The sequence below is a fragment of the Micromonospora sp. M42 genome, assembly GCF_000568915.1.
Lineage (GTDB): Bacteria > Actinomycetota > Actinomycetes > Mycobacteriales > Micromonosporaceae > Micromonospora > Micromonospora chalcea.
On record NZ_KK037233.1, the window covers coordinates 4,566,302 to 4,616,991 of the forward strand.

The following is a 50,690-nucleotide window of genomic DNA, read 5'->3' on the forward strand; positions in this document are numbered from 1 at the left end:
AGTTCGGTCCCTATCCGCCGTGCGCGTAGGATACTTGAGAAGGGCTGTCCCTAGTACGAGAGGACCGGGACGGACGAACCTCTGGTGTGCCAGTTGTCCCGCCAGGGGCACGGCTGGTTAGCTACGTTCGGAAGGGATAACCGCTGAAAGCATCTAAGCGGGAAGCTCGCTTCAAGATGAGGTATCCCACCCACTTTGTGGGGTAAGGCCCCCAGCTAGACGACTGGGTTGATAGGCCGGAAATGTAAGCCCGGTAACGGGTTCAGTTGACCGGTACTAATAGGCCGAGGACTTGACTACCAAGCTGCTACGCGTCCACTGTGCAACTCTGAACAAACGATCACCCACAGGGTTGGTTGACATGTTCATAGAGTTACGGCGGTCATGGCGGAGGGGAAACGCCCGGTCACATTCCGAACCCGGAAGCTAAGCCCTCCAGCGCCGATGGTACTGCACTCGGGAGGGTGTGGGAGAGTAGGACACCGCCGGACAACCTTTCGTTTCAGGGCCACCCCTCACGGGGGTGGCCCTGAAACGCGTCCACCCCGAAAACCGGCCACCACACCGCCTGGATTCGGGCCGGCCGACGGGAATCACCACGTCGGCCGCGTCAGTCTCGTACCGTCGAGCCGGGACCTCTGACACCGGCCACGCCGGTGGGCCGAAACGTGACATGGCGTACGTCGGGACCGTGATCGGGGCCGACCGCACGGGGTACAGGAGTGGACATGGAGATTGGAATCATCGGGTCGGGGCACATCGGGGGCACCCTCACCCGTCGTCTGCGTTCACTCGGCCACGACGTCGCGGTGGCCAACTCCCGCGGGCCGCAGAGCCTCGCCGACCTGGCCGCCGAGACCGGCGCCCGGGCGGTGTCGGTGGAGGACGCCGTGCAGGGCGCCGAGCTGGTGGTCATCGCGATCCCGCTGAAGGCGGTGCCGCAGCTCCCGGCGGCGCTGTTCGACGGCAAGCTGGTGGTCGACGCCAACAACTACTACCCCCAGCGGGACGGCGACATCGCCGAGCTGCTCGACCGCAGCCTCAGCTCCAGTCGCTGGACCGCTGACCACCTCAAGGGCGCCCGGGTGGTGAAGGTCTTCAACAACATCCAGGCGGCGCACCTGATGGACGAGGGCAAGCCGGCGGGTACGGCAGGCCGGATCGCGTTGCCGGTGGCCGGCGACGACGCGGACGCCAAGCGGATCGTGATGGGCCTCGTGGACGATCTGGGCTTCGACCCGGTCGACGCGGGCACCCTGGACGAGAGCTGGCGGCAGCAGCCGGACACGCCCGTCTACGGCACCGACCGGGACGCCGACGGCGTACGCGAAGGGCTGGCCGCGGCGCGGCCGTGACAAGCATGGGAAAGGCCCCGCCGGACGATCCGGCGGGGCCTTTCCGTGTGTCGTGGATCAGTCGTCGCCCGGCTTCGGGGCGCAGATGAAGCGCGGCTCGGCGTCGTAGCGCCAGCTGAACTTCTCCCGCTTGACGACCTTGCCGTCCTTCTTGATGACCCGGAAGGCGTCCTGGGCGAACCCGACGGCGCCGGCGGCGGGGATGCAGGACGGCCCCGGGGTCAGGTACACGGTCTTCGGCTGGGTGATGTTGCGGCGGGGGCCGTACTCCGTCTTGACGCTGTCGTAGATCTTGGTGCTCCAGATCGAGACGGTGATCGAGCTGGACGTGTACGAGGTGTCGATGAGCACGCCGTGGGGCGTGTTGTTGCGGAACTTGAAGTCGAGCTGCGGCCAGTAGATGGTCGACTCGATCACGGCCGGGTAGCGGCTGAAGTAGAACGAGTGCGGCTTGTGCTCCACGTCCTCCAGCCCGGCGTAGTAGGTGGCGTTGAAAAGCGTGGTGGTGAACTGGGAGACGCCGCCACCGACGCCCGGCACCAGCTTGCCGTTCACGATCGTGGGCGCGTCCTTGTATCCCTGGTCGTAGCCGCGTTCGCCGGTGTGCCCGTTGAGCGAGAACGTCTCACCCGGCTTCACGAGCGTGCCGTCCACGTCCTTCGCCGCGCGGACGATGTTCTGGCTGCGCGGCGAGGAGAGGCCGCCGGTGAAGTGGGTGGTGAAGGTCGACACCCGCTCCTTGATGCCCAGCTTCGCCAGCTCCGCCTCGGTCAGCTCGGGCGCGGCCGGCTTGAGCTCGGCGGACACCGTACGGCCCTCGGACTTGGGCAGCACCGCGAGCAGGGCCGGGCCGAGCGCGGCGGCGTCGACCTGGCGGCCGGCCTTGCTGGGCACCACCTTCGGCTTGCCGCCGCTGATGGTCAGCCCGGCGTCCTGCGGCTCGACCTCCAGCTTCGTCAGCCGGTCGCCGAGCGCGGCGCGGAGCCGCTTGACGTCGACCTTCGGGGTGAGCGTGCCGGCGTCGTCGGCGGAGAAGCGCAGTGCCCGGGCGATGGCGGCGGGCGGGATGGTGACCGAACCGCCGTCGGTGGTGAGCGTCACCGGCGCGGCGACGGCGGGCCGGGCCAGCTCGGCGACGAGGCGGTCGACCTCCTCACGGGTGGTGGCGGGCCACTTCTCGACGAGCGGCACGGTGATCGGCTCGGCGGCCAGCCAGCCGGCCTTCACCACACCGGTGGCGCCGTCGGTGTCGACGGTGAGCGCCGGCTTCGGGTAGACCGGCTTCGGGGTGGTGCCGGTCCAGATGATCGCCGGCATCGTCATCTCGCGCCCCTGCGAGCCCATCACCTTCCGCAGGGCGGCCTCCAGCTTGGGCCGGTCGACGGTGACCACCGGCTCGACCGTACGGGAGCCGACGAGCCGGCTCACCGCGTGCGCGTCGGCCTTCGCGGCGGCCGCCACAGTGGCGTCCACGTCGATGGCGAGCCCCACGTCGGACGGCTTCAGCTCGGCCTTCTTCTCACCGACGGTGACCGCCAGCGGGGCGTTCAACGCCTCGGCCCGGCGCTCCAGCTCGGCGCGGAGCGCCGCCGCCGCCTCCGCGCGGCTGCGCCCGCCCAGCTCGGTGCCGAGCACCGTGGTGCCGCGGGGCACGTCACCGGCGTACGCGTAGGCGCCCAGGCCGACGCCGCCGGCGAGCACGGCCGCGACGATCCCCCCGGCCAGCAGCAGCCGGGCCCGTCGCGACCGCCCCGGCCGGCCCGTGTCGCCTCCGGGCGGTGTGGCGACCGGCTCCATCTCGACGCCGGGCCAGCTCACCGCCGCCACCTTGATGGTGGGCCGGTCGTCGGCAGCCGGCACCTTCTCGCCGTACATCGTCACTGCAACCTCGATCGGAAGTACACGCGGGGACCGCTTCCCCCGCGGGAGACACCTACGGTAACCAACGCCCGGGCGCGCCGGGAGTCTCCGGCCCGGCGTCGTGTCGGGCGTTCGGCGGTGTCGGCCCGATCACCCGATTCGGGGCCGCGCCCGGGCGCGGATCGTGGCACGGTGAGCGGGTGCTGGCGTACGGCGGTGGATGGCTCGACCGGGCGGCGGCGCTGCGCGGTGACGCGGAGTGGCTGGCCGGGCGGCTGGCCGATCCGGTGAGCGTGGTGTTGCCGCTGTGGCGGGACCGCTGCCTGGTCGACGCGGCCGGTCCGGTCCGGCTCACCGGCGAGCACGCGTCCCGCGTCCGGTCGGCCGCCGGGGAGACCGTCTTCCTGGGGCTCGACGACGACGTCGCGGTGTTCGCGGCCGATCTCTCCGCGCTCGGCGAGCGGGCCGCCGTCGAGTTGGCCGCCGCGACGCGCGCTGTCGACGTCCGGACGCTCGTGGGCCGGCTCGACCCGGCCGGGGCGGCGGTGCAGGCGTACGCCCGGGGGTTGCTGCTCTGGCACCGGCAGCAGCGGTACTGCGGCGCGTGCGGCGCCCGGGCCGTGGCCGGTGGCGGCGGGCACATGCGGACCTGTAGCGGTGGGGAGTGCGGGCGGCTGTGGTTCCCCCGGATCGAGCCGGCCGTGATCGTGCTGGTCGAGGCGCCCGGCCGGACCGGGCGCTGCCTGCTGGCCCGGCACGCGGGCGCGGCCGAGGGCAGCTATTCGACGCTGGCCGGCTTTGTCGAGGTCGGCGAGAGCCTGGAGGACGCGGTCCGCCGGGAGTTGGCCGAGGAGGCGGGCGTCACCGTCACCGACGTGGTCTACCAGGGGTCGCAGGCGTGGCCGTTTCCCGCCGGGCTGATGGCGGGTTTCCGGGCTGTCGCCGTGTCCGAGGAGGTCCGGGTCGACGGGGTGGAGTTGCTGGCGGCGCGCTGGTTCAGCCGGGCGGAGCTGCGGGCGCGGGTCGCGGCAGGGCGGCCGCTGGGCCGGGTGGACTCGATCGATCACCGGCTGCTGGGCGACTGGCTCGCGGAGGGCTGAACACCATCACCAGCGCGGTTCCCGCGGCGGTGGCGAGCGCGCACCACATGATGCCCTGGAACGTGCGGGGCGCGACGGTGGTGGTGAGCACGGCCAGGACGGCCGCGGCGACCCAGAGCGGCGCGGACGGCCAGCGCGCGCCCGCCGCGATCTTCGCGTTCACGGCCGCGAAGATCAGTGCGTAGAGCGCGCCGGTGGCGGCGAAGAACGGGGCGTACCTCCCCAGGGACGTGTAGTCCTCGCCGCCCACCAGCCGGAACGCGAACCCGCCGGCCAGGGCCGAGGCGGCGACGAGCACGACGCCGCAGCCGGCGACGATGGCGAGCACGACGGTACGGACCCGGTTGTCTCCCACGGCGAGCCGGGGCAGCGCCAGCACCACGATCACCTGGGGGGCCCAGAGCGCGCCCTTGGTGAGCACGGTTCCGACCGCGTACGCCCCGGAGTCGGCGGGCGAGAGCAGCTGGCGGGCGAAGATCAGGTCGGCGTACGACACCGCGAGCATCGCCAGCGCGGCGGTGCCGGCGCTCGCCACCTGCCGGATCCGCATGGTGGCGGCGACGTCGTTCCCGGCGGGCCGGTCGGGGCGGGCGATCCAGGCCAGCGCCGGTAGCACGAGCCAGGCGGTGAGCATGCCGGCGAGCAGGGTGACCACGACGTCGGCGCCGAGGACCAGCGCGACGATCATGCCGCCGTACCGCCCGAGCGCCACCACCCCCATCGCCCAGGCGAGACGGACGAAGCGTTGCTCACCCTGCAGTTCGCCGAGCCACCGGGCGGCCAGGACGACAGCGACAGTGGTGCCGGCGACCAGCGCCACGACGGTCGACGACAGCCGCAGACCGGTGATCATCAGCGGCGCGGCCACGACGACGGCGCCGCCAGCGACCGCCGTGGTGACGAGGCTGACCCGGTGCGTCGGCGCGCCGGGGTGGCGGGCCCGGTGCACAGCGACCGCCATCTGCAGCCCCACGCCGGCGACCCCGGCGATCGCGACGAGGGCCAGCGTCGTGGCGAGGACGCTCAGCTCCTCGACCGGCAGGTACCGGGCACCGAGCATGGGCAGCAGGTAGGCGAGCCCGTTCGTCGCCATCGCGGCGACCGCGACGGCCGCGCCGGCGGTTCCCAGGCGGCTCGCGCCGGGCCCTGCCGTGGTCTCTGTCATTGCGCCTCATGTCGGTGTCGCCGGTGGAACGGGTTCGCCTTGAGCCTCGCGTCGTCGTCGCGGCTCGCTCGTCGACGTCGTGAGGCAAGCTACCGTCCGTACTCGCCCTGTGCCTAGAGTGCTGTCCGGAGCCCCGGGTGCGACGTCGGGCCCGCTTCCGTCCAGGTTCATGGGGGTCCGTGTGCGTCGAGCGTCACCGAGCTTCGGTCCGGCGCCGTCGCGGGCCGCCGTCGCGCTGCGCCGCTGGTGGCCGGAGACGGCGCTCGGTGTCGGCGTGGTCGTCGCGATCCTCGGCCCGGTGCTGCGCCGTGGCTTCGTCCTCCGGTACGACCTGGTGTTCGTGCCGGACCCGCCGTTCGGCGCGGTGGTCTGGGGCAGCGGCTCCGAACTGCCGCGTGCGGTACCGAGCGAGCTGCTCGCGGTCGGGCTGTCGCAGGTCGTCCCGGCAGACGTGGCCCAGAAGGTGCTCCTGGCCGGCTGTCTCGTCCTGGCCGCGGTGGGCGCGGCGCGGCTGGCGCCCGTCGGTCATCCGCTGGCGCGGGTCGCCGCCGGGCTCGCGTACGTCTGGAACCCCTGGGTGTACGGGCGGCTGCACCTCGGGCAGTGGGCGGTGGTGGCGGGGTTCGCGGCGTTGCCCTGGGCGTTCGCCTGGGTGCTGGGGGTGCTCCGGCCGCCGCCCGAGGGCACCGGCCCGGGGCGGCGTTCCGCAGTGGCCGGAGGGGCCGCGGTGGTGCTGGGCGGCCCGGCGATGGTGCTGGCGGCGGTGTTCGCCTGTGCCCCGGTGCTGGCTCTGGCGCGCCGGTGGCGGGCGTTTGTGGCGGGGGCGGCGACGTTGGCCGGCCTGACCGCTCCGTGGTGGCTCGCGCTGCTGAGCCGGGGCGGCGCCGTCGACGTCGACGAGCGGGGGGTGGCCGCGTTCGCGGTCCGCGCGGACACGCCACTCGGCGTGCTCGGCAGCGTCGCGACTCTGGGCGGCGTGTGGAGCCGGAACGCCGTGCCGGTCGGCCGGGACCAGTGGGCGGTCGCCCTGATCGCACTGACGCTGGCCGGCGCGGCGCTGTGGGGGTACGTGCTTACCCGTCGCCGCTGGCCGTCGGCGGCCTGGTGGGGTCTGCTCGCCGGCGCGGTCCTGGGCACTGTGGTCGCCGTGGCGCCGGCGTGGTCGCTGGGCGCGCAGGGGATGGTCGCGCTGGTCGAGCACGTTCCGCTGGCCGGCGCGGTCCGGGACGGCACCCGGCTGCTCGCTCCGCTGGCACTGGTGCAGGCGGTGGGTCTCGGGATGCTCGTGGAGTCGCTCGTGACGACCGGCGCCCGGGCGCTGGCCCCGCTGCTGGTGGTCGCTCCGGTGCTGCTCATGCCCGGTCTGGCGTGGGGTCTCGGTGGTCAGTTCGACACGGTGCGGTACCCGGCGGAGTGGGCGGCGGTGCGCGCCGAGGTGAACCGGGATCCGGCCGGGGGCACCCTGGTGTCGCTGCCCTGGTCCTCGTTCCGGGCCTATCCGTGGGCGGGGAACGTGCCGGTGCTCGATCCGGCCTCGCGGGCGTTCCGCCGGCCGGTGGTCGGGGACCAGGACGTGCTTGTCGGCCGGGACCGGATCCGTGGGGAGAGCCGGGAGGCGGACCGGGTGGCGGCGGCGTTGGCGGCGCCGGGTGATCCGGGACCGGCTCTGCGCCGGCTCGGGGTGCGGTATGTGCTCGTGCAGACGGACCAACCGGACGCCGCACAGGTGGAGGGCCGGTTCGTGAGCGCCGAGCTGGTCCGGCGGGACGGGGCATTGACGCTGTTGCGTCTGCCGGATTCCGATTTCTCCGGCTCGTCCGGTCGCATCGGCATAATGCCGGTCCTGGGGTATTCGGTACTGGGGGCCACCCTGATGATCGCCCTTTCGCACCGGGTCAAGCGGCAGTGACGCATGTTACTCTTCGGTACCTTTTTCCGAAGGGATCATCGATGAAGGCATCCTTCAATCCCCTCCTCACCGCGGTAGTCGCCGCGGCGGTGGGTGCCGTGCTGGGAATCCTGGCCGTCTCGATCGGGGCGTCCACCCTCGGCAACAGCAACAGCAAGCCAGCGAGCGTGGAGCAGCCCATCATCGTGTACGGCGAGCGCTGACGGTGCGGCATGGAGGTCCCCCCTCCTGACGTCTCGTCAGAACTGGTCGTACTCGACGTCGTGGTGCCCGCGTACAACGAGGCGCTCCGGCTGCCCGACACCCTGGTCCTGCTCCGGGCGGCGCTGGCCGAACTCGGTGTGCCCTGCCGGGTCACCGTGGTGGACAACGCCAGCGACGACGGGACGAGTGCCGTGGTGGTGAACGCGCCGCCCGGCCCGGTTCCGGTCCGCCTGCTCTGGTGCGGCGAACCGGGCAAGGGCTTCGCGGTGCGTCGGGGTGTGCTGGCCAGCGACGCCCGTTACGTAGGCTTCTGTGACGCCGATCTGGCCACCGCGCCGGCCGCTCTCGCCCAGGTGCTCAATCTCCTGTACGACGGCGCGGACGCGGTGGTCGGGTCGCGGGCCCACCCCGAGTCGGTCGTCGAGGAGCGGCACAGCGTGCTGCGACGCTGGGGCGCGGTGGCGTTCCGGGGCGCGGTCCGGCAGGTGGTGCGCGGCGTCAGCGAGACGCAGTGCGGGTTCAAGTCTTCCGCACGACGTCGCCCGGCGGGTCTTCGCGCCCTGCGGGCGGTGGATTCGCGTTCGACGTCGAGGTGCTGGGCCGCGCCGAGCGGGCGGGCGCCCGCCTGGTGGAGATTCCGGTCAGCTGGGTGGACGTACCCGGCTCCCGCTTCTCACCGGTCCGGCACGGCTGGCAGAGCTTCGTGGACGTCGCGAAGATCAACTGGTGGCTCCGTGGCGCCGACGTCGCCCCGGTGATGCCACTCGTCACGCTTCCGGTCACGCCGGACGTCACCGGCGGCACGGCCGCCGTTGGAATGCGGCCGTGAGTGTCGGAACACCCTCTACCGACGCGGCACCCACCACCGACGCCACCGTGGTGGGCCGCCGGGTCGTGGTGCTCAACTGGAAGGACCCCTGGCATCCTGACGCCGGGGGCGCCGAGGTGTACGCCTGGCAGGTCGCCCGCGACCTGGTGACCGCCGGCGCGGAGGTCACCTTCGTCACCGCGCGCCCGAACGGGCAGCCCGGCGACGAGGTCCGCGAGGGCATCCGGATCGTCCGTACCGGCGGCCGGTGGACCATCTACCCCCGGGTGCTGGGCTGGCTGGCGCGCCACCGCCGGCAGTTCGACGCGGTGGTGGACTGCCAGAACGGCATCCCGTTCTTCAGTCCGGCGGTCCTGCCGGCGGCCGTGCCGGTGATCTGCGTGATCCACCACGTGCACGACCGGCAGTTCCGGTTGTACTTCGGCCCGGTCGTGGGTCGCTTCGGCGCCTGGCTGGAGGGACCGGTCGCCCGGCGCGTCTACCGCCGCGCGGTGACGCTCGCGGTCTCCCCCTCGACGGCGGTGGCGATCCGGGAGCGGCTGCGCTGGACCGGCCCGGTGGTCGTGGCGCCCAACGGCGCCGACGCGTCCCGGCCGGCCGCCGCGGGCGTGACCCGCGCCGACCGGCCACGTGTCGTCTGCGTCGGCCGGGTGACCCGGCACAAGCGGGTGGACCTGGTGGTCGACGCCGTGGCCCGGCTCCGGGCGCAACGGCCCGACCTGCGTCTGGACATCGTCGGCGGTGGGCCGGACGCGGCGAGCGTCCGCCGGCTGGTCGACGAGCGCGGGCTGAACGACATGGTCACCGTGCACGGCCACCTGCCCGCCGCCGAGCGGGACGCCCTGCTGGCCGCCGCCTGGTTGCACGTCTCCGCCTCGTGGGGTGAGGGCTGGGGTCTCGTGGTGGTGGAGGCGGCCGCCGCCGGGCTGCCCACTGTCGCCTTCGACGTGGACGGGCTGCGCGACGCGGTCCGGCCGGGCCGTACCGGATGGTTGGTCGACGAGGGTGAGGATCCGGCGCAGAACCTGGCCGCCGGCCTCGACCGCGCGCTGGACTCCCTGGCGACGCCCGGAGAGCCGGACCGGATGGCCGCGGAGTGCCGGCGGTGGAGCGACTCGTTCCGCTGGACCGACACCGGCCGGCGGGTGCGTGCGGTCCTCGGGGATCTGCTGACGCCGCGCCCGCTGCCCTGGGCCGCCGGGAACACGTCGGTGGTGGTCCGGACCGACCAGCCGGAACGCCTTCTGGCCCGGGTGGCACCGCTCCTGCCGCGTACCCGGCACGTCGCGATCGACGGGCAGAACCTGCTGCTCCTGGTGCCGGCCGCCGAGCCGGCCGCCGTCCGGCAGGCGCTGCTGCGGGCGGGGGTCGCAGCCGACGACATCGACGAGCGGAACGCCGGAGCGGACGAACTGCTCACCGGCGTTCCGGTACGGCAGTGCTGACCGCCTGGTCGACCGCTCGCCGTACCCCCGGAATTCCGAGCGCCACGGTGTCCCTGGCGGTGTGGCGCCTGCGCGAGCTACTGGTCTGTCTCGCGCTGATCGGTCTCTGCGTCACCCAGGAGCCCGGGCTCATCGTGCCCGAGACGAAGCTGGACATGGCCCTGGACCCGGGCGGTTTCCTCGCCCGCGCGGCTCACCTGTGGACCGGGGACTGGCAGTTCGGCACGCTCCAGAACCAGGCCGTCGGCTACTTCTTCCCGATGGGCCCGTTCTTCCTGCTCGGTGAGGCGGTGGGCCTGCCGGCCTGGCTGGTCCAGCGGCTCTGGATGGCGACCCTGCTCTGCGTCGCCCTCACCGGCGTGGTGCGCCTGGCGCGCGCCCTCGACCTCGGCGGTCCGGGATCGCGTCTGGTGGCCGGCGCGATCTTCGCGCTGTCCCCCCGGGCGCTGTCCCTGGTCGGCACGGTCTCGCTGGAACTGCTGCCGTACTGCGTCGCCCCCTGGGTCCTGCTGCCACTGGTCAAGGGGGCCGCGGGCGGTTCGTTGCGGCGGGCCGCGGCGCTCAGCGGGCTCGCTGTGGTCTGCATGGGCGGCGCGAACGGCGCGGCCGTCGCGTGCGCCGTGCTGCCCGCGTTCCTGTACGTGGTGACCCGTGCGCCCGGCCGGCGGCGGATCCGCCTGCTGGCGTGGTGGACGGTGGCGATGGTGGCGGCCACCTTCTGGTGGCTGGTGCCGCTGCTGTTGCTGCAGCGCTACGGGTTCCCGTTCCTCCCGTACACCGAGAGCGCGGCGGTCACGACCAGCGTGACGTCGCTCCCGTCGGCGGTACGCGGCAGCACCCACTGGGTGGGTTACCTGGCCGTCGACGGCGTGCCGTGGTGGCGCGCGGGATGGGCGCTGGTCACCACCCCGTGGATGATCGTGCTCACCGCCCTGATCGCCTGCGTCGGCCTGGCCGGGCTCGCCCGTCGGGACCTGCCGGAGCGGCGGTTCCTGCTCGTCGGCGCGCTGGTCGGCCTGCTGGCCCTGACCGCGGGGAACCTGTCGACCGGGGGCGCCGCGTTCGCGTCGCCGATGCGTGAACTGCTCGACGGTCCGCTCGCCGCCCTCCGCAACCTGCACAAGTTCGACGTCGTGATCCGCCTGCCGCTGGCGCTGGCCGCCGCGCACATGCTGGACACGGTCGGCCGGATCGCGCTCATCCGCCGCTTCACGCGCCCCACGAACATGGCGCCCCGGCGGGTGGCGCTGGGCGCGACCGCCGCCGCGCTCGTGGCGGTGACCAGCGGCGCCGGGATGGCGGGACTCGCTCCGGGCGGCGGCTTCCACGCGCTGCCCGAGCACTGGCGGCAGGCGACCGGGTGGCTCGACCGGCACGCCGGGCCGGGCACCACCCTGCTGGTTCCCGGCTCCAACTTCGCCGAGTACAACTGGGGACGTCCGCTGGACGAGCCGGTGCAGCCGCTGCTGGACTCGCCATGGGCGGTGCGGGCGCTGGTGCCGGGCGGATCGGCTGGCAACTCGCGGCTGCTCTCCGCGATCGACGAGCGGCTCGCCTCGGGCACCGCCTCGCCCGGACTGGTCGACGTGCTCAGCCGGCTCGGCGTGCGCTACCTGCTCGTCCGCAACGACCTCCGCCAGCCGGTCGGCGGCATCGCCTGGCCGGTCCTGGTACACCGCACGCTGGACAGCGCACCGGGCCTGTTCCGGGTCGCCGCGTTCGGCCCGGCGTCCGGGGTGAAGCCCGACCTGAACGGGGCGTGGGACTACGGCCTGCACGAGCCGTACCCGGCGGTGGAGATCTACGAGGTGGACCGGCCGACGCCCCGGGCCACGCTGACCGACGCCGCGCTGCCGCTCAACCTGGTCGGCGCGCCGGAGACGTTGCTGGACCTCAGCGACGCCGGTGTGCTGGGCAACCGGCCGGTGATCCTCGACGGCGATCCCCCGCTGGTCAGCGACGGCGGCACCGTGCTCGCCGACAGCCTCCGGGACCGGGAGGTCGACTTCGGTCTGGTCCGGGGCAACACCTCGCGGACCCTGACCGAGCAGGACCCGACCCAGTTGGAGCGCCTGGAGCACGACATCCTCGACCCGGCGTGGCGGTCGTCGATCACCTCCTCGGCGTACGCCGGGGTGGCCGACGTCCGGGCGTCGTCCAGCGCGGCGGACGTCACCGGTCCGGCCGGGCTGCGCGACCCGTCGGCCACACCCTTCGCCGCCGTCGACGGCGACATCGGCACCGCGTGGTTGTCCGACGGCGCGCGCAAACCAGTGGGCCAGTGGGTCGAGCTGCGCTTCGCCGACCCGATCGAGGCCGGCTCGGTGGAGGTGCAGGTGATGGGCGACGAGGTGATCGGCGCGCCGGTCACCTCGGTACGGGTCAGCACCGAGGGCGGTTCCCAGGTGCACCCGGTGACCGGCGCGGGCCGGTCGACGGCGCGGTTGCCGCTGCCCGCCGGCCGGAGCAGTTGGCTGCGGGTGACAGTCGAGAGTGTCGCGGACGCCGACGTTCCGGGCCGCCGGGCGGGTATCCGGGAGCTGAGTGTCGCCGGGGTGACGCCCGAGCGCTACCTGCGACTGCCGGAGGTGCCCGCCGACGCCGTCGCGCCCGAGGTGGTCGCGCTGGCCCGCAAGGCCACCGATCGATCCGCCTGCGCGGTCGCCGGTGACCACTACCTGTGCGCTCCCGACCTGATCCGGCAGGGCGAGGAGACCGGGCTGGTGCCCCGGCGCTTCGACCTGCCGGCCGCGATCCCCACCCAGCTGACCGGCCTGGCCCGGGCCACGCCCGCCACCGCGCTCGCGGCGTACGACGAGATGACGGGCGGCGAGACGTTCACGACGTCGAGTTCGTGGTTCGCCGACCCGGTCGCCTCGTCGAGGTCGCTGGGGGACGGGGACGACGGCACGGCCTGGTGGGCGGATCCGAGCGATCCGCAACCGACAGTGAAGATGCGCTGGGCCACCGCGCGCAAGGTGAGCTGGGTGCGGCTGCGGTTCGCGGAGAGCCTCGTCGCGGCGCCGCCCAGGACGGTCCGGATCACCGGTGACGACGGCATCCGGGAGGTGACTGTCGACCTGGACGGTGTCGCCCGCTTCCCGGCTCTGCGTACCCGTGGGCTCACCGTTGCAGTGACCTCTACCGTGCCGAGGGTCAGCCGGTCGACGGCGCTGTTCGAGCCGCAGTCGCTGCCGGTCGGTCTCAGCGGCGTGGACGTGCAGGGCGTGCCCGAACTGAACCAGCCGCGCGGCCTCGACCGTGAGGTGACGCTCCCGTGCGGCGCGGGGCCCACCATCGTGGTCAACGGGGTGAAGGTGCCCACGACGGCCACCGGGACGCTGCGCGACCTGCGCGACCTGCGGCCCCTGCGCTACCGCGCCTGCGCTCCCGCCACGTCGTCGGGCCGGGCCGCGAAGGCGGGCGCGGAGCAGGTCACGCTGCGGGCGGGCGGCAACGAGGTCTCCGCCCCGGCGGACCGGTTCGTCGTGGACAGCGTGATCTTCAGCGGTACGCCGGCCGAACGGCCCGTCGTCGCCGCGTCGCCGCGCCGGGCGTTGAGCGTGGTCGACTGGGACGACCAGCGCCGGTCGATCGAGATCGGTGCGGGTGGCGGCAGCTACCTGATGGTTCCGGAGAACGCCAACGCCGGCTGGCGGGCGACGCTCGACGGGCAGGAGCTGATCGCGGCCCGCCTGGACGGGTGGAAGCAGGGATGGTTCGTGCCGGCCGGTCCCGCCGGCCGCGTCGAGCTGGTCTTCACGCCCGGCGAGCACTACCGGATCGTCCTGTTCGTCGCCGGGGGCCTGTTGGTGCTGCTGGTGGTCGGGGCGCTGATTCCCGCGCGCCGCCATCGACCCGCGTACCCGGTGGTGCCGACGATGATGCCGACCGCGCCGCTGCTCGCGGTGGCGGTGCCGGCGCTGCTCGGGGGCCTGGTCGGGCTCGGCTGCGCCGCCGCGGTGGTGGCGCTGCACCGGCGCCGCACGCCCGGCCCGGCATGGATCTGGGTGCCGGCCGCGCTGGGGCTCACCGTCTACGGGACCGAGCGTCTGTGGCTGCCCCGGGTCGGCGCGGAACGGGTGGCGGAGCTACTGGTCCTGTTGCCGACCGGGCTGCTCCTCGTGGCGGTCGCCGCTCTCGTGTTGCGGTTCCGTCGGGTCCGCGGCCGGTACGAGGCGAGTTCCGAGGCCGGCCGGGCCGGCGCCCTGAAGCGCTGGCGCCGGCGTCGCGGCCCGGAGCGGGAGGTCGGGCTCGACGGCCACGGGCCGGCGGCGGCCACCGAGCCGCCGCAGCCGTCGCGCGGGCCGCTCGATGAGGTAGTAGCTGGCCGTCGCGACCGGGACGGTGAGGGCCAGGGTGACGGCGAGGAGAACCCAGAACGAGCTGTTCATCCGGGTGAATCCGAGCAGGCGGAAGCAGACCTCGAGCGCGAGGAGGTGCCAGAGGAAGATGCCGTAGGAGATCCGGCCGAGGAACATGACCGCCCGGTGACTGAGGAGAGCGCGGGGCACCCCGCCGGACCCCGGCCCGACGAGGGGGGCGATCAGGCACCAGGCGACGAGCAGGAACAGCAGGTGCTCGGTGACCGACTCGACCGGCTTGGCGGGTTCGACCCCGCGCGGGCCGGCGATGGGCGTGCTCGCGATCCAGAGCAGCGCGCCGGCGATGAGCCAGGACGTTCCCGGGGCGAAGGTGAACACGCGCAGGCCGCGCGGCGTGGCGGACCACAGGTCCTCGTCGCCCCGCCCAGACCCGTCACCGGTCAGCCCGGTGAGGAACGGGGTCGAGGTCGTGCCGACGGGCCACGAGGCGAGCACGGCCAGCATGATGCCGATGCCGAACCAGTCGAGAAAGGCGGGCAGCCAGAGCACCGCGAGTCCCGGTAGAGGCGAGTCGGGACCGTGTGCGTACGCATTCCAGATGAGGCCGGCAAGGACGAGTACGGCACCGAACGCCAGTTGGCGCCGGGCTCGCCCGAGCGGGGTACGACCGCCCATTCGGCGGCCGAGCACCGCTATCAGTGGCAGCGCAAGGTAGAAAGTCGCCTCCGTAGCCAGGCTCCAGGTCTGCTCCATGCCGACCGGGAGTCGCAATGGCTCGTAAATCTGTGCCAGAAGAAAGGGGATCGCCCAGTCCCAGACGGACTTCAGATAGTCGATGTTGAGCCAAGTCAGTGCGACGATCGCCATTGCCCAGTACCCGGGCAGAATGCGCAGCGCGCGGTGCCAGAGGTATCGCCGAACGGATGGTCCTGACTGTCCGTTAATGGCAGCGAGCGCGAATGGCCGATAGAGGAGGAAACCGGACAACGCAAAGAAGATCGCCACCCCGACATCCAGCCTGGCCAGCACAGCTGCGAGGTGGGCGAAGGAGTTGGTCAGTCCGCTGAGAAAGGAGACATGGTGGACGACCACGCCGATCACCGCCACCGCCCGCAGCCCTTCCAATGCGGGCAACCAGCCGTCCGAACGGCCGGTATTAGTTGCGGACAGGATCGCCTGTCCGTTGCTCGAGTCCGGTCTGACGGGTCGGCTCACAGTTCCCTCGACATCCATTTGATCTCGCAGCCCGGTGGCTGCTGCACCCCCGGAGTCAGTACGTCGCGAGAGGTCGCATCGGACCATATCCGAAATCGGCCTCGTCATGTACTGTCAGCCGACTAGTCGAGTCTTTACAAGGGGAGGAGTTTCATGCGACCCACGTCGGGTGCCATCTTGGTGGCGGCAGGCGCGTTCCTGATCGTCGGGGCCGTGGCGACGCCGCTGGCCGTCGCGCCCGCTCTGGTCAAGGTGCCCCTTGACCAGAGTTCGGTAACGGTTTCAGAGGCGAAGAACGCGACCGTTCTTGATTTCAGCACGCTGGCCGAGCGCAGCGGCGTCAACCTGACCGCCCACCGCGCGGTGCGCGGCGACGTCGAGGCCGGCAACGCCGACCGGACGGTCTTCAACGTCGGTGTCCGGGTGATCGACGACGCGGGCAAGGAGATCACGGTCAGCACGGACCGGGTCGCCCTCGACCGGCGTACGGCGGAGTCGGTCGCCTGCTGTGCCGAGGCGGTCAACGGCGCGCCCTTCAAGCACGAGGGGCTCACCTACACCTTCCCGTTCGGTACGGAGAAGAAGACGTACCAGTACTTCGACAACACCGCTCGGAAGGCGTACCCCGCCGAGTACGTGGGCACCGAGAAGCTGCAGGGGCTGACCGTCTACAAGTTCGAGATGACGGCCGAACCGATCAAGATCAGCGAGATCGACGTGCCGGGCAACCTGGTCGGATCGGCCCAGCCCACGGTGACGGCCGGCCGCTTCTACGCCAACACCCGCACCCTCTGGGTGGAGCCGGACAGCGGCGTCATCGTCAAGGGGCAGGAGAAGCAGCTCCAGACCCTGCGTGACGAGACCGGCGCGGACAAGATCAAGATCATCGACGCCACGCTCGTCTTCACCGAGGACACCCAGAAGCAGCAGGCCAAGGCGGCCAAGGACGCGCGTGGGCAGATCAACCTGCTGACCACCGTGCTGCCGATCGTCCTCGGCGTCGTGGGTCTGCTCCTGCTCCTGCTCGGCCTGTTCATCATCGTCCGCGCGGCTCGCCGCCGGCCCGACGCGACCCCGGTGGACGCTGGCGACGGACCGGTGGACGACGTGCCGTCGCAGCGTTCGGCGGAGCCGGTCGACGACGACCCGACCGTGCCCGCCGGCGGACGCCACGCCGCGGACCGCGCGGAGTCCTGAGCGCCAACCCTCGCACCACCACACGAGCAGGCCGGCCGACCCACCCGGGTCGGCCGGCCTGCTCGTGTGCGCGGCAGGTGGCAGGTCAGAGGCGGCGCACCGCGTACCGGGTGCAGATCCAGTCCTCGGTGTACGGCAGGTCGGGCCGCTGCCCGACGATCTCCCCGCCGTTGGCGGCCACCAGCCGGGTCATGTCGGCGTCCGGCACCGCTGTCATCTTCATCGGCGCGGGGTAGTTGAGCAGCCGGCGCTGCGCCCAGCTGATCAGGCGGAACGGCGCGAGCTTCCAGATGACGCCCTTGGCCGTACGGGCCGGCTCGGTCGGCAGGCCCACGACGGCGACCCCGCCGGGGCGCAGGACGCGCAGGAACTCGGCGAGGTAGCTGTCGATCGCCGGGCGCGGCAGGTGCTGCAACACGAGCGCGCTGTAGACCAGGTCGAAGTGCCCGTCGGGGAACTGGCTCAGGTCCGGCGCGTCGTTGAGGACGAAGCGGATGTTCCCGGCGCTGCGGTCCAGGCGCCGGGCGGTCTCCAGCATCGACGGGGCGATGTCGACGGCGACGACCTCGCCGGCGTGCGGCGCGAGCGCCTGCGACAGCCGACCGGCCCCGCATCCGAAGTCCAGCGCGCGGTCCCATCGCGTGGGCAGGCCGAGCCGGCCCAGCCATCCGGTCGTCTCCTCGACGTCGGCGCGGCCGGTGGCCAGGAACTCCTCGACGTCCCACTGCCCGCCGCGCTTACCGGGCTGGACGAGGACGGCCCACAGCGGATCTTCGGCGCCCAGCTTGGTCCAGTCGCGCCGTACGTCGTCGAGATTCACGCCGAAACCCTAGGACATCCGGGGGTGCGGCTGGATCGACCCGGTCATCTGCCGGCTCGGATGTTCGGCCGACGACACTGCCCCGAACGGCCCATCGCGCTCGACGCACTGTACATTTGTTACTTGATTGTAATCCCTCGATGTGCCGTCACTGTGGGTTGATCGGGCGCTCGATGACGGTGTCTTTGCGCACTTTGACGCCATTTTCCTGCTCCGGAGCGTCAACGCGTGGTGATGGCGAGCAAGCTTCGTGGCGCGCTCGTGTTACCGCCGGGTACACGAGGGGGTTGTGAGCTGCGCCGCATCGGGTGCACGATCAGGCTCGATCGTTACCCGTCGGTAACAGAGGGCGGGGCCCGGCGCGGGCCACCGGTACGACAACCGGCCGCCGCGCACATTCGCTCGAGGAGGAACCCGTGCAGAATCGGCTCGACAACCAGGGTCGTACCCGGTGGAAGCGGTTCGCCGCCATGATCGTGCCCACCACGGCCGCCGCCGGTGCCATCCTGTTCGGCATGTCGACCGGCGCCATCGCCTCCGACATCACCGTGTCCGGGCAGACCTTCAAGATCGGCGCGGACCGCCTGGAGGGCGAGGGCTTCAAGCAGTACGGCGGCATCGTCCGCGAGAAGGGTGAGGACGGCAAGGCCGGCGCGACGCGCCCGGTCGCGATGGCCGAGATCAGCAGCGCCGACCTGTACAACCTCTGCCAGTCCGTCCGCGCCGACCTGCCCGGCCTGCCGGTGGTGCTCACCATCAACGCCGGCGAGGGCAAGGACCCGGCCCGCGCCAAGGACCTGGTGATCGCGATGGACTCGCTCGAAGGCAACGCGACCTTCACCAACATCCAGATCGGCCGCGACGCCAGCGACCTGAACCCGACGGCCCAGCGCGGCTCGTTCGGCCAGAACTCCGACCGGGTCACCATCCGCGACCTGAAGCAGGTGTCCCGCTACACCACGTCCTCGACGTTCAACCTGGTCGGGCTGCGGCTCAAGGTCAACGTGGGTGACGACGCCAAGGGCAAGGAGTGCTTCTGAGCTGAGCACGGCCCGCGGTGGCCGACCACCGCGGGCCCGCCCCACCGTCCCCGCCCCCGCTCCGCCAGGAGGAGTACGTGACAACCGTCGAACCGTCCCACGCCCGGCTCGGCACCGCGGCCCGGACGTGGCGGACCTTCCGCCGCTGGCAGCGGAGCCGGCCGTTCTGGGGCGGCCTGTTCATCATCCTGGCCGGGGTGGAGATGCTCGCCTCCACCCGGCTGACCCTCAACGGCCTGAGCTTCAGCAGCGGCGCCACCGGCCTGCTCTCGTTGCTGATCCCGGCCATCCTCGGGACCTGCGGCGTGCTGCTCTGGCTCAGTCCGGCGCAGCGGCTGTTCTACTCGATCGTCGCGGCGGTCACGACCGTCTACTCGCTGATCGGGCTCAACCTCGGCGGCTTCTTCCTCGGCCTGCTGCTGGGCATCGTGGGCAGCGCGCTCGCCTTCGCCTGGGTGCCGGCCCGGCCGGCAAAGCTGGCGGCTGACGAGCGCGACACCGAGGCGGACGACGAGCGCGACACCAGGGTGGACCAGCGGGACGCCGACCTGCTCGACGTCGACGGCCCGGTCGGCGTCGAGCAGGTCGGCGTCGACCAGTCGTTCACCGGCCGGCCGGCCGCCCCGGAACCCGCTGACGAGCAGCCGGCCGGGGAACTGGCGACCGTCGAGGTGCCGGCCGGCGTACGGTCGGCCGTCGAGCAGCCGACTGCCGAGCGGCCGGGCGGGGAGCGGCCGGTCCCTCGGCAGTCGGTGAACGGGCAGGCGGCCGGATCCGACGGCGGCCCGCCCGAGTGGGCGGGCCGTTCAGCGGACCCGCGTGCCTTCGGCATCGTCCTGCTGGTGCTCGGCCTGGCCACCGCCGGCCTGGCCGTGCAGCCGCGCGCGGTACAGGCCGCACCGAGCAGGCCCGCCGCCAGCGCCTGCCCGACGAAGCCCGCCACGCCGTCGAAGGCACCCTCCGCGACGCCCACCCCGACGCCGAGCGCGAGCCCGACGCGGGAGGGCAACATCATCACCGACTTCTTCGAGGGGATCGGTGACCTGTTCAAGGGCGGCAGCAAGAAGAGCGAGACGCCCTCGCCCACACCGACCGCGAGCGGATCGGCGGCCCCGACGAGCAAGCCGACCACCCGTCCCGGCTCGACCGACTGCCCGACACCGGGCAAGCCGGGCAAAAAGGAACCGGCGAAGCCCGGCAAGGTGGAGCCCGGCAAGCCGCTGCCGCGTATCGCCGCCGACCCGGGCCTGCCGAAGGTGGCCAAGCAGCCGTCGAAGCTCACCGGCTCCAAGGTGACCATGACCGGGCTGCGGTTCGAGGGGATCACCGACCTGCGGACCGAGCAGGGCGCGCTCAAGGTGCTGAAGTTCAGCATGAAGGAAGCCGTGACCGACGACTTCCTGCTGGTCGCCGACGGCCCCAGCGGTCGCACCCAGCGGTACGCGACCGACCGTCTCACCGTCCGCGACGACGTCGCGTTCTACTGCACCCGGTTCGTCGGCAAGCTCGCCGGCATCAAGCTGACGCTGACGCCGGACCTGCCGTTCCCGGACGGCCTGCCGGTCACGCTGCCCATCCCGGTGACGTTCACCGACCCGGTCATCGACCTGGCGTACGTCACCAGCAACACGCTCACCGGCCGGCCGACGCTGAAGGTGACGCTCGGCGCCTGACCGGACGGGTGCCGGCGGAACGCGCCGCCGGCACCCGGAAGCCGGCTCAGAGCCGGGCCAGCGCCTTACGCAGCGGGTCCAGCCCCAGCGAGCCCAGGTCGAGCGCCTGGCGGTGGAACTCCTTGAGGTCGAAGTCGGCGCCCTTGCGGGCCTTCGCGTCCTCCCGGGCCTGCAACCAGATCCGCTCGCCCACCTTGTACGACGGGGCCTGCCCGGGCCAGCCCAGGTAGCGGTTCAGCTCGAAACGCAGGTTCTCGTCCGGCACCCGGCAGTGCGCCCGCATGAACTCCCAGCCCAGCTCCGGCGTCCACCGCTCGCCCGGGTGGAAGCCGAACGGGTTGTCCTTCGGGATCTCCAGCTCCAGGTGCATGCCGATGTCGACGATGACCCGGGCCGCGCGCAGCGCCTGCCCGTCGAGCATGCCGAGCCGGTCACCGGGGTCGCCGAGGTAGCCCAGCTCGTCCATCAGCCGCTCGGAGTAGAGCGCCCAGCCCTCGCCGTGCCCGGAGACCCAGCACAACAGCCGCTGCCAGCGGTTGAGCAGGTCGGCCCGGACGGCCGTCTGCGCGACCTGCAGGTGGTGACCCGGCACGCCCTCGTGGTAGACGGTGGTCACCTCCCGCCAGGTGGAGAAGTCGGTGATGCCCTGCGGCACCGCCCACCACATCCGTCCCGGCCGGGAGAAGTCCTCGCTCGGGCCGGTGTAGTAGATGGCACCGTCGCTCGTCGGCGCGAGGCAGCACTCAATCCGGCGTACCTGCTCGGGGATGTCGAAGTGGGTGCCGTTCAGGTCGCTGACCGCCTGGTCGGCGAGCGCCTGCATCCAGTCCCGGAACGCCTCCTTGCCGCGTACCGTCCGCGCCGGGTCGGCGTCGAGCGCGCGTACCGCGTCGTCGATCGAGGCGCCGGGCCCGGCGATGCGCGCGGACACCGTCCGCATGTCGGCCTCCAGCCGGGCCAGCTCCGCGAAACCCCAGGCGTACGTCTCGTCCAGGTCGACCTTCGCGCCGAGGAAGTACTGCGAGGCCAGTTCGTAGCGCTCCCGCCCGGCGGCCTGCTTCTCCCGCCCGGCCGGCGCCAGCTCGTTGCGCAGGAACTGCCCGAACTCGGCGGTGGCGGCGGTGGCGGCGGCCGCGCCCTTGCGCAGCTCCGCGCCGAGCGCGCCGTCGGCGTCGAGCCGCTCGACCATGCCGTGGAAGAAGTTGTCGCCCTCCGGGTCGACCCAGACGTCGCACTGCTTGGCCACCTCGACGAGCTGCACCTGCGAGCTGACCCGTCCCGCGGCGGCGGCCTCGCGCAGCGTGCGCTTGTAGCCGTCGAGCGCCGACGCGAAGCGGTTGAGCCGGGCCGCCACGTTGGCCTTCGCCTCCTCGCCGTCGGTCGGCATGAGGTCGAAGACCATCCGGATCTCGTGCAGCCCGCTGGAGATGACGTTGACCTCGCTGCCGGTCTCGCCGGCCTCGTACCGGGCCAGCTCCAGGCCGAGGCGCTCCTGCATGGCCTCCTTTGCGGTCCGCTCGGCCTCGGTCTCCGGCTCGGTCACGTCGAGTTCGCCGAGCGTGCGCCGGGCCAGGTCGGCGCGGGCCGCGTAGCCGTCGGGCGACAGGTCGTCGAGCTGGTCGTCGTAGCCGGCGATGCCGACGTAGGTGGCCCCGGTCGGGCTCAGCGGAGCCCACTCGGCCACGTACCGGTTGGCGAGGTCATCGATTCGTCCCACGAGGGGACCCTACGTGACCCCGCAGCCGAATTCCGCACGACATCGTCGTACCCGTGGGGCAAAGTGTCAGGGGTGACAGTCGATTTCACTCCTGACCGCGCGCCGCTGCGGAGCTGGCTGCCGGGGTTCGTCGCGCTTGCCGCCATCTGGGGTTCGAGTTTTCTGTTCATCAAGGTCGGCGTGGCCGAGCTGCACCCCGTGCACCTCACTCTCTACCGGGTGGCCACCGGCGCGGTCACGCTGCTGGTGGTGCTCGCCGTGCTGCGCGACCGGCTGCCCCGCGACCTTCGCGTCTGGGGGCACATGCTCGTGGTGGCCGCGTTCGGCGTCGCGGTGCCGTTCACGCTGTTCGGCTACGGCGAGCAGCGGGTCGAGTCGATGCTCGCCGGCATCTGGAACGCCACCACGCCGCTGATCGTGCTGCCGCTGGCGGTGCTGGTGTTCCGCACCGAGCGGCTGACCGTGCGGCGGGCGGTCGGGCTGGGGCTGGGCTTCGTCGGGGTGCTCGTGGTGCTCGGCGTCTGGGAGGGCGTCGGTGGCGCCCACTTCGTCGGCCAGCTCATGTGCTTCGGCGCGGCTGCCTGCTACGGGCTCGCCATTCCGTACCAGAAGAAGTTCGTCGCGGGCAGCGCGTACTCCGGGCTGTCGCTGTCGGCGGCCCAGCTGCTGGTGGCGACCGCGCAGCTCGCGCTGGTCGCGCCGTTCGTCGGGACGCCGCCGTCCCCGGCCGGGCTCTCGCCGCGCGTGATCGCGAGCGTGCTGGCGCTCGGCGCGCTCGGCACCGGGCTCGCCTTTGTCATCAACATGCGCAACATCCGGCTGGCCGGGGCGAGCACGGCGTCCACAGTGACGTACCTGGTTCCGGTGTTCGCGGTGCTCGTCGGCGCGGTCGTGCTGGGTGAGCGGATGACCTGGCACCAGCCGGTGGGTGCGCTCGTGGTGCTGGCCGGCGTGGCGGTCGCGCAGGGCCTGTTCGGGCGGCGCCGCACGCGCCCGGACGTGGTGGTGCCGGCCCGCACTGTCGAACCGGCTGCCCAGGGCTGACCCTCAGCTACGGCCGGCTGTCCACTTCACCAGGCGGTCGGCCGTCCAGGTGTTCACCACCCGGTTCGCCGGCACCCCGCACAGCGCGGCCCGCTCGCAGCCGAACCGCTGCCAGTCGAGCTGGCCGGGGGCGTGCGCGTCGGTGTCGATGGCGAACCGGCACCCGGCCTCCAGCGCGAGCCGGATCAGCCGCTTCGGCGGGTCCTGCCGTTCCGGCCGGGAGTTGATCTCGACGGCCACGTCGTGCTCGGCGCACGCCGCGAAGACGGCGTCCGCGTCGAACTCGCTCTCCTTGCGGGTACGCGCGCGGTGCCCCTTGTCGCCCGGCCCGGTCACGCCGGCGGGCCGGGAGGAGACCATCCGGCCGGTGCAGTGCCCGAGGATGTCCAGGTGCGGGTTGGCGATCGCGGTCAGCATCCGGCGGGTCATCTTCGCCCGGTCGTCGTTCAGCCCGCTGTGCACCGAGCCGACCACCACGTCCAGGCGGGCCAGCAGGTCCGCGTCCTGGTCCAGCGAGCCGTCGGCGAGGATGTCCACCTCGATGCCGGTGAGCAGGCGGAAGCCCTTCGGCAGCGCCTCGTTCACGGCCGCGACGTGGTCGAGCTGCTTACGCAACCGCTCCGCGGTCAGGCCCCGGGCCACCTTCAGCCGGGGCGAGTGGTCGGTGAGCACCAGGTACTCGTGGCCCAGCTCGACCGCCGCCAGCGCCATCTCCTCGATCGGCGAGCCGCCGTCGGACCAGTCCGAGTGGGTGTGGCAGTCGCCGCGCAGCGCGTCCCGCAGCTTCGCCGCCGCCTCGTCCAGGTCGGTGCCCTCGGTCGCCAGCAGCCGGCGCAGGTAGACCGGCTCCTCCCCGGCCAGCGACTCGGCCACGCAGCGGGCGGTGACGTCACCGACGCCGGACAGCTCGGTCAGCTTGCCGGTGCGGGCCCGCTCGGCCACCTCGGCGGCGGGCAGCGCGCCGAGCGTCTTCGCGGCCGACCGGAACGCCCGGACCCGGTAGGTGGCCTCGTTGGCCCGTTCCAGCAGGAACGCGATCCGGCGCAGGTCGGCGATGGGATCCCGGGCACTCATGCCCTGGAACCTACGCGCATCCGCCGCCCGCCGCGCGACCCCGCACCGTCAGCCGCCCGTGGTGGACCGGCCCGGCGACGCCGGGCAGCCGTGCTTGCGCTGCCAGGCGGTGACCTCGGCGACCGGCGAGCGGTTGCCGTCCTTGCGCCACGAGTTCAGGTAGGGCGCCGGCCAGACCACGCCCCGGCGGATCCACCAGTCGTCCTTTCCCGTGCACTTCGGGGAGAGTCCGAAGTGCAGGTGACAGACGTTGTTGGCGTTGCCGGTACGGCCGACCTTGCCGAGCTGCTGCCCGGCCCGGACCCGTACGCCCGGGTCGATGCCGGCCGCGACCGCGCTCAGGTGCGAGCCGTAGTAGCGCACCCCGTCGTCACCGAGCAGCGAGACGGAGAGCCCGCCGTTGTTCGGCCCCTGCGGCCCGCGCTTGTCGAACCGGTCGACCCGGCTCACCTCCAGCACCACGCCGTCGGTGACCGCCACCACCGGCTCGCCGCAGTCGGCGAACACGTCGGTGCCCGGGTAGCCGCCGTGCGTCGGGTGGTAGTCGACGTTGCCGGCGCGGACGGGGAAGACCCGCTTCACGTCCGTGCGGGCCGGCGACGGCGGGGAGGCGGTCGGCGGTGCCGGGCTCGCCGGGTCGGCAGGCTGCGCGCCCGTCGCGATCGGGCTCGGTTCCTGCCACCTGTCGGCGCGCCCGGTGGAGGCGCCACACCCCCCGGCGGCGAGCGCCGCGACGAGCAGCAGGACCGGGTACGCCGGCCGCGTCCGGCGTCCGATCGATGGCGAGCGCATCCGGTCATCCTGACAGACCACTACCGTAGGGACGAACGCCGCGACCGCGTCACACCCGCCGGTCACGGTGCGTGACGCCGACGTGGATCGTTCGGGGAAGGGGGCGGCGGTGACGTACGGGTGGCAGGGCGGACCCGAGGGGACCGGTCCGGGGGCGTTCCCACCTCCGCCGCGTACCCCCTCGGGACTCTTCCCGTCCAACGCGCCGATCCGGCCCAGCTACCGCGAGCCGTACCCGATCACCGGCTCCGGGGTCGCGGTCGGCGCGCTCGTCGCGTTCGCCTGGTTGCTGCTGTTCGGGCTGCTCGGCCGCAACATCGCGGGTTACGCCTGGTGGACTCTGCTGGCCGGCGCCCTGGCCTGGGCGGCGGCAGCGGTGCTGGTCCGCCACGGTGACCGGGGGGTCGCCACCGGGGTCGCGATCGTCACCGCCGGTGGTTGGAGCATCGCCGCCGCGCTGGTCGCGATGCGGTGGGCGCAGACCGGCGACTGGCCGCTCTGGTGACCATGGGTGCCGGTTTCGCTGCGTAGCGAAGGCCACCTTGACGTTCGCGCGGTGACGGTCCACGCTCGGCGGTATGGCCTGGACCACACCGCCGCGGCTCGACCCCGAGCGGAGCCGCCGTCGCCTGCAACTCCTTGCCGAGTTGGCCGGTGCCCGCGCGGTGCAGCAGCGCCAGCGACCACAGCGCGCGCGTACCGAGCGGCTGCGCCAACTCATCGCCACCCGTCGGCGCGTCGTCGGCTGACCGGCTTTCTCTTCAGAACGGCCGGCCCTTACGGGGCGTTGACCGGTCGCCCGCCGACCCGACCGGTTAACGTGCATCGCGTGACCTGTCGGCGTGCTGCCGAGGCCAATTTGGGGGGACCGTGTCGTACTTCGCTGCTGCCGTGGCGCGCGTCGACGGCGGCTGGACCGCGGGCGAGGTGAGCCTGCGGGGCGTCACCGACATCGAGGAGGTGGCGGACCGGCTGCGCGACGTCGAGCCGGACGCCGACCTGTCGCTGCTGTTCGTCGAGGCCGACGACACGTACCTGGTCGTCCTGCGCCTGGACGAGGGGGAGGACCTGCGGGTCTTCGGCTCCGACTCGGCGTTCGCGGAGGAGTCCCGCCTGGGCGCGCTGCTGGTCGGCGACCTGAAGACGTCGGTCACCGGGCTGGAGGAGGTCGACGAGCCGCGCGCCTCCAGCGGCGACGACGACAACGAGCAGCCCGCTGTGGACCCGGAAGCCGACCCGGTCGGTGACGCGGACCTGCTGGCCGACCTGGGCATCCCGGCGCAGAAGCTGCTCGCGCTCTGCGCACACGAGGGTTCCATGCCGGCCGACGTCACCGCCGAGATCTGCCAGGTGCTCGGCTGCGTGGACGAGGTCGAGGAGCTGCGTGAGGTCTGAGCCCGGGGAGTCCCGGACGCCCGGCGCCGCCGAACCCGCCGACGCGACCGATCCGGCGCTGGAGACCGTACGCCCGGGGCAGCCCACCCCCGGCCGGACCGCGCGCGTCGGTCCCGGCGCGGACGAGGCGCTCGCCGAACCGGGCGCGGTCGGCCGCCGGCAGCGGCACGAGCTGTGGATGCGCCGGGCCCTGGAGGTCGCGGTGACTGGCCCGGACGAGGCGATCCCCGACGCCGACGACGTGCCGGTCGGCGCGGTGCTCTACGGTCCCGACGGCGCCGAACTGGCGATCGGGCGCAACGAGCGGGAGCTGACCGGCGACCCGACCGCGCACGCCGAGGTGCTGGCGTTGCGCCGGGCCGCGCAGCGGCTGGGCCGCTGGCGGCTGGACGACTGCACGCTCGTCGTGACGCTGGAACCGTGCACCATGTGCGCCGGGGCGATCGCGCTGGCCCGCGTCTCGACAGTGGTGTTCGGCGCGTGGGAACCCAAGACCGGCGCCGTCGGGTCGCTCTGGGACGTGCTGCGCGACCGCCGCGTCACGCACCGCCCCGAGGTGTACGGCGGCGTGCTGGAACGCGAGAGCGCCGCGCTGCTGCGCGCGTTCTTCCGCTGAGGTGTGCTCGGCTCAGGCGCTCGTCGGCGCCGGGCGCAGCAGCGTCGCGGCGACCCCCTGGGCGACCTCGGTCCACGCGGTCGGGCGCAACGTCGCCGGGTCGAGCCGGACGATCGACCGGGTGCCGGTGGCGTGCACGGTGGCGCCGTCGGTCGAGCGGAACTCGAAGGCGTACCGGGCGCTGCTGGTGCCGAAGTGCTCCAGCCAGAAGTGCACAGCCACAGTGCCGACGCCGGTGACCGGCGCGCGGTAGCTGATGGTGAACTCGCGGACCGCGTGGAACACGTCCGGCGCGGCGTGCACATCGCCGCGGAAGGCGACGCCGCGCTCGGCCCAGTACGGCGTGAGCGCGCGTTCCAGCAGCACCGCGTAGCGGGCGTTGTGCAGCAGGCCCATGGCGTCGAGGTCGTCGAAGTGCACCGGCACGTGCGCGACGTGCCCGAACTCGGCGGCCTGCCGCTCGACTGTGGTGTGGCTCATGACTGGCCTTCCGGTAGCAGGGTCGGATCCGGGCAGAGCGCCCGCAGCCGGGTCAGCAGGCCCTGGCGGGCGTGCCGGTAGGTGGCGTCCGGGTCGAGCAGCCGGGACCGCATCACCGCGCTGATCCCCAGCGCGTCGATCTCGTACGCGAGCAGTGGCACGTCCAGGTCGGCGGGGAGTTCGCCGAGGTCCACCGCCTCCTGGACGAGGCGTTCCAGCAGCGCGGTCCAGCGGGCGAACGCCTCGGCGAGCCGGTCGCGGACCGGGCCGGGGCGGGCGTTGTACTCGAACTCGGTGTTCGCGAAGAAGCAGCCGCCGGGCAGCACCCGGGCGGCGTAGAAGTCGATCCGGGCCTCGTGCAGCGCGCGCAGCCGGCGTACGCCCCGGGGCGCCTCCAGGGCGGGCGCGACGATCATCTCCTGCCACTGCGCCACGGCCCGGTCGACGGTGGCGAGTTGCAGCGCCTCCTTGGAGCGCCAGTGCGCGAAGAGGCCGGACTTGCTCACCTCCAGCCGGTCGGCGAGCTGGGCCAGGGAGAGGCCGTGCAGGCCGACCTCGGTGGCCAGCGCCACGGCGGTGTCCAGCACCGCGGTGCGGGTGCGGTCGCCACGGGCGACGCGGCCGTCGGAGGTCATGCGGGCAGCGTATCGGGAAACAAGCACGACCGGTCGTATTTATTTTTGTGACCCGGGTAACGCGCGACCGCCCCGCCACCTCGCGGCGGCGGGGCGGTCCAGGGTCGATCAGGTCAGGCGATGATGGTGTCCAGCGCGATCTCGACCATCTGGCCGAACGTCTGCTCACGCTCCTGCGACGTGGTCTTCTCGCCGGTCTTGATGTGGTCGCTGACGGTCAGGATCGTCAGCGCGCGGGCCTTGAAGCGCGCCGCGATCGTGTAGAGCGCCGCCGACTCCATCTCCACCGCCAGCACGCCGTAGTCGGCGAGCGTGTCGTACAGGTCCGGCCGGTCCGTGTAGAAGGCGTCCGCCGCCAGGATCGGCCCCACCCGCATGCTGATGCCGCGCCGCTCGGCCACCTCGACCGAGGTACGCAGCAACCCGAAGTCGGCCACCGGGGCGTAGTCGATCAGCCCGTCGAAGCGCATCCGGTTCATGTTCGAGTCGGTGGACGAGCCGATCGCCGCCACCACGTCCCGCAGCTGCAGATCCTCGGTCAGCGCGCCGCAGGAGCCGACCCGGATCAGCGACTTCACGCCGTACTCGTTTACCAGTTCGTGGGCGTAGATCGAAGCGGACGGCATGCCCATGCCGGAGCCCTGGACGGACACGTCAACGCCGTTCCACTTGCCGGTGAAGCCCAGCATGCCGCGCACCGTCGTGTAGCAGCGGGCCCCCTCCAGGTAGGTCTCCGCGATCCACTTGGCCCGCAGCGGGTCGCCCGGCATCAGGACCCGCTCGGCGATCTCTCCCGGCTCAGCGCCGATGTGCGTACTCATGGCAAAGATCCTGCCAGGCCGGGCCGAGGCATACCGGTTCGGCGTCCAAGCCGGCGGTCCTGTACCCTCGTCGGCGGTGGCGTGTCCGAGTGGCCTAAGGAGCACGCCTCGAAAGCGTGTGAGGGTTTACGCCCTCCGCGGGTTCAAATCCCGCCGCCACCGCTCGTGAACAGCGAGAACGCCCGGTCGATCCGCGAGGATCGCACCGGGCGTTCCGCTTGTGGTCTCAGTTTCGGTCTCAGTTGCTGCTCAAGAGTCGACTTCGGGTCCTCTGTCGGGCTGTCCCCACAGCAGCCCTCCGACGCGCTGGGCGATGTCCCGACGCACCTGGGCGGTGAGATGTTGGTAGCGGGCCGCCGTCGTCGAGTTGGACCAGCCCATGATGCCCATCAACGACCGCTAGGCCACGCCGAGGATCAGCAGCACCGTGGCGGCCCGGTTGTTGAGCGGACCGTCTCGATCAAGGGCGAGCCCGTGGCGATCTACGACCTGATGGGCAAGGACGTGCCGCTCCAATTTTCGCAAATTTTCCTCACCTTTGGAATTGCCCCCACTAGTCCTTCGTCCAACGGCCCAAGTGGCGTCTATCGACCTCGTCTGGCTGCCTTCCGGGTTACCCGCGAGGGTCTAGCGCGACTAACGGCCTTCTGGACGAATTCCTCGACATCGTCAATTGCAATGACCGGCAAGGGGCAGGCAAGGACTTTAGGCGTGACCAGGCTCCGACTGGTAACGATGACGGGAACCACGCTCCAACCAGAAGCGTCCAGGTCCAAGTTGAAGTGTTGGATGACGGCAGGTAGGTTCTGCCGCACCCAGTTCGCCCTACCAGTAAGTTTCCGTAGTGCACTACGCTGGCCATACAGAAGGCTCTCTGCTTCATTAGCGAGCTCTCTCGGAATGCGCGCCAACTCGAAATCCTTGGCCTCGGCTACGAAGATCAGCCGGCGCTGCACATGGATGCCCAACGCGTCAATGTCGCCCAGGTCATCGCCTGCGGAAGATTGCAGCTTTTTGCCACGAACCTTCGCAAGCCCCGTGGCGGTGATTGCGCATCCTCCCGAGCCGAGTGCGTCAGCCACCCTCTGCTCGAAAGCTTTATTCTCGTCTTGTCGGATGGTACTGACGACTCTCGTCAGCTCAGGCGACTTCGCGCGCATCCGTCCTGAGTAGAGGAGACCTACCCAGTAGCCGGCGGTCGACCATAGGCGACGCACTCCCCAAACTAGATCTTCGCCGCCATCCGAGTTCCCGGCCTGAATGAGGGGACGCCGTGCGTATGACCACTCTCGGTTATATCGCCACGGCCAAGCATCCGGACCCACCGAGAGGAAATTCCTGCGGGGGCGCAAGGCAAGCGCATCGATGAAGCGCCTCGCTTTTTCTTTCGTCCAGCCGAGCGTGCTCGTTAGTTCCTGCTCAACCTCCACTATCGGAACACGACATGGCTCTTGGCTACAACGTTCATCGCCAAAGCCAATGAGCGTACCTATTCCCTCTCCCAGTTCGGTTAGTGTGAACCCGAATTCGGCGAGCATTCCTGCCTCGACGGTCGATGCGGGTGGGCCCACCTTTGCTGAAACCGGCCTTGGACTCGACTCGACGCCAAGGGCCATGAGTCTGATTGCCTCTGCCTGAGCGATGCTGAACGCGCCCGTGCCAGAGTCGTACCTGTCGCCACGAGAGGTGCCCAGTCGACCCGATTTGAGAAGCGATAACGTCGCATCTGAGAACTCGTGGTGGATCGCGTCTGACAGCGTAGCCCTCGCGTAAATTTCCGCAGCCGTAGCCAGCAGTCGATCGTATGTGTCCAAAGTGATAGGCCTCTGGCCTGATGGCGGTGTTGCGGCCACATATTCCACCAAGAAGCGACTCGCGATTGCCGCCTCCGTTCGCTTCCGCTCACCTTCCGCAATCTCCTGCGTCAGGTCAGGACTCTCGCCGAAGCAAGCGATGCGATAGGCAAGGGATTCTCGCTCTACGGCGTCAGAATGTATGAGTGTCTCATCCCTCCGAACAAGGAACTCAATCAAGCCGTTTGGGTCGAGTTCGCTCACAATAGCTTGTATCTGCTCGAAGTGGTGGGAAACGCACTTCTGAAGCAGTTCGTTGCGCTTCTCGTCCGGGACCTGTCCTTCCGGCAGCCCATCCGCAGTCAGCCACTCGCCTAATTCGTCAAGGATGAACCCAGATACGGCGGGTTGCACCAGCCGCGCGCTTCGGAAGAACGGTGGTCGTAGAGCCACCTGGCTGCCTTTGTTGACCCTGATAACTTTCTTTCTGCCTACTGGAGCGACCCGATCGACTATGGACGGAATATCTTGGAGTGCAACGCCAGTGGCGTCGGAAAGCGCCATGGCAAGAGCCGAAACAAGTAACCGGTCTGCATGATTCTGATCTAGGAAGAGGGTCCACGCGCCTTGCGCCTTAAGCAGAAGCTTCGCCTGACCCCAATTGGAATCTCCGGCGCAGACCCATGTCTGCTCATTGGTTTCCTCTGGCACTTGTGACAGTACGGCGGACCATGCTTCCGCATCGTCGGGCACCAGCTCAACATACAGCCGGCCTTCGAACGTAGAACCCTGCAGGAGCTCTGGCACTTGCTTGGACAGTTGCCAAGTCCAGTAGGCGGCAGCAGGTGCGATTTCGTTTACGAATCCCCGGAGGTTATGGGGCGGAGCGGCGCCAGCTCCGAACCACACATTAAGGCCGTCGAGCTCGACCAGCGTTTCGTCTTCATCGTGGCGAGGGTGAATAAGGTATATGGGGGCCTTGTCGGCACCGTGCATTGACACAACTTGTATGTATGCAGGCCTGTGTGGACTTGGGACCTCATGGGCGTCGGTTTTGCGGTTTGCCTCGGCCTTCAAGGGCAGGGAATGGTCGGAAGATATGGTGAGGAAGGTCGGCTTGTGATCGTCTGAAAGGTAATAGCTGTACTCGTGGCTGCGGTACAAGCCATAGCTGTCAAGTGCGCCAAACGAGACGACTCTGGTCGACTGCTCAAGCCGTGATTCGGCCTCGGCGAACCGCCAAAGAGCCAGGGGGTCGTTCCCGTCGAGCGCGGCGATCACCTCCAACTCGCTGAGCCGCGCCATGAGGATCGGTCCGCTGAGTCGGCTGGGCATTAGGCCAAGGACGTATCCTCGGCCAAGTGGTTCTTGCAGGATTAGACGTAGCGTATTCGAATCTTCGGGAACCGGATCTCTGGCGGGGTCAATCACATCGTGTACCCGCTCGCTCAGATTCGGTACGTTCCACATGCCGTAAGGATCGTTTGGATCGTAGCCATCCAGGTCGTCGGTAATCACGGCCAGATCTAGGATTTTGTCACCAGCGAACTCGAAGCGCTGTCGAGCAACTAGGGGATCCTGGCCCCTATCCAACGGCGCTATTGGCCTCATGCCGAATAGCCCCAAGACCCAAACTGTCTGTCGCGCCACTTCTAGCCTGAACGCTTCTGCCAGCTCGGCCGCGCACCCGTGTCGTTGCGCCAGCGTAATGAGGTTGTGACGCAGGGATGCTGTAAGCTCAGCCGGATTGGTCACCAGGACGCCGTCGGCCACTTTCATAAACGGCTTAACTACGAGCAGACTCTCATTGGGCTCGGGGGAAGTGGATACTTCATCCCGTGGGGGCAGCGCGAGGTCATAGATGACGTGGGTCGCCGCGAGCGGGAGAATCCGTGCTAGATCCTCAGGGGTTAGCAGAACGGCTTCGGACAGTTCCGTAAGATAGTCGCGCCCGGGAACGAATATGTTCTCTCGCATTTTGGTGTTGGGCACCCGTCCGCGACTGAGTCCGGCACGGCGGCAAAGAAGGTCGCTGACGCGTAGAAGGGTCGTCGCCAGGAGCGCCGCCTGACTCCGATACTCCTCCGGCAAATGGTTGTCGCGTGGGTTGAATATCGCTCGAAGCAAAAGTGTCGCGACGTATCCAGATTCGGTCGATAGACCTTCAATCGCCAGATGAGGTCCGCCATGGTAGGGAATTTCGCGCGTGAACAGGTCTTCTGGCGGGTCTTCGGTCTGCATGAGGCCCGCGACTGCCGGCTGCTTGAAAACCTGCCGTAGAGCGCTGGGTGTCAAGATCGCCGGCTGTTCGCGTGCCGGGAGCCCTGCGCCGATTGCGACGGCGCGCTGTAGCCGGAGGAGGGCGGGTCGGTTATCGGGGAGGAGTTGCAACGCGGCGGCAGCTTGCGCAAGCGACGGCCCGTCGACTGTTGCCCAAGGCCGAGCATCCGGATTTACGGTCACAGCTATTTCCCATTCAGGATCCGAGCGTTTGCGGCAGTTGCGGTATCAGATGCTTGCTTGTCAATCCTGTGATGGTCCCGGTGTTACTCCAGATGGGTCCAGTCGAGCGGGTGTCCCTTGACGAGTCGAAGGTCGCCGACGATTGTCCCAGTGACAGCGTCCAGCACTTGACCGGCGTGATCGATGTACGTCGCTACGGCATCGAAGGGCAGGTGATGGCTGGGGCATAGACAGAAAATATTGCTAGGAACATCGGGGCCGTTGTGAGGCTTTCCCAAGGGTCTGATGCGAGCAGCTTCGGCATACGGCCCACCAGGGGTGACGAGCCGTAAACGGCAGGCCTGGCAGGTGTAGTCATGCAACCGCTTCACGCCAATGGCTACGGCAGTGCTCCTGACTAGCCGCTGGATCGTCGCTTCTACACGGGGCACGCTTTTGTTCGTCTGACTCTCAACGAGGCGCGGTGGTGCGTCCACGCTCTCGAAGGTGACCAGCCGATATCGCCAGATCCCGATGCCGTCGATGCCAGTAGCGGTCCAGTGATCGACCACTCGGAACAGGCCGTCGTAGCGAAGGCCTACCGCAGGCGAGTGCTTGGGCTCTCCTCCAGCCCCGCGGATCATGCGTACGGGGTTCCCGTCGAGCTGACTTCTGGCCAACCCTAGGTTGCCGAGGGTCAGCTTCTGGTCCGCGATCTGCCGCTTGGTGCTGGGGTGATTGCCGCCCTGGCCGGTGTACACGATCTCGTCGCCGTAGTCCTCGTCATCGACGTACCCGCCGGAGACGTCGATGGATTCTGCGTCGTCGGCACCTCCGCAGATGCCACCCTGGTTTGGTCTGTAAACTTGTGACTTTGCGAGGTCAGTACGGTTTGAAAAACTCGAGCCCGGCGGGAAGCCAAGGATCTCACCGTAGGTCCGCTTCGGCATACCGGCACGATAGGGGAGGCGTGCGACGTTCGGAGTCCCTAGAGGTTGCTAGATCTGCAATGGACCACGCGGCGCGGACCATCCACGCAGCGCGGCAGGCACCGGCAGGCGCCGACGCAGGAGCAAGTCGCTAACCCGACAGCGTCAAGCGACTATCCGGACGGGCGGGCGCGGCACACTGCCCGGCATGCCATTTGTCAACTGGGACATCGTCGCCACCTCTGCCGCCACAGCCCTGATCGTCACCTTGGGGATCGAGTACGCCGCTAAGCCGCGCCTTGAGGCCCGCAAGGAGCGGATTCTCGCCGCGCTCCGGTCGCGCCGGGAGCTGTCAGCGGCGCTCACCGCCGTCTCCCTTCCGGCGGCGTTCCTCAGTATGGATATACCGAGAGAGGCGGAGTCGCAGGTCCGCGAGACCCTGAAAGAGGAACGGTGGCGCCAGTACGAACGGATGCGCCAGCAGGCGCAAGCAATGACGGACAGCATGGACCGACACGCCGGGACCTTCCACTCCATGCCCATGAAGATCGTGATGTCGTACATCGGCACCATGCAGGGTATTTTGCTGTCGGCCCGCACCCGCCACGACAAGGCGAAGCTCGTCTTCGAGCTGTCGCAGCAGATGGCGTTGATTCTGGACGGCCGCTGGTGGCAGGCGGTGGCGCGGGTGAGAGTGCTGCAAAGGTTCCACGAGCTCGTGGCCGAGAGCGAGAAGCAAACGGGCAAGGTGTTGCTGCAGCGCGAAGGTGAGGCGGCGTCGCCGGTCGATTAGGTCGTCATCAGGCTGGACGTCACCGGAGACACGAAGACGGCGCGGGCCGGCCCGCGCAGTCAACGCCGCTTCGGCGGTCGCGCCAACGCCTCAAGCATGCGGCCGGCGGCGGATAGGCCGAGCGCCACGCATCGTGGCTCGACAGGGGCCTGCGGGGACTGGTGGTCTCAACTGCGGTCTCATTCGTTGCCATACGCGGTCGTTCACGAGCGTCCGACGGGCACCGAACTACTGGTCCTATGCACCATCGGACCGGCCCGGACGCGTGATCGCAGACCTCGAAAGCGTGTGAGCGTTTACGCCCTCCGAGGGTTCAAATCCCTCCGCCACCGCTCGTGAACAGCGAGAACGCCCGGTCGATCCTCACGGATCGACCGGGCGTTCCGCGTGCCGGGTCAACTCCCGGTGAAGTCCTCGCCGAGCAGCGCGCGGATCCGGCTCAACGCCCGGGCGTCCCGCATCTTCACGGCCGATACGGAGATGCGCAGGATCTGGGCGACGGTGGCGACGCTCTGGTCCTCCCAGTGCCGCAGCACCACGATCGCCTGGTCCCGGATCGGCAGCGTCGCCAGCGCGGTCATCAACGCGACGTGCAGGTCCGTCGCCGCCGCCGGTTCCGGCCGCTCGGGGAGATCGGCGCAGACCACCTCGGTGCCGCTGCGCCGGCTCCGCTGGTCGAAGACGGCGTTCATGAGCACCCGGCGGCTGTACGCGTCGAGGTTCGCGGCATGCCGGATGCGGGCCCATGAGGCGTACATCCGGGTGAACGTGATCTGGGTCAGGTCCTGGGCGAGGTGCCAGTCCCGGCACATGAGGTAGGCGGTGCGTCTCAGCCGGGGCGCGGTCGCCGCGACGAACGCGCTGAAGTCCTCGTCCCGGGTGCAGCGCTCACGGCGACGGGCGGCGCTCCACCGGGCCAGCGGTCCGGCCGGGCGTTCGGCAGTCGGCGTAGCGCGTACGTCGATCTGCCCGCTGGTCACTCACCCTCCCCGGACTCCGAGCGCGTCGGGCACGGACCGCCCAGGACCTGATCGACGCCGTCCCGGTCGTGGAAGTTCGCCACGAGTTCGGAGTAGTCCTTCGCCCTCGTCAACGTGACCTGGAAGGACTCGGGCATCTGCTCCGGTTTGACCGCGTGGACCAGATCCGGGCTGTTCCGGTACATCTCCTTGAATCTGGCATACGCCTCGTCCCGGCTCTGGAACGTTACGCTCCGCACGAGCGGATCCGACTGGAGCGCGTCGTGTAGGTCGAGCCGCTGCTGATCAGTGATGTCATGCCGCAGGAAGACGCGGACGTCGACCGGCTCGTCACCCCACTGTCGCTCACAGGTGGCGTCGGCGGAGGGCATCAGCGCGCCGGCCGCCACCACCGGCGGCACCGGTTCCCTCGATACCGGCGTCAGGTTCAGGGCGACCAGGACAGCGGCGATCGTGACGAGGCAGGCCGCCGTGCCTCCCGTGACCAGCCGGCGTCTGCGTCGCAGCGCGGCGCCCCCGGCCATGGCCTCCCGGGCCAGTTCCCCGGTCGGGGGTACGGGTTCCACCTCGAGTGCCCGCTCGAAGAGCACATGCAGTTTCTGGTCCACAACTCGCTCCTGGTGTCCGACGGCGTCCTCTCTTAGGGACCGGTCGAGTCGCCGTATCGGTCACACCGGAGCTCCGGCGGGTCGGGTCAGCAGGGCCCGTAGCCCTCGTCGAAGAGGCGGCGGGCCCAGTCCGCGTACCCGGCGAACGTGACCGGCGGGGGTGAGCGCCCGGCTGCTCGGCGAGCGTCCGGACAGCCCTAGGTATCCGGGCTCGTGTATCTGCGGCGTCCTGCCGGTTAGTGTCAGCGTCCGCACAAGGGAGGAATCGCTGTGGTTTTCACGCCTGAACAACCGTTGGCACCCGCCGGACCGGTCATGTCCCGTTCCGGTGGCTCCTTTCGGCCGCACCTGATCTGGGAGGCGGTGCTGCTGGCGCTGACCGTCGTCGCCGCGGTGGTGTGGTACTCCCAGGACGGGTCGCGGCTGTCGCCGCTGGTGTTCAACATCGCCTCCGCCGGCCTGTTGGCGACCGCTTTCGCGCTGTCGCTGCGCACCGCCACGCCCAACCTCGCGGTCGTCGCAGTCGGGGCACTCGCCGGCCTGACGTACGCGGAGGTGCTCGACGCCGGCGCCCCGGTCCTCGTCGCGGCGGTCGCCGCGATCGCCGCCGCGGCGTTCTTCGGTCTCGGGATGGGCCTGATCGCCGGGCTGCTGCAGGCGCCCGGGTGGGCGGTGTCGCTGGGCGGGCTTGCCCTGACGCAGGGCATTCTGCTCGCGACCACCGGCAGCGGCGGTCCGCGGCGGCTCGCGAGCGAAGGTTGGATCCGGTCCGACGGTGCCGGGGCCGGGTGGCTGGTGCTGTTTCTCCTGCTGTCGATCGGCGGCGCGGTGGTGTGGTCGATCCCGGCGGTGCGGCGGGCGCTGAGCGGTAACCGGGTCGTCGCCGGGGAGCCGCTGTCGCCGTTCGGTGCACGGCTGCTGGGCGCGGTCATCGGCCTGGGCGGTTCCAGCCTGATCGCGGGCGCGGCCGGAGTCCTGCTGGCCGGCCGGATCGGTGCCGCAACCGCATCGGCCGACATCGGCCAGCTGACGTTGGTGGCCGGTGCCGTCCTGCTCGGCGGCGTGAGCGTGGCCGGCGGGCGGGGCGGCTTCGCGGGCACCGTGCTGGGGGTCACCCTGCTGTGCCTGGTGCAGATGATCATCCTCGTCGCGGGCGGCCCCCGGTGGCTGCCGACTGTCGTCTTCGCGCTGGCGATCCTCGCCGGCCTGGGCGTCAGCCGGGCGCTGGAGGCCCTGCAACCGGCACTGCCCGCGAGCGTGTCGGGTGCCGGGCCGGCGGAGCCGACGCGGAAGTACTGACCGCTGTCAGCTCGGCCGGGCGTTCTCGCCGCCCGGGGGGTGGTCAGCGCGGTACCGGCGACGAGCACTGCCGGAACATGATCCTCCGTTGGTGGCCTCGGGGCCGCGTCGGCGAGGTCACGGCGAGACGGGCGGGGCGGTGCGCCTCGACCGCGTCGAGGAAGCAGGTGATCGCGGCTTCCGGTATGCGGTCCATGAGCCCGAGCACGTGATCGCCGCAGCCAGGTGGTCGAGCCGAATGTCAGCAGGGGCCGTAGCCCTCGTCGAAGAGGCGGCGGGCCCAGTCCGCGTACCCGGCGATGATCTCCCGGACGGTGACGCCGTCGTGCAGGAACAGGTACGCGCGGTCGCCGTCGCGGGCGAGCAGCCCGGCGAAGCGGTGACTGCCGGGCGGCGCCGGCAGGTCGGTGGCGCCGGGGTACGCGGCGCGGACCTCGCCGATCGGCGTGCCGGCGCTGATGCCCTCGGGTGTGCTCATCGGGTCGTCCAGCCAGAGCAGGACGAGCCGGTCGTCGACGAAGATCGGGCTGACCGCCCCGTGTCCGACGAGTGCGGGCCCGCAGGCCTCCTCGTCGGCGCGCAGCACGCCGCGGCGGGTCAGGTCCGCCTCGGTGGCGCCGAACTCCGCGTCGCGCAGGCCCTCCAGGCTGACCACCTGGGCGGCGCCGACTGGCCGGGCCGGCCACTGTGGATGAACGCCGCTGCCCGCCACTGATGCGGCAGCAAGCAGTACGGCAATAAAGCCGAATTGTCGTAATTTCATGCAATCCCCCAGTCACCAACGGGACCGGGGCGATGAGGTTGCTGGTGCTGGCCGGATTGGCGAAGTTCCCACTCTTCGGCCAGCTCGTCCCAGTAGTCGGCGGACAGCCCGCGCCGACCGTGCGTCAGCCAGCCGTCGGTGTCGCGCTCCAGGTGCAGGCCCAGCTCGGCGAACGGGTCGATCCACGCGCCCGGCTCCGCGCCCAGCCTGGCCAGCGCCGTGTTGATCGGCCACTCGGTACGCGGCCGGTCCAGCGCGGCGTCGTACCGCGGCCCCCAGCTCACCTCGCCGCCGAGCCACACCACCGCCGACTGGTGGCCCAGCCCGCCCGCGAACTCCGCCTCCAGGTACGCGACCGGGCCGCTGGTCGACCAGCGGGCCAGCACCTCCGCCAGCGGCGGCGAGAGCACCAGCCGGAACGGGCGCTCGGCGCGCGGCTCGTCGGTGGCGAAGTCCGGCAGCCCGCCGGTCAGTTCCTGCACCAGTTGCGGGGTCACCGGCAGCAGCGCGAAGTCCTGGCGGAGCGCGGCGAGCACCGCGTGGTCCAGGTCGGCGGTCTGCTCGCGAAGCAGCTCGACGTCGGCGACCACGGCGCTGAGCTGGTAACTCATCCGGTCCTCTCGGCGTCCACAGGCTGTGGATGGAACATGTGTACGACGATCTCAGGTGGCTCCGTTGGTCAGATACCTCGGGCGTCCGTCGCTCAGCGCGGCCACCGCGTGACGCAGCCGATGCCAAACGTACGGGCGAAGCAGCGCCTGCGCATCATCGAGCGCAACGAATCGTGCGTCAGCCAGTTCGCCGTCAGCCGGTTTCAACGGCTCGGCGGGAGGCAGTGCACCGCCGTCGAAGATGAACATCAGGCTGTCGTCCCACGGGCCGTGCGGTGCGACCCAGTCCACCACCAGCAACGGTCCGACGCGTAGTTCGAGACCCAACTCCTCGCGCATCTCCCGCTCGGCGGCCAGGTGCGGCGGCTCGTTCGCCTCCGCCATGCCGCCCGGCAGGTCCCAGTCCGGCTTGTAGCGCGGATCTACCAGCAGGACGTCGCCGTCACCGTTGCGCAGCAGTACGTCGGCTCCCACCCGCTTCCGGGGCTGCCGCGCGTTGCCCTCGGCGAGGTGGGCCTGCCAGGCTGCCGGATCTCGCTCGTACAGGGGACGCTCGTCGGCCATACCGACGATTGTCGGCCGTCCTCACGCCGTCGGCAGCGGCCTCGGCGTTCGCGTACGAGAATCGCCTGGTCGATCTCGGCGGAGGTGGTCGGATCGGGGTGGAGGCGTTCGTAGCCGGGGTGACGGCGGCCGACGATAGTAAAAGAGGAACCGATGGCGCAGTACCTGATCTCCGTACTCGACGACACCACCGGCTCGGCCACCGAGGCGGAGATGGCCGCGATCGGTGAGTTCAACGAGCGGTTGCGCGCCGACGGCCACTGGGTCTTCGCCGGTGGCCTCGCGGCGCCCGAGACCGCCACGGTGGTGGACGCGCGGGACGGGAGCCCGCTGCTCACCGACGGGCCCTACCTGGAGACGAAGGAGTACGTCGGCGGGTTCTGGATCATCGAGGCCCCGGACTTCGACGTGGCGCTCCCGCTCGCCGCGCTGGCGTCGCAGCGGTGCAACAGGCGGGTCGAGCTGCGGCCGTTCCTGGGCGCGTGACAGACGTCGGCGAGGTGCTGACCCGGGTCCACCGCGAGGAGTGGGCCCGGGTGGTCGCCACGCTCGCCCGGCGCATCGGCGATCTCGACGTGGCCGAGGAGATGACCGCCGAGGCGTTCGCCGCCGCCGTCGAACGGTGGACGGCCGACGGCGTACCGCCGAACCCGGGCGCGTGGCTCACCACCACCGCGTACCGCCGGGCCGTCGACCGGATCCGGCGCGAGAGCCGGCGGGAGGACAAGCACCGGGAGGCGCTGATGCTGACCGACGTGCCGGAACCGCTCGGTGTCATCGACGACGACCGGCTCCGCCTGATCTTCACCTGCTGCCATCCGGCGCTGGCCATGGAAGCGCGGGTGGCGCTGACGCTGCGCCTGGTCGGCGGACTCACAGTGCCGGAGATCGCCCGGGCGTACCTGGTTCAGGAAGCCGCCATGAGCCGGCGGATCACCAGGGCCAAGACGAAGATCAAGGCGGCCGGGATCCCGTACCGGGTGCCGTCCCGCGAGGACCTGCCGACCCGCGTCACCGGCGTGCTCGCCGTTCTCTATCTGGTTTTCAACGAGGGCTACCTCGCCTCCGACCCCGACAAGGAGGCGGTGCGCGCCGACCTGACCGGCGAGGCGATCCGGCTCACCCGGCTGGTCCGTACGCTGCTGCCCGACGACCACGAGGTCACCGGTCTCCTGGCTCTGATGCTGCTGACCGAGGCCCGCCGGCCCGCCCGGGTCTCCGCGACCGGCGAACTCGTCGTCCTCGCCGAGCAGGACCGCAGCGCCTGGGACCGCGGCCTCATCGCCGAGGGCCACGCCTTGGTCCGCGCGTGCATCGCCGCCGCACGGCCGCCGGGCCGCTACCAGATCCTCGCCGCGATAAACGCCGTACACACCGACGCCCGCGACGCGCGGGACACCGACTGGTCGCAGGTCGCCGCGCTCTACGACCATTTGGTACGCGTCGACCCGTCGCCGATCGTGCGACTCAACCGGGCCGTGGCGGTCGCCGAACTGGACGGGCCGCAGGTGGCGCTCGCCGAGGTGGACGGGTTGCCGCTGGAGGGATATCACGCGTACCACGCGACGCGGGCCGAGCTGCTGCGGCGGATCGGGCGGGGTGGGGAGGCGCGGGAGGCGTACGAGCGGGCGATCGAGTTGGCGGGGAACAGCGCGGAGACGGCGTACTTGAAGCGGCGGCGGGACCAGTTGGGCACCGGGTGAGGAGTGCCATGGAACGCCGAAGGGGCGCCGCAAGCGGTGCCCCTTCGTGTCTGTCTCTTGCCCACTCAGCTGAGGGTGACCCGCTCGCCCTCGAAGTCAGCGACGATCTCCACGTTGCCGCCGAGGGCCCTGATGTAACGCACAACAGTGCCGACCTCGGCCTTCGGCAACTCGCCGTTCTCGATCGCCGCGACGCGAGGCTGCGACACCTTCATGCGGTCAGCGACCTGCTGCTGGGTCAGGCCCCTGCGCTCGCGCATCTCGCGCAGGCGCGCGGCGCGGACCTCGCCGCGCATCCGCTCCTTGTGCTGCTCGACGGTGGTCTCGTTCAGGTCGGCGCGGGAGCGAACGTCCCGCCAGCTACGTGCCATCAGCGTTGTCCCTTCAGCTCTCGCAGGTGCTCGGTGAACTTCTGGTCCGCTTCGAGGATGCTGGTCTCGTACCAGCCTTTCCAGTTGCCGGCCTTGTCACCCGCGACCAGGAGGATGGCCTCCCGCTGGGGGTCGAAGGCGAACAGGATCCTGATCTCCGTATCCCCCGCCGAGCCCGGCCGGAGCTCCTTCATGTTCTTGTAGTCGGAGCCCTTCACATGGTCAACGAGGGGCCGCCCGAGGGCCGGGCCTTCCTCGGCGAGCAGGTCAATGGCGGCGGCCACCTGGCCTGCGGAATCCGGGTCATCCTTACTGAAGTGAAGGTCTGATACTACGTAGCGTCAGGAGTGCGACAAAAGATCAGCCTGTGTCTGCGCGCGAGTGCGGGGAGAGCTGATCTCTGCGATTCATGACAGCCGCCAGCGATCTGGCCGAGCGGCCGGCCGCGAGCAACCAGGCGGGCCGGACCATGGCAAGTGAGACGAGGGCGAGCGTAGAGACGACTCAGGGCCGGTCCCGTGGGGGCCGGCCCTGTCGTTTTTCCTGCTCAAGCGAGCGGAGGATACGAGATTCGAACTCGTGAGGGTGTAAACCCAACACGCTTTCCAAGCGTGCGCCCTAGGCCTCTAGGCGAATCCTCCGCGAGCCAGGATACAGGTCTCCCGACGGCGGGCCACCCCACCCTCCCGGAAGATCCACAACCCTTCGGGTAGGCTTGGCGTCACCTCCCGTGCGGCGGTACCTCGTGAACCTCCCCAGGGCCGGAAGGCAGCAAGGATAAGCGAGCTCTGCCGGGTGCACGGGAGGCCTTTCTGTCTCCCGGGCCGGGTAACGTCGCTGCGGGTCGGGTCACGGGGTGGTGGGTGGTCACCCGGGGCCGACCGGCGCAGAATGGCTCGGTCGAGAGGAGGCGGGGCGGGTGGCACTGGCCCTTTACCGCAAGTACCGGCCGCGGACGTTCGCCGAGATCATCGGCCAGGATCACGTCACCGAGCCGTTGTCGCAGGCGCTGCGCAGCGGCCGGCTGAACCACGCGTACCTCTTCTCCGGCCCCCGGGGCTGCGGCAAGACCTCCAGCGCCCGGATCCTGGCCCGCTCGCTCAACTGTGAGCAGGGCCCCACGCCCGAGCCGTGCGGGCAGTGCGAGTCCTGCCGTTCGCTCGCGACCGACGGTGCCGGCTCGATCGACGTGATCGAGATCGACGCGGCCAGCCACGGTGGTGTCGACGACGCCCGTGAGCTGCGGGAGAAGGCGTTCTTCGCGCCGGCCCGCAGCCGCTTCAAGATCTACGTCATCGACGAGGCGCACATGGTCTCGTCGGCCGGCTTCAACGCGTTGCTGAAGCTGGTCGAGGAGCCCCCGGAGTACGTCAAGTTCATCTTCGCCACCACCGAACCGGAGAAGGTCCTCGGCACGATCAAGTCGCGGACCCACCACTACCCGTTCCGGCTGATCCCGCCGAAGGTGCTCCGTCCCTACCTTGAGCAGCTCTGCGAGGCCGAGGGCGTCACTGTCGATCCGGCTGTATTCCCGCTGGTGGTCCGCGCCGGTGGCGGCAGCGCCCGGGACAGCCTCTCCGTACTCGACCAGCTCATCGCCGGCGCCGGCCCGGAGGGTGTCGGCTACGCCCGGGCCGCCGCGTTGCTCGGCGTCACCGACTCGGCGCTGATCGACGAGATGTGCGACGCGCTCGCCGCCGGTGACGGCGCCGCCGCGTACGCGACTGTCGACCGGGTCGCCGAGGCCGGCCACGACCCGCGCCGCTTCGCCTCCGACCTGCTGGAACGCCTCCGCGACCTGATCGTGCTCCAGCAGGTGCCGGATGCCGCCGCCAAGGGCCTCATCGACGGCCCGGCCGACCAGATCGAGCGGATGGCCGCCCAGGCGCAGCGCCTCGGCCCGGCCACGCTGTCCCGCTGCGCGGACATCGTGCACAACGGCCTGGTCGAGATGCGCGGCACCACGGCGCCCCGGCTGCTGCTGGAGCTGATCTGCGCCCGGATGCTGCTGCCCGGCGCGGACGACTCGTCCGGCGGCCTGCTCCAGCGCCTGGAGCGGATGGAACGCCGGCTGACGCTGGGCGGCGTCGAGCCGTCGCCGTCCGCGCATCCCACCCAGACCCCTGAGGTACGCCCGGCGGCTTCCGCCCCGGGCGCGGCTGCCGCCGCGGTCCACCCGGACACCGCCGGCACGCCGGCGGCTCCCGGTGCCCCGACCGGTGCCGCCGCCGCACGTGCCGCCGCAGCCGCCGCTGCCGGTTCCCGCAGCGCCGCGCCCGGTTCCCGCCCGGGCTCTGCCGTCGGGGCTACCGGCTCCCGTCCCGCCCCGGCCGGTGCGGCTGCCGACGCCGGCCCGGCCGCTGCCGATTCCGGCTCGTCGACGACCGAGGCGACAGCGGCTGCCGGAACTCACCCCGGCACGGACGCCGGGTTCTCCGCGTCGGCCTCCGAGCGGTCAACTGCCGGCCCGACGACTTCCGGTCAGGCCGCCGCCCGCCGCCCGGTGCCGCCGTCTGCGGTGATGCCCGACCCCGCCACGCCCGAGCCGCCCCGCCCCGGCGCGGCGAATCCGGGGGCGCTCGACGCGGTGGCGGTGCGCCGGGTCTGGCCCGAGGTAGTAGGCAAGGTGAACCGGAGCAACAAGCGGATCGCCGCGCTGATGCGGGACGCGGTGGTGCGCGACCTGGACGGCGACACGCTCGTACTGACCGTGAAGTCGACGGTGCTGGCGAAGATGATGGCCGACCACGCGGCCGTGCTGACCGACGCGCTCTACGAGGAGTTCGGCGGTCGCTGGCAGATCCGCTGCGAGGTGGCGGGCGAGCGCGGCGCCGCATCGCTCGGCGGCCCGTCCCGCCCGTCCGGCGCGGCACGAGCGCAGACCGACAGCACGCCCGACCGCGCACCGTCCGACAGCGTCCCGGGTCGCCCGGCGTCCGCTCCGACGGCTCCGGGGTCGTCCGACACCTCACCCGGTCGCCCGGCCCCCGGAGTGGCGGCCAACGCTCAGGCGCGCTCCGCTTCCGGCAGCTCGGGCGACTTCTCCCACTCGACCACACCCGACGGGAGCCGTCCTGGCTCGACGGACGCCGGACCGGGCCGTCCTGACTCCGGCGCTGCCGGTCGTCCGGCATCCGCCGGTCTCGGCGACGCCCCGGGACAGCCGGTGTCCGGCTCGACCGGTGCCACGGGCAACCGAACCCTCGGCAGTCAGGGCGCGGCCGGGCAGGCCGACGAGGACGACTGGCCGGAGCCGGTGCGGCCCGGTGGCGCGGCGACCGGTGGCGCCTCGGCCGCGAGCACCGGCGACGCGGAGGACTGGCCGGCGGCGGCCCGTCCGGGCGGGGGCACGGCGACCGCTACCGCCCCTGTCGCCGTACCCAAGCCTGCTGCACCCGCGACGGCGCCGGCCGGTGGGGCGAGGCCGGGGGGCGGCGGGCCGAAGAACAGCGCGATCGCGGCGGCGCGTGCGGCCGCCGCGGCGGCTGCTGCCGGCGGTGGTCCCGGCAAGGGGTCGCGCGCGGCGCAGCCGGCGCGGAAGACGGCCGACGCCGAGTGGGCGGGCGAGCCGCCCTACGACCCGGACTTCGACGGCCCGGTGCGGGGTGGGCGGGCGCCCGCCGCGGCGCCGGCCTACGAGGGGTTCGACCCGGGCGACGAGCCGCTCGACGACGTGATCGACGAGCGGACGGCCCGGCAGTCGAGCGAGGAGCAGGCGGTTCAGCTGCTGCGCGAGACGTTCGGAGCCGAGAAGATCGACGAGGTGGACGCGCGCTGAGCGCGCGCCGACCGCGATTCAGCAGCGCCGTGGCCCGACTAGGCTGGGCGCGGCCGAGCAGACGAGTGGAAGAAGGAGCGGTCCGTGCGCCCAGGTGGACAGCCGAACATGCAGCAGATGCTGAAGCAGGCGCAGAAGATGCAGCAGCAGATCGCCAAGGCCCAGGCCGAGCTGGCCGAGGCGGAGCTGACCGGCACCGCCGGCGGTGGCCTGGTCACCGCGACCGTCGCCGGCACCGGTGAGCTGAAGGCGATCAAGATCGACCCGAAGGCGGTCGACCCGGAGGACGTCGAGACGCTTGAGGACCTGGTGGTCGCGGCCGTGCACAACGCCGCCGAGGCGGCCCGTGAGCTGACCGAGAAGAAGATGGGCCCGGTCGCGGGCGGCATGGGCGGCCTCGGCCTGCCCGGGTTCTGAGCCGGCAGATGTACGAGGGTGCCATCCAGGACCTGATCGACGAGCTGGGCCGGCTGCCGGGCGTGGGGCCGAAGAGCGCCCAGCGGATCGCGTTCCATGTGCTGTCGGCGGATCCGGCCGACGTGAACCGGCTGGCCGGCGCGCTGCGCAAGGTCAAGGACCTGGTCCGGTTCTGCACGACCTGCTACAACGTGGCCGAGTCGGAGCAGTGCCGGATCTGCCGTGATCCGCGGCGTACCGACGAGGTGCTCTGCGTGGTCGAGGAGCCCAAGGACGTGGTGGCGATCGAGCGGACCGGCGAGTTCCGCGGGCGCTACCACGTGCTCGGTGGCGCGATCAATCCGCTGGAGGGCATCGGCCCGGACAACCTGCGGATCCGTGAGCTGATGACCCGCCTCGGCACTGGCTCGGTACGGGAGCTGATCCTGGCCACCGACCCGAACACCGAGGGCGAGGCGACCGCCACCTATCTGGCGCTGATGGTCAAGCCGATGGGGATCGCGGTGACCCGGCTGGCGAGTGGGCTGCCGGTCGGCGGCGATCTGGAGTACGCCGACGAGATCACGCTGGGCCGTGCCTTCGAGGGGCGCCGAGCCGTCTGAGTCGTGTCGCGTCGCTTCCGGCGGGTGCCCTGCGGGGTGCCCGCCGGACGTGTCTACGCGCTGAACTCCGCCCCGCGCTGATCTGACACGAACGTGCGTCCGGGACCGGATCGACGTAATAAATTTGGCCTTCAAACCGACGAAAATTCGGTACTAGGCAGTGTTCTCCTTCGAATCGAATGCCTTGGTCCAGAACAGACACGATTCGATACCAACCCACCCCCCGCCCGTTTCCGCGCCGTCCACCCGAGGGCTAAGGTCTGCGCACATCGGTGACCCTGTCACCACGTTGTCCGTACCCCCAAGGACGAGGTGAAGCACCATGCGTGCATCCAGGCCGAAGGTCGCAATCGCGGCCGTCGCGGTCGCGGCCCTCGCGGTTGCAGGCTGCGCCGAGAGCGACCGTGAAAGTGGCTCCGGAGGAGATAAGAAGAAGGACACCCTCGTCTTCGGCGTCGCCGGAGACCCGAAGGTGCTCGACCCCAGCTTCGCCAGCGACGGTGAGTCGCTGCGCGTGGCGCGCCAGGTCTTCGAGACGCTGGTCCGTCCGGAGGAGGGCGGCACCAAGGTGACGCCGGGTCTCGCGGAGTCCTGGACCCCGGACGCGGCGGGCACCACCTGGACCTTCAAGCTCCGCTCGGGCGTGAAGTTCCACGACGGCACCGACTTCAACGCCGAGGCCGTCTGCGCCAACTTCGACCGCTGGTACAACGCCAAGGGCCTCATGCAGAGCCCGGACGTGACCGCGTACTGGCAGGACGTCATGGGCGGGTTCGCCAAGAACGAGGACCCGGAGCTCGGGCCGAGCCTCTTCAAGTCCTGCACCGCCAAGGACGCCACCACTGTGGACCTCGCGTTCACCCGGGTCTCCAGCAAGATCCCGGCCGCGCTGATGCTGCCGTCGTTCTCGATGCAGAGCCCCAAGGCGATGCAGCAGTACGACGCCAGCAACGTGACCGGCACCGCCGAGGACATCAAGTACCCGGCGTACGCGATGGAGCACCCGACCGGCACCGGCCCGTTCAAGTTCAAGGCCTGGGACATCGCGAACAAGACGCTCACCATCGAGCGCAACGACGACTACCACGGCGACAAGGCCAAGCTGAAGACCATCATCTTCAAGACGATCTCGGACGAGAACGCCCGCAAGCAGGCGCTCCGCTCGGGTGACATCCAGGGCTACGACCTCGTCGGCCCGGCGGACGTGGAGCCGCTGAAGAAGGAGGGCTTCAACGTCCTCACCCGTCCGGCCTTCAACATCCTCTACCTGGCGATCAACCAGAAGGGGAACCCGAAGCTGGCCGACCTGAAGGTCCGGCAGGCCATCGCGCACGCGCTGAACCGGCAGGCCCTGGTCGACTCGAAGCTGCCCCCGGGCGCCAAGGTCGCGATGAACTTCTTCCCGGACACCGTCGAGGGCTGGAACGGCGACGTCACCAAGTACGACTACGACCCGGCCAAGGCCAAGGCTCTGCTGGCCGAGGCGGGCGCGTCGAACCTGACGCTGCGGTTCCACTACCCGACCGAGGTCACCCGGCCGTACATGCCGAACCCGAAGGACATCTTCGAGCTGCTCTCGGCGGACCTCAAGGCGGTCGGCATCAACGTCCAGGCCATCCCGCTGAAGTGGAGCCCGGACTACCTGAACGCCACCACCTCCGGCAACAAGCACGACCTGCACTTCCTCGGCTGGACCGGTGACTACGGCGACGCGTACAACTTCATCGGCACCTTCTTCGACCGCCAGAAGGACGAGTGGGGCTTCAACAACCCCGCGCTCTTCGCGCAGTTCAAGGACGCCGACACCACCGCCGACGTGGCGGCCCGGACGGAGAAGTACAAGGCGCTGAACAAGACGATCATGGACTTCCTGCCGGGTGTGCCGATCTCGCACTCCCCGCCGGCGATCGTGTTCGGCAAGGACGTGACCGGGGTCAAGGCGAGCCCGCTCACCGACGAGCGGTACTCGAGCGCAGAGTTCAAGTGATCTGAAGGCACCGTACGCGGGCGGGCGCTGTGACCACAGCGCCCGCCCGCACCCCTCCGCACACCCTCCGAGGCGCCCGTGTTCCGGTTCATCGTCAGACGCCTGCTACAGCTGATACCAACGCTGTTCGGGCTCTCCGTCCTGCTGTTCATCTGGCTCCGCCGACTTCCCGGCGGTCCCGAGACCGCGATCCTCGGTGAACGGGGCACGCCCGAGTCGCGCGCCGCGATCCGGCGCAACCTCGGTCTCGACGAGCCGATCCTGGTTCAGTACGCCCGCTTCCTGCGGCGGATGATCCGGCTCGACCTGGGCACCTCGACCGGTACGAAGCGGGCTGTCACCACGGAGTTCGTGGAGCGGTTCCCCGGCACCGTCGAGCTGACGATCATGGCCATGGTGCTGGCGATCGGCATCGGGATCCCGCTCGGCTACCTCGCCGCACGCCGCCGCGGCCGGTTCCTCGACCACGCCTCGGTCGGCGGATCGCTCATCGGCATCTGCATCCCGGTCTTCTTCCTGGCGTACGTGCTCAAGGCGATCTTCGCCGAGAACCTGGGCTGGTTCCCCTCCAGCGGCCGGCAGGACCCGACCATCGGGGCGACCCGGGTCACCAACTTCTTCGTCCTCGACGGGATCATGACCCGCGAGTGGGACGCCGCCGCCGACGCGCTCTGGCACCTCGTGCTGCCGGGCATCGCGCTGGCGAGCATCCCGCTCGCGATCATCGTCCGGATCACCCGGGCCAGCGTCCTGGAGGTGCTCAACGAGGACTTCGTCCGGACCGCCGAGGCCAAGGGCCTGACCGAGCGGACCGTCCGTCGCCGGCACGTGCTGCGTAACGCCATGCTGCCGGTGGCCACCTCGATCGGTCTGCAGACCGGTCTCCTGCTCTCCGGCGCGGTGCTCACCGAGACCGTGTTCGCCTTCAGCGGCATCGGCGCGTTCGTCGCCGAGTCGATCAGCCAGCGCGACTATCCGGTGCTGATGGGCTTCATCATGATCATTGCGGTGGTGTACGTGCTGGTGAATCTCCTGGTCGACCTCTCCTACAGCGTGATCGACCCGAGGGTGAGGGTGCGATGACCATCACCGGAGGAAAGAAGCGCGAGAAGATCGACCGGCTCGCCGAACTGTCCGCCCGCGAGGACGAGCAGGGGGTGAGCCTCTGGAAGGAGGCGTTCCGCCGCCTGCGCCGCAACCCGGCGGCCATCATCGGCGTGGTCATCCTGGCCGTCTTCGTCCTGGTCGCGGTGATCGGGCCGTTCTTCGTCCCGTACAGCCCGACGGACTCCATCGGCATCCGGGAAGGGCTGGTCAAGTCCGGCCAGGGCATCATCCCGGGCGCCTCCGCCGACCACTGGCTCGGCTTCGACCACCAGGGCCGGGACGAGTTCAGCCGGCTGATCGTCGGGGCCCGGCAGACGCTGCTCGTCGGCGTGGTCTCCACCCTGATCGGTCTCGCCGTCGGTGCGCTGATCGGTGGCGTCGCCGGCGCGGCGGCCGGGCTGGGCGGCCGCTGGGGCCGCTGGATCGACACCACCCTGATGCGCTTCATCGACATGCTGCTGGCCATGCCGAGCCTGCTGCTCGCGGTGAGCATCGCGGCGCTGCTCGGCGCCAGCCTCACCACCGTGATGATCGCTGTCGGCGTGGTCTCCGTGCCGATCTTCGCCCGGCTGCTGCGCGGCTCGATGATCGCGCAGTCCAACAGCGACTACGTGCTGGCGGCGACGGCGCTCGGCGTGAAGCGGTCGAAGATCGCCCTCACCCACGTGGTGCCGAACTCGATCGCCCCGGTCATCGTCCAGGCCACGCTGACGCTGGCGACCGCGATCATCGAGGCCGCCGCGCTCTCCTTCCTCGGCCTCGGCAACCCCGACTCGGCCATCCCCGAGTGGGGCGTCATGCTCGCCGACGCGCAGCCGTACCTGGGCATCCGGCCGGGCCTGGCGATCTACCCGGCGCTCGGCATCATCATCACCGCGCTCGGTTTCACCCTGCTCGGCGAGGCGATGCGCGAGGCCCTCGACCCGAAGCTGCGGAAGTAGGTCTCTCATGGCACTGCTCGAAGTGGACGACCTCTCCGTCACGTTCGCCCGTCGTGGGCAGCGCACCGTGCACGCGGTGGACGGGGTGTCCTTCTCGGTCGACGCCGGTGAGGTGGTCGGCCTGGTCGGCGAGTCCGGCTGCGGCAAGAGCGTCACGTCGCTGGCGATCATGGGCCTGCTGCCCAAGCAGCCGGGCCTGCGGGTCGGCGGCAAGGCGGTCTTCGACGGCACCGACCTGCTCCAGCTCGACGACCGGTCCCGCCGCGCCTCCGTGGCCGGGACGTGGCGATG

The 50,690-nt window shown here is 70.7% G+C and carries 43 protein-coding genes, 2 tRNA genes, 2 rRNA genes, 1 other RNA gene and 2 pseudogenes (1 of these 50 cut by a window edge); 30 read left to right on the forward strand and 20 right to left on the reverse strand.

The window, feature by feature from the left end:
* From MCBG_RS33125 to MCBG_RS21050, 3 genes are all read left to right on the forward strand, one after another.
* A 23S ribosomal RNA gene (locus tag MCBG_RS33125) occupies nt 1-300 on the forward strand; it begins 2,985 nt to the left of the window's first position.
* 74 nt (nt 301-374) lie between these two features.
* Nucleotides 375-491, forward strand: a 5S ribosomal RNA gene (gene rrf, locus MCBG_RS21045).
* 237 nt (nt 492-728) lie between these two features.
* Nucleotides 729-1,355: an NADPH-dependent F420 reductase gene (locus MCBG_RS21050; protein ID WP_030502154.1), complete on the forward strand. Its 627-nt coding sequence runs from the start codon at nt 729-731 to the stop codon at nt 1,353-1,355.
* Nucleotides 1,356-1,412: 57 nt separating this feature from the next.
* On the opposite strand, the gene MCBG_RS21055 is transcribed toward MCBG_RS21050, so the two are convergent.
* Nucleotides 1,413-3,230, reverse strand: a complete 1,818-nt coding sequence (locus MCBG_RS21055; protein ID WP_051611320.1) for a VanW family protein — start codon at nt 3,228-3,230, stop codon at nt 1,413-1,415.
* A 185-nt stretch (nt 3,231-3,415) separates the two neighbouring features.
* On the opposite strand from MCBG_RS21055, the gene nudC reads away from it, so the two are divergent.
* Nucleotides 3,416-4,315, forward strand: coding sequence for an NAD(+) diphosphatase (gene nudC / locus MCBG_RS21060; protein ID WP_043327813.1), 900 nt, complete (start codon nt 3,416-3,418; stop codon nt 4,313-4,315).
* On the opposite strand, the gene MCBG_RS21065 is transcribed toward nudC, so the two are convergent.
* Nucleotides 4,212-5,480 (reverse strand): MATE family efflux transporter, encoded by a 1,269-nt coding sequence (locus tag MCBG_RS21065; RefSeq protein ID WP_043327814.1) that lies wholly within the window; start codon nt 5,478-5,480, stop codon nt 4,212-4,214. The genes nudC and MCBG_RS21065 overlap by 104 nt on opposite strands.
* Before the next feature lie 169 nt (nt 5,481-5,649).
* On the opposite strand from MCBG_RS21065, the gene MCBG_RS21070 reads away from it, so the two are divergent.
* From MCBG_RS21070 to MCBG_RS35270, 5 genes and pseudogenes are all read left to right on the forward strand, one after another.
* Nucleotides 5,650-7,389 carry an MmpA family trehalose lipid delivery protein gene (locus tag MCBG_RS21070; protein ID WP_140946226.1) on the forward strand — a complete coding sequence of 580 codons (1,740 nt, stop codon included), beginning with the start codon at nt 5,650-5,652 and terminating at the stop codon, nt 7,387-7,389.
* Between the two features lie 41 nt (nt 7,390-7,430).
* The gene (locus MCBG_RS32600; protein ID WP_157539048.1) at nt 7,431-7,592 is read left to right on the forward strand and encodes a hypothetical protein; all 162 of its coding nucleotides are present in this window, start codon (nt 7,431-7,433) and stop codon (nt 7,590-7,592) included.
* Between the two features lie 9 nt (nt 7,593-7,601).
* Nucleotides 7,602-8,351: a glycosyltransferase gene (locus tag MCBG_RS31935; RefSeq protein WP_157560790.1), complete on the forward strand. Its 750-nt coding sequence runs from the start codon at nt 7,602-7,604 to the stop codon at nt 8,349-8,351.
* Nucleotides 8,352-8,418: 67 nt separating this feature from the next.
* Nucleotides 8,419-9,867 (forward strand): glycosyltransferase family 4 protein, encoded by a 1,449-nt coding sequence (locus tag MCBG_RS21085; protein ID WP_198033311.1) that lies wholly within the window; start codon nt 8,419-8,421, stop codon nt 9,865-9,867.
* 59 nt (nt 9,868-9,926) lie between these two features.
* Nucleotides 9,927-11,921, forward strand: a pseudogene (locus tag MCBG_RS35270) (DUF3367 domain-containing protein); the annotation flags it as partial.
* Nucleotides 11,922-13,958: 2,037 nt separating this feature from the next.
* Here MCBG_RS35270 and MCBG_RS35275 read toward each other — a convergent pair.
* The gene (locus tag MCBG_RS35275) at nt 13,959-15,515 is read right to left on the reverse strand and encodes an acyltransferase family protein (protein ID WP_083297043.1); all 1,557 of its coding nucleotides are present in this window, start codon (nt 15,513-15,515) and stop codon (nt 13,959-13,961) included.
* A 45-nt stretch (nt 15,516-15,560) separates the two neighbouring features.
* On the opposite strand from MCBG_RS35275, the gene MCBG_RS21095 reads away from it, so the two are divergent.
* Nucleotides 15,561-16,604 carry a cell envelope lipid trafficking protein PgfA gene (locus tag MCBG_RS21095; protein WP_083297040.1) on the forward strand — a complete coding sequence of 348 codons (1,044 nt, stop codon included), beginning with the start codon at nt 15,561-15,563 and terminating at the stop codon, nt 16,602-16,604.
* A gap of 85 nt (nt 16,605-16,689) precedes the next feature.
* On the opposite strand, the gene MCBG_RS21100 is transcribed toward MCBG_RS21095, so the two are convergent.
* Entirely contained in the window at nt 16,690-17,424 is a 735-nt protein-coding gene (locus MCBG_RS21100) for a class I SAM-dependent methyltransferase (protein WP_051611329.1), read from the reverse strand.
* A gap of 416 nt (nt 17,425-17,840) precedes the next feature.
* Here MCBG_RS21100 and MCBG_RS21105 point away from each other — a divergent pair, with 416 nt between their 5' ends.
* Both MCBG_RS21105 and MCBG_RS21110 read left to right on the forward strand, forming a co-directional pair.
* Nucleotides 17,841-18,464 carry a DUF6230 family protein gene (locus MCBG_RS21105; RefSeq protein ID WP_043327818.1) on the forward strand — a complete coding sequence of 208 codons (624 nt, stop codon included), beginning with the start codon at nt 17,841-17,843 and terminating at the stop codon, nt 18,462-18,464.
* A 77-nt stretch (nt 18,465-18,541) separates the two neighbouring features.
* Nucleotides 18,542-20,137: a DUF6114 domain-containing protein gene (locus tag MCBG_RS21110; RefSeq protein ID WP_043330846.1), complete on the forward strand. Its 1,596-nt coding sequence runs from the start codon at nt 18,542-18,544 to the stop codon at nt 20,135-20,137.
* A 46-nt stretch (nt 20,138-20,183) separates the two neighbouring features.
* Here the strand turns inward: MCBG_RS21110 and MCBG_RS21115 are convergent, their stop codons facing one another.
* Nucleotides 20,184-21,854 (reverse strand): DUF885 domain-containing protein, encoded by a 1,671-nt coding sequence (locus tag MCBG_RS21115; protein WP_043327819.1) that lies wholly within the window; start codon nt 21,852-21,854, stop codon nt 20,184-20,186.
* Between the two features lie 72 nt (nt 21,855-21,926).
* On the opposite strand from MCBG_RS21115, the gene MCBG_RS21120 reads away from it, so the two are divergent.
* Nucleotides 21,927-22,898 (forward strand): DMT family transporter, encoded by a 972-nt coding sequence (locus MCBG_RS21120; protein ID WP_043327820.1) that lies wholly within the window; start codon nt 21,927-21,929, stop codon nt 22,896-22,898.
* Nucleotides 22,899-22,901: 3 nt separating this feature from the next.
* Here MCBG_RS21120 and MCBG_RS21125 read toward each other — a convergent pair whose 3' ends face one another.
* Entirely contained in the window at nt 22,902-23,972 is a 1,071-nt protein-coding gene (locus tag MCBG_RS21125) for a PHP domain-containing protein (protein ID WP_043327821.1), read from the reverse strand.
* A gap of 48 nt (nt 23,973-24,020) precedes the next feature.
* Nucleotides 24,021-24,764, reverse strand: coding sequence for a M23 family metallopeptidase (locus MCBG_RS21130; protein ID WP_043327822.1), 744 nt, complete (start codon nt 24,762-24,764; stop codon nt 24,021-24,023).
* A 109-nt stretch (nt 24,765-24,873) separates the two neighbouring features.
* Here MCBG_RS21130 and MCBG_RS21135 point away from each other — a divergent pair, with 109 nt between their 5' ends.
* The 4 genes from MCBG_RS21135 to MCBG_RS21145 all read left to right on the forward strand — a co-directional run bounded on the left by MCBG_RS21135 (nt 24,874) and on the right by MCBG_RS21145 (nt 26,775).
* Complete coding sequence (locus MCBG_RS21135; RefSeq protein ID WP_176722829.1) at nt 24,874-25,269, forward strand: hypothetical protein; 396 nt, start codon at nt 24,874-24,876, stop codon at nt 25,267-25,269.
* A gap of 73 nt (nt 25,270-25,342) precedes the next feature.
* Nucleotides 25,343-25,513, forward strand: a complete 171-nt coding sequence (locus tag MCBG_RS33130; protein WP_166457820.1) for a hypothetical protein — start codon at nt 25,343-25,345, stop codon at nt 25,511-25,513.
* 121 nt (nt 25,514-25,634) lie between these two features.
* Entirely contained in the window at nt 25,635-26,159 is a 525-nt protein-coding gene (locus tag MCBG_RS21140; protein WP_043327823.1) for a tRNA adenosine deaminase-associated protein, read from the forward strand.
* 172 nt (nt 26,160-26,331) lie between these two features.
* Nucleotides 26,332-26,775 (forward strand): nucleoside deaminase, encoded by a 444-nt coding sequence (locus MCBG_RS21145; RefSeq protein WP_338104090.1) that lies wholly within the window; start codon nt 26,332-26,334, stop codon nt 26,773-26,775.
* A gap of 12 nt (nt 26,776-26,787) precedes the next feature.
* On the opposite strand, the gene MCBG_RS21150 is transcribed toward MCBG_RS21145, so the two are convergent.
* From MCBG_RS21150 to deoD, 3 genes are all read right to left on the reverse strand, one after another.
* Nucleotides 26,788-27,255 carry an acyl-CoA thioesterase gene (locus MCBG_RS21150; RefSeq protein WP_043327825.1) on the reverse strand — a complete coding sequence of 156 codons (468 nt, stop codon included), beginning with the start codon at nt 27,253-27,255 and terminating at the stop codon, nt 26,788-26,790.
* A complete protein-coding gene (locus tag MCBG_RS21155) occupies nt 27,252-27,890 on the reverse strand; it encodes a TetR/AcrR family transcriptional regulator (protein ID WP_030502134.1) in 639 nt (212 codons plus the stop codon). Before MCBG_RS21155 ends, MCBG_RS21150 begins: the two co-directional genes overlap by 4 nt.
* 113 nt (nt 27,891-28,003) lie before the next feature.
* Complete coding sequence (gene deoD / locus MCBG_RS21160) at nt 28,004-28,711, reverse strand: purine-nucleoside phosphorylase (protein ID WP_043327826.1); 708 nt, start codon at nt 28,709-28,711, stop codon at nt 28,004-28,006.
* Nucleotides 28,712-28,786: 75 nt separating this feature from the next.
* On the opposite strand from deoD, the gene MCBG_RS21165 reads away from it, so the two are divergent.
* Nucleotides 28,787-28,873: transfer RNA gene (locus MCBG_RS21165), tRNA-Ser, on the forward strand.
* Between the two features lie 422 nt (nt 28,874-29,295).
* Here MCBG_RS21165 and MCBG_RS33135 read toward each other — a convergent pair.
* Together MCBG_RS33135 and MCBG_RS31245 are read right to left on the reverse strand one after the other, a co-directional pair.
* Nucleotides 29,296-32,745, reverse strand: coding sequence for a hypothetical protein (locus MCBG_RS33135; protein WP_140946225.1), 3,450 nt, complete (start codon nt 32,743-32,745; stop codon nt 29,296-29,298).
* A 305-nt stretch (nt 32,746-33,050) separates the two neighbouring features.
* Nucleotides 33,051-33,896, reverse strand: coding sequence for a YDG/SRA domain-containing protein (locus tag MCBG_RS31245; protein WP_051611331.1), 846 nt, complete (start codon nt 33,894-33,896; stop codon nt 33,051-33,053).
* Between the two features lie 187 nt (nt 33,897-34,083).
* Here MCBG_RS31245 and MCBG_RS21170 point away from each other — a divergent pair, with 187 nt between their 5' ends.
* Nucleotides 34,084-34,668, forward strand: coding sequence for a hypothetical protein (locus tag MCBG_RS21170; protein ID WP_043327827.1), 585 nt, complete (start codon nt 34,084-34,086; stop codon nt 34,666-34,668).
* Nucleotides 34,669-35,063: 395 nt separating this feature from the next.
* Here the strand turns inward: MCBG_RS21170 and MCBG_RS21175 are convergent, their stop codons facing one another.
* Both MCBG_RS21175 and MCBG_RS21180 read right to left on the reverse strand, forming a co-directional pair.
* Complete coding sequence (locus tag MCBG_RS21175; protein ID WP_223201287.1) at nt 35,064-35,648, reverse strand: SigE family RNA polymerase sigma factor; 585 nt, start codon at nt 35,646-35,648, stop codon at nt 35,064-35,066.
* Nucleotides 35,645-36,256 (reverse strand): permease-like cell division protein FtsX, encoded by a 612-nt coding sequence (locus MCBG_RS21180; RefSeq protein WP_043327828.1) that lies wholly within the window; start codon nt 36,254-36,256, stop codon nt 35,645-35,647. The genes MCBG_RS21175 and MCBG_RS21180 overlap by 4 nt, the downstream gene beginning before the upstream one ends.
* A 315-nt stretch (nt 36,257-36,571) precedes the next feature.
* Between MCBG_RS21180 and MCBG_RS21185 the strand changes: the two genes are divergently transcribed.
* Nucleotides 36,572-37,555 carry an ABC transporter permease gene (locus MCBG_RS21185; RefSeq protein WP_043327829.1) on the forward strand — a complete coding sequence of 328 codons (984 nt, stop codon included), beginning with the start codon at nt 36,572-36,574 and terminating at the stop codon, nt 37,553-37,555.
* A 241-nt stretch (nt 37,556-37,796) separates the two neighbouring features.
* Here MCBG_RS21185 and MCBG_RS21190 read toward each other — a convergent pair whose 3' ends face one another.
* Genes MCBG_RS21190 through MCBG_RS21200 form a run of 3 tightly spaced genes read right to left on the reverse strand, consistent with a single transcriptional unit; the run spans nt 37,797 to nt 39,493 of the window.
* A complete protein-coding gene (locus MCBG_RS21190; protein ID WP_043327830.1) occupies nt 37,797-38,318 on the reverse strand; it encodes a hypothetical protein in 522 nt (173 codons plus the stop codon).
* A complete protein-coding gene (locus MCBG_RS21195; protein WP_043327831.1) occupies nt 38,315-38,929 on the reverse strand; it encodes a hypothetical protein in 615 nt (204 codons plus the stop codon). The genes MCBG_RS21190 and MCBG_RS21195 overlap by 4 nt, the downstream gene beginning before the upstream one ends.
* A gap of 51 nt (nt 38,930-38,980) precedes the next feature.
* Complete coding sequence (locus MCBG_RS21200) at nt 38,981-39,493, reverse strand: NUDIX domain-containing protein (protein ID WP_043327832.1); 513 nt, start codon at nt 39,491-39,493, stop codon at nt 38,981-38,983.
* A 153-nt stretch (nt 39,494-39,646) separates the two neighbouring features.
* Here MCBG_RS21200 and MCBG_RS21205 point away from each other — a divergent pair, with 153 nt between their 5' ends.
* Nucleotides 39,647-39,979: a YciI family protein gene (locus MCBG_RS21205; RefSeq protein WP_043327833.1), complete on the forward strand. Its 333-nt coding sequence runs from the start codon at nt 39,647-39,649 to the stop codon at nt 39,977-39,979.
* The gene (locus MCBG_RS21210) at nt 39,976-41,196 is read left to right on the forward strand and encodes an RNA polymerase sigma factor (RefSeq protein ID WP_043327834.1); all 1,221 of its coding nucleotides are present in this window, start codon (nt 39,976-39,978) and stop codon (nt 41,194-41,196) included. The genes MCBG_RS21205 and MCBG_RS21210 overlap by 4 nt, the downstream gene beginning before the upstream one ends.
* A gap of 65 nt (nt 41,197-41,261) precedes the next feature.
* On the opposite strand, the gene MCBG_RS21215 is transcribed toward MCBG_RS21210, so the two are convergent.
* The 3 genes and pseudogenes from MCBG_RS21215 to MCBG_RS21225 all read right to left on the reverse strand — a co-directional run bounded on the left by MCBG_RS21215 (nt 41,262) and on the right by MCBG_RS21225 (nt 42,208).
* Nucleotides 41,262-41,567, reverse strand: a complete 306-nt coding sequence (locus tag MCBG_RS21215; RefSeq protein ID WP_043327835.1) for a helix-turn-helix domain-containing protein — start codon at nt 41,565-41,567, stop codon at nt 41,262-41,264.
* Nucleotides 41,567-41,872: pseudogene (locus tag MCBG_RS21220) on the reverse strand (type II toxin-antitoxin system RelE/ParE family toxin); the annotation flags it as partial. The gene MCBG_RS21215 and the pseudogene MCBG_RS21220, both read right to left, overlap by 1 nt.
* A 251-nt stretch (nt 41,873-42,123) precedes the next feature.
* Nucleotides 42,124-42,208, reverse strand: a tRNA-Ser gene (locus tag MCBG_RS21225).
* Nucleotides 42,209-42,289: 81 nt separating this feature from the next.
* Here MCBG_RS21225 and ffs point away from each other — a divergent pair.
* From ffs to MCBG_RS34290, 8 genes are all read left to right on the forward strand, one after another.
* Nucleotides 42,290-42,379, forward strand: an RNA gene (gene ffs / locus MCBG_RS31950) — signal recognition particle sRNA small type.
* A gap of 107 nt (nt 42,380-42,486) precedes the next feature.
* Complete coding sequence (locus MCBG_RS21230; protein WP_043327836.1) at nt 42,487-45,345, forward strand: DNA polymerase III subunit gamma and tau; 2,859 nt, start codon at nt 42,487-42,489, stop codon at nt 45,343-45,345.
* A gap of 108 nt (nt 45,346-45,453) precedes the next feature.
* Nucleotides 45,454-45,762, forward strand: a complete 309-nt coding sequence (locus MCBG_RS21235; RefSeq protein ID WP_030502117.1) for a YbaB/EbfC family nucleoid-associated protein — start codon at nt 45,454-45,456, stop codon at nt 45,760-45,762.
* An 8-nt stretch (nt 45,763-45,770) separates the two neighbouring features.
* Nucleotides 45,771-46,364 carry a recombination mediator RecR gene (gene recR / locus MCBG_RS21240; protein ID WP_030502116.1) on the forward strand — a complete coding sequence of 198 codons (594 nt, stop codon included), beginning with the start codon at nt 45,771-45,773 and terminating at the stop codon, nt 46,362-46,364.
* A gap of 322 nt (nt 46,365-46,686) precedes the next feature.
* Nucleotides 46,687-48,351, forward strand: coding sequence for an ABC transporter substrate-binding protein (locus MCBG_RS21245; protein WP_043327837.1), 1,665 nt, complete (start codon nt 46,687-46,689; stop codon nt 48,349-48,351).
* Nucleotides 48,352-48,429: 78 nt separating this feature from the next.
* On the forward strand, nt 48,430-49,434 hold the full coding sequence (locus MCBG_RS21250; protein ID WP_043327838.1) for an ABC transporter permease: 1,005 nt from the start codon (nt 48,430-48,432) through the stop codon (nt 49,432-49,434).
* Nucleotides 49,431-50,399: an ABC transporter permease gene (locus tag MCBG_RS21255; RefSeq protein ID WP_043327839.1), complete on the forward strand. Its 969-nt coding sequence runs from the start codon at nt 49,431-49,433 to the stop codon at nt 50,397-50,399. The genes MCBG_RS21250 and MCBG_RS21255 overlap by 4 nt, the downstream gene beginning before the upstream one ends.
* A gap of 7 nt (nt 50,400-50,406) precedes the next feature.
* On the forward strand, nt 50,407-50,690 hold a 284-nt coding region (locus MCBG_RS34290), incomplete at its 3' end, for an ATP-binding cassette domain-containing protein (RefSeq protein WP_043327840.1).

Excerpts from the sequence above, each read along its gene's own strand:
- MCBG_RS31245 (WP_051611331.1), bottom strand. The coding sequence starts at position 33,896 with ATGCCGAAGCGGACCTACGGTGAGATCCTTGGCTTCCCGCCGGGCTCG.
- MCBG_RS21245 (WP_043327837.1), top strand. The coding sequence starts at position 46,687 with ATGCGTGCATCCAGGCCGAAGGTCGCAATCGCGGCCGTCGCGGTCGCG.
- MCBG_RS21155 (WP_030502134.1), bottom strand. The coding sequence starts at position 27,890 with ATGACCTCCGACGGCCGCGTCGCCCGTGGCGACCGCACCCGCACCGCG.
- MCBG_RS21050 (WP_030502154.1), top strand. The coding sequence starts at position 729 with ATGGAGATTGGAATCATCGGGTCGGGGCACATCGGGGGCACCCTCACC.
- MCBG_RS21185 (WP_043327829.1), top strand. The coding sequence starts at position 36,572 with ATGTCCCGTTCCGGTGGCTCCTTTCGGCCGCACCTGATCTGGGAGGCG.
- MCBG_RS21055 (WP_051611320.1), bottom strand. The coding sequence starts at position 3,230 with ATGTACGGCGAGAAGGTGCCGGCTGCCGACGACCGGCCCACCATCAAG.
- deoD (WP_043327826.1), bottom strand. The coding sequence starts at position 28,711 with ATGAGTACGCACATCGGCGCTGAGCCGGGAGAGATCGCCGAGCGGGTC.
- MCBG_RS21095 (WP_083297040.1), top strand. The coding sequence starts at position 15,561 with ATGCGACCCACGTCGGGTGCCATCTTGGTGGCGGCAGGCGCGTTCCTG.
- MCBG_RS21125 (WP_043327821.1), bottom strand. The coding sequence starts at position 23,972 with ATGAGTGCCCGGGATCCCATCGCCGACCTGCGCCGGATCGCGTTCCTG.
- MCBG_RS21235 (WP_030502117.1), top strand. The coding sequence starts at position 45,454 with ATGCAGCAGATGCTGAAGCAGGCGCAGAAGATGCAGCAGCAGATCGCC.
- MCBG_RS21130 (WP_043327822.1), bottom strand. The coding sequence starts at position 24,764 with ATGCGCTCGCCATCGATCGGACGCCGGACGCGGCCGGCGTACCCGGTC.
- MCBG_RS21190 (WP_043327830.1), bottom strand. The coding sequence starts at position 38,318 with ATGAAATTACGACAATTCGGCTTTATTGCCGTACTGCTTGCTGCCGCA.
- recR (WP_030502116.1), top strand. The coding sequence starts at position 45,771 with ATGTACGAGGGTGCCATCCAGGACCTGATCGACGAGCTGGGCCGGCTG.
- MCBG_RS21200 (WP_043327832.1), bottom strand. The coding sequence starts at position 39,493 with ATGGCCGACGAGCGTCCCCTGTACGAGCGAGATCCGGCAGCCTGGCAG.
- MCBG_RS21215 (WP_043327835.1), bottom strand. The coding sequence starts at position 41,567 with ATGGCACGTAGCTGGCGGGACGTTCGCTCCCGCGCCGACCTGAACGAG.
- MCBG_RS21205 (WP_043327833.1), top strand. The coding sequence starts at position 39,647 with ATGGCGCAGTACCTGATCTCCGTACTCGACGACACCACCGGCTCGGCC.
- MCBG_RS33130 (WP_166457820.1), top strand. The coding sequence starts at position 25,343 with ATGGCCTGGACCACACCGCCGCGGCTCGACCCCGAGCGGAGCCGCCGT.
- MCBG_RS21150 (WP_043327825.1), bottom strand. The coding sequence starts at position 27,255 with ATGAGCCACACCACAGTCGAGCGGCAGGCCGCCGAGTTCGGGCACGTC.
- MCBG_RS31935 (WP_157560790.1), top strand. The coding sequence starts at position 7,602 with ATGGAGGTCCCCCCTCCTGACGTCTCGTCAGAACTGGTCGTACTCGAC.
- MCBG_RS33135 (WP_140946225.1), bottom strand. The coding sequence starts at position 32,745 with ATGCAGACCGAAGACCCGCCAGAAGACCTGTTCACGCGCGAAATTCCC.
- MCBG_RS21255 (WP_043327839.1), top strand. The coding sequence starts at position 49,431 with ATGACCATCACCGGAGGAAAGAAGCGCGAGAAGATCGACCGGCTCGCC.
- MCBG_RS21195 (WP_043327831.1), bottom strand. The coding sequence starts at position 38,929 with ATGAGTTACCAGCTCAGCGCCGTGGTCGCCGACGTCGAGCTGCTTCGC.
- MCBG_RS35275 (WP_083297043.1), bottom strand. The coding sequence starts at position 15,515 with ATGACGAGGCCGATTTCGGATATGGTCCGATGCGACCTCTCGCGACGT.
- MCBG_RS21070 (WP_140946226.1), top strand. The coding sequence starts at position 5,650 with ATGGGGGTCCGTGTGCGTCGAGCGTCACCGAGCTTCGGTCCGGCGCCG.
- MCBG_RS21170 (WP_043327827.1), top strand. The coding sequence starts at position 34,084 with ATGCCATTTGTCAACTGGGACATCGTCGCCACCTCTGCCGCCACAGCC.
- MCBG_RS21065 (WP_043327814.1), bottom strand. The coding sequence starts at position 5,480 with ATGACAGAGACCACGGCAGGGCCCGGCGCGAGCCGCCTGGGAACCGCC.
- MCBG_RS32600 (WP_157539048.1), top strand. The coding sequence starts at position 7,431 with ATGAAGGCATCCTTCAATCCCCTCCTCACCGCGGTAGTCGCCGCGGCG.